This is a genomic window from Mariniflexile sp. (genome assembly GCF_052728615.1).
Genome location: NZ_JBFVFE010000002.1, coordinates 115343 through 173013 on the forward strand (window position 1 = coordinate 115343; position 57671 = coordinate 173013).

A 57671-nucleotide genomic window follows, 5' to 3' on the forward strand; every position below is an offset into this window, starting at 1 on the left:
GCAATAATTGCCTCATGCAGAAGAAATTTAAATTTATTTTTTATGTTATTAAGTAATCTATCAAATAACCCATAAACCCCGAAACCGATCCAAAGGGCAAAGACGTAAAAAGAACCCACTACCGAATAATCACGCTCGCGCGGTTCAAAAGGGCGCACATTGGTATAAAATTGAATGGCAACACCTGTAAAAAGGAAAAACACCAACAAGGTCCAGAACAGTTTTTTGTCTTTGTTAAACAAAAAGAAGAATCCTATCAACCCTAAAATAAACGGCAATAAATAATAGGTGTTTCTGCCTTTATTGTTTTTAACATCACTAGGCAAATTGTTTTGCGGATAGCCCAATAGTTTTTCATCCAAAGGTTTTATGCCCGTTATCCAATTCCCATGATTGTCATATCTTCCTTGAATGTCATCTTGCCTTCCCGAAAAATTCCACATAAAATAACGCCAGTACATATACCCCAATTGGTATTGGAACATATAGGTGATGTTATCCCATAAAGAGGGTTTTTCAACATCAATATAACTTTTGTATCGTTTTAAAAAGTTGTTATAATCTTCATAATCCACATGGCCTTTGGCAACATCACTTTTAAAATTGGCAACTGCATTTTGCAATTCTTTTTCCAGTTGGTACTCAGGTTTCAGTTTAAAATTCAAATACCCTGAAAAGGTCATGTAATTTTCGGCATGTTCTGCACTCCACATACGCGGTAAAATAGCGGCGTGCTCGTGGTTATAGTTTTGCTTCGCCTTTTTATAGTCGTTCACTATAACGTATTTGCCTTTAGCCTCGTCTTTTTCATATTTAGGTTTATCGTCCACATACGGATTTTTTTCATCCAAATAGGCATATTGGTCGGTAAACAAAGGGCCGTAAAACAAGTGTGTTTCCGGGTATTGCTCTAAATTATAATAGGCTAATAATTCCCTGGCACTGGAGGGGTTGTTTTCATTAATAACCACATTGGCATTGGCGCGAATGGGAAGCATCAACCAGGTAGAAAACCCAATGATGATAAAGGTTATGCACAAAATACCCGTATTAACATGCACCCAGCCTTTTTTGCGGGTGTAATGTATGCCATAGTAAATTACGGATACTAAAAGGATGCCCGCTATAATAGACCCCGAATTGAAAGGAAGCCCAATGGAATTGACAAAAAATATCTCAAAAACACTAAAAATATTAAGTATGTTGGGTGCCAACAATTTAAAAATGAACAATAAAATAGCCACCGAAACCACATTGGCAATGATGAAATTTTTAACGGTAACGGTTTTATAATTTTTAAAGTAATAAATAAGACCGATGGCAGGAATGGTCAATAAACCCATAAAATGCACACCAAAAGAAAGCCCAATAATAAACGAAATTAAAATTAGCCAACGGTTGCCCCTCGGTTTGTGCATGTCTTGTTCCCAGCGTAAACTTAACCAAAACATAGCAGCCATAATCAATGTGGCCATGGCATACACTTCGGTTTCAACGGCATTGAACCAAAAAGAATCGGTAAACGAGAACGCTAAGCTACCAACCACGCCACTACCTAAAATGGCCATCCCGTTTTCTTTAGTGATGTCTTTTTTAGTCGCAACCAGTTTTTTTAATAGTAAGGTAATGGTCCAAAACATAAACAGAATGGTAAAGGCACTCGAAACGGCGCTCATCATATTCATCATAAAACCAACTTGCGAAGGTTTTAGAGCAAACATAGCAAAAAACGCTCCAAGCATTTGAAATAAAGGCGCTCCAGGAGGGTGTCCTACCTGTAATTTTGCCGAAGTTAAAATATATTCGCCAGCATCCCAAAAACTAACGGTAGGCTCTACCGTTAGGCTATAAGTAATAAGTGCTATTAAAAAAGTAAACCATCCTAAAATGGTGTTCCATTTTTTAAAATTGAAATCGGTCATATTATATAATTGTAGTTATCTATGTAGTTTAAAATTCCAATCCCGATAGCTAACGGGACCAAGTTCCAAAACCCTGAACCCTGAACCTTTTAATCAGATGCGAATTTAACAATAAATATGGTATTCAGAATGTTTTTAAGTAAACGTTAAGTATTCGTAATTATTTTTCAAGAAAATGCTTGTGAAAATAAAACTTTGTGCTAAATTTGCACCCTCATTTACACATTGGCTTATGGTGTTCCCGATAGCTATCGGGACGGCAACACAAGCAAATGGAAATTAATTGAACAAAAGTTTAGAATTTTACTTTAATAAATTCGCCAGCATTGGCTTATGGTGTAACTGGCAACACGTCTGGTTTTGGTCCAGAAGAGTCTAGGTTCGAGCCCTAGTAAGCCAACATAATTGTAAAATCCTGATTCTATTTTGAGTCAGGATTTTTGTTTTTAGGGATAAAGCCCAAAGGGCGAGAAGTTTATCCCGATGGAATATCGGGGAGCCCTAGTAAGCCAACACAAATTGTAAATCCTGATTCTGAACTGAGTTAAGATTTTTTTATTGGTATCAAATAGAGTTAAAACTATGTACTTATTAGATTGGTTGTTGTTTTTCCAGTGGTAATATCATATAAATCAAAAAATCCTAAAGCAAAAACTTTAGGATTTTTTTGGTGGGCAATGAGGGATTCGAACCCCCGACCCTCTCGGTGTAAACGAGATGCTCTGAACCAACTGAGCTAATTGCCCGATATTTTTAAATAAAAGGATTTCGGAAAACCCTCACTATTCCTATGTAATTGGGATGCAAATATAAGTTAGATTTTCATTCTGCAAAAACTTTTTCAATAAAAAATTAAATTATTTCTGCTACCACAAAAGTGCTTCCGCCGATAAAAACAAAATCATTGGCATTGGCGTTATATAACGCATTATTATATGCTTCATTCACAGAACCATAAGCATCACCTTTCAATCCAAAATTACTTAAAAATCCTTTTAATTCTTTAGCATCCAACCCACGTGGAATATCTGGTTTACAGAAATAATAAGTCGCATTTTTAGGTAATAAATCTACTATCGAACCCAAATCCTTGTCATTTACCACACCAAAAACGATGTGCAACTTTTCAAATACTTCATTGGAGAGTTGTTTCATCACATAGGTTAAACCGTCTTTATTATGGCCCGTATCACACACTACTTTTGGGTTTAACTGCAAGGTTTGCCAACGCCCCATCAAGCCTGTGTTTTTAACGGCATGTAATAAACCGTTTTTAATGTTTTCCTTTGATATATTGAATCCTTTTTCCTGTAACTCCTTAACAGCTTGAAGTACGGTAATGATATTCTTTTTTTGATAAGCACCAGTTAAATCTGATGTATGGTTTTCTGTAAATTGTTGTTGGTCGGCAAACACAATCCTAGATTTGTTTTTTTCTGCTAAATCTTTAAAAATTGCCGTTGTTTCCTTTTGGGTTTCACCAATAACTACAGGGATATTCGGTTTTATGATCCCTCCTTTTTCAAAAGCAATCGCTTCCAGCGTATCACCAAGAAACTGTGTATGGTCTAACCCAATATTTGTAATAACCGATACTTCTGGTGTAATAATATTTGTAGAATCCAACCTGCCTCCCATGCCGACTTCAATAACCGCAATATCTACTTTCTTCTTTTTAAAATATTCGAAAGCCATTCCCACGGTCATTTCAAAAAAAGACAAGGAGTTTTGCTCAAAAAACAATTTGTTACGCTTTATAAAACCGTTGACAAACTGTTTGCCGACTTCCTTTCCGTTTATTTTAATACGCTCTCTAAAATCCTTTAAATGTGGCGAGGTATATAACCCAACTTTATAACCAGCTTCTTGTAGTATGGACGCTAACATGTGGCTTGTTGAACCTTTTCCGTTGGTTCCTGCTACATGTATGGTTTTGAAATGTTTTTCTGGGAAATTTAAGTGTTCTGCTAGTTTTATGGTATTTAACAAGTCTTTCCGAAATGCCGATTGACCCTGCCGTTGATACATGGGCAGTTGCGAAAACATCCAATCGAGTGTGTCTTGATATGGCATGGATTATTGACCTAATTGGAAGTTTACTTTTACAAAACCTATTTGTTTTGTCGGCGCATTGGGGTCTGGTGCCCATTTATGCGATAATGCTATTTTTTTTGCGGGCTCTAGCAAGCAAGCCGCTGTGTTTGTAGTACCTCTTACCCCTGGTTCTGCTTCTATAACGTTCCCATTTTTGTTTACAACAATTCTAATGATTACCATGCCAGATTCGTTACAATCCTGTTTAAGAGTTTGGTAATTAGCTTTCCCCCTTCCGTTAAGTCCGTAACCTACCCCACCACTACCTGTTCCTGGACCACCAAAATAACTAGGCGCATACGGATCGCCATCTAACTGCCCTTTATCCCCTGCTTTAGTATCGTTTCCTTCACCGCCTGTTGCTGTTCCCTCAGATTTGCTAACGCCACCAATTAAAGCATCCAGTTTTTTCTTTTTCTCATCAAGTTCACGCTTTTCCTTGGCAACTCTTTCGGTTTCAGCCTTAGCTTTGGCATCGGCAATGGCTTTGGCTTTATTTTCAGCTTCTTTTTGCTTTTTTATGGCTATTTCTTCAGCATTATCGGCTGTTAAAACTTCTTCTTTGTTTTCTGAAGCTTTGGTAGGTTCTGCTTTGGTTGGTTGTACTTCTGCTGGTTTGTTGATGTTTACAGGTTCTGATTTTATGGGCTTTAAAGGTTGAACAGTTCCTGAACCAAAATCGGTTGTCCCAAAATTTACCGCAACCCCGTATTCCTCTGGAGGATCCATGTAAGGAGCACCAACCACAAACAACAACAGCAATAATATAACAGTAATTAAAGCTGTTAATTTTGCTGAATTTCTTTCATGTGTGGTTTCGAAATACTTCATTTGGATTAATGATTTCGGTTCAAAATTGTTTATTGTGAGTTATTTTTTGGTTTTGTACCTTCTTTGCGGTTCTTAATGCAATAGCTATACCACAAAGGTTCACAAAAAATAAACAAAGTTACTGTTTCTGATACTAAAATTATTCAGGCTTTACAGCTAATATTACTTTAAATTTATTTCTATTGGCTATGTCCATCACCTTTACAACATTTTCAACGGGCACCGATTTTTCAGCCCTTAAAACAATGGTCGGTTTTTCTTCTGAAGAAAGCACTGCCAACAATTCATTTTCCAGAACACTTTCGCCCACACGTTTTTGGTCTATATAATAAGTTAAATCTGCTTTGATACTTACCGCTACAGATTTCTTGTTCTCGGTCTTTCCACTGGCTTTGGGCAATAAAATATCAATAGCGTTTGTAGAAACCAAGGTGGAAGCAATCATAAAAAATATAAGTAGTAAAAAGACAATATCTGTCATAGAAGACATATTGAATTCTGGCGAAACTTTATTTCTTCCTCTAATATTCATACTATGATGGTTCGTTTAAATGGTCCAGAAACTCCAATGAATTGGCTTCCATTTGATACACTACCTTATCGGTTTTTACTACCAAATGGTTGAATGCCATAAAAGCGACAATTCCAACAATTAATCCTGCTACGGTAGTGGTCATAGCGGTGTAAAGTCCGCTGGCCAAAACATCCATTTGTATGGTGCCTCCTGCGTTCGCCAATTCAAATATGGCCAATATCATGCCTATTACCGTACCAAGAAACCCTATCATGGGGCCTGCACCAGAAATAGTGGCCAACATACTTACGTTTTTTTCCAGTCCATAAATTTCCAACCTTCCTGCATTTTCTAGAGCTGTATTTATATCAGCAAGTGGTTTTCCAATTCTGGTTATGCCTTTCCCTATCAATCGGGATACAGGTGAATTTACTTGAGCACAAAGTATTTGGGCAGAATCAATTTTCCCATGGCTTACATGGTCTTTAATTTGATTCATAAAATTAACATCTACCTTCGATGCCGCTTTAATGGCGAATAACCTTTCAAAATAAATATAAATGGCTAAGACAAGCATTAAAAACAAGACACCAATTATAAGTTGTCCTGCCAGCCCACCGCTACTGATCAATTCAATTATTGAAAGTGTTTTTTCTACGGGCTCCACATTAGTAAGTGCCTCAGCGGTTTCTTGGGTAGTTTGCAATATTGTATTTAACATATAAATTATATTTCTTGAACTGTATAACGAGTGTTTTTGTGTTTAAGTATAGAAAATTTTTTTTTTGCTTAGATTCCCGTTTTATTCATTGTTTTTTATTTCAAAATAATAAATTGATGAATCTTCCCATTTTACGGGAATGGCAATTTGAATGGAAACCTCGAAGCAGCGCATCGAGGAGCTCTTTTTAATTAAAATAATGTTCTTGTTACCATAAATGCTGCCGACCCTACAAGAAAACCAATAGCGGCAAGCCATGAAATCTTTTTTAGGTACCAGAAAAAATCTATTTTTTCCATTCCCATGGCTACAACACCAGCCGCTGAACCAATAATTAACATACTACCGCCGGTACCTGCGGAAAATGCCACAAAATGCCAAAGCTCATTATCTATGGGTTCAGAAAACATCCCTAAACTGGCCGCCACTAATGGTACATTATCTATAACCGCAGAACCAACTCCTAACAGTAACATAACCAAATCGGACACACCTGCATGGTGTAATTCTGTACCAAGCATGGGCAGGGTTTCTTTTAAAGATTCAGCAAACCCGAATAATATTCCTAAGGACTCCAATGCCGCTACGGCCATTAAAATACCTAAAAAGAACAAAATACTGGGCAATTCTATTTTCGATAGCGAACTATGAACGGGACTGTGATGTGCATGTGCATCACTTTCTTCAAAATCCGTATCGGTCATACTAAATTTTGAGGAGCTATAAATTTCAGCAAAAACCGCTACCACACCTAACGACAACATCATGCCCATATATGGTGGCAAATGGGTTACCATTTTAAATATGGGAACAAACACGATGGCACCAAGCCCTAAATAAAGCATGGTGCCACTAAATTTTGATTTCTTCTTCTCCTTTACCTCTTCTTCAATTTCCAGATTGCCTTTAAAAACCGGTAAAAAGGAAGCTATGAATGCTGGAACTGCCATACTTAAAAATGACGGCACAAATAGGTATCCAATTAAATACCCTGTTGATACTTTTTTACCAATCCAAAGCATGGTGGTGGTAACATCGCCAATAGGCGACCAAGCACCACCTGCATTTGCAGCAATTATTATTAAACCGGCGTACCAAATACGCACATCTCTGTCTTTTACAATTTTTTGAAGAATTGAAATAAGGACAATGGTTGCGGTAAGATTATCTATAATAGCAGATAAGAAGAAAGCTAAAATGGAGAAAATCCATAATATTTTGGTTTTCTTTTTGGTTTTTACAAAATCTTTTATAGTTGAAAACCCGTCAAAATAATCTATAATTTCAACAATGGTCATCGCCCCCAAAAGGAACACCAATATTTCTGACGTTTTACCAAGGTGATGCAACAAGGATTCTTCCATAAGAACCATTTTTCCTTCAGAAGAGAGTCCTACAAAACCTTCAACCAAACTATAGGCCTCAGAATCAAACCATTGTGAAAAACTCTCTAAACCCAAAGCTATCAATGCCCAACTAATGGCCATCATAACCAATGCTGGTATAAGTTTATCAATTTTAAGGTTATGCTCCAAAGTAATGGCCAAATAACCTATTACAAATACTAAAATAATTGCTGCTTCCATAAATTAATTAAATAAGTTGGCTTAATGCAATTTCAAATGCGGTTGCACTGATACCGGTTTTAGATTGGTTTTTGTTATATACATTTTGTATGGCTTCTTTAATTTTGTTCGATGTATCGTTAAAAATGGCTTCATCGGTCATTTGCACACGGCGTTCCATAAAATAAGCAAAAACCCTTGCCATTCCACAGTTTGAAATAAAATCGGGGATTAAACTCACTTTATAATCGGCGTGTTCCATGATAGGGCCAAAGAAAATTTCCTTATCTGCGAATGGCACATTCGCACCACAGGAAATAACCTCTAAACCGCTATCTATCATTTCATCAATTTGGTGAATGGTAATTAAACGCGACGCTGCACAAGGAGCAAAAATCTCCGTTTTAATAGCCCAAATTTTTTCATTTATTTCTTCAAAAGGAATCAAATTTTCATTCATTAATGTGTTTCCGGATTTGGCCAAAAACAGATTGGTAATATCCTCAAAAGTAAAACCTTTTTCATTGATTAAACCACCCGCAATATCGATAATTCCAACCACTTTTGCACCCATTTGCGACAAATAAAATGCAGCCGCGGCCCCAACATTTCCAAAGCCCTGAACCACAGCGCGTTTCCCTATTACCGATCCTCCATAAATACCATAATAATGCTTTACCGCTTCGGCTACACCAAAACCGGTTATCATATCGGCAATGCTGTACTTTTTTGAAACATCAGGAGAATAGCCAGGGTTTTCAATAACTTTGATAACCCCATGCCTTAATTGCCCAATGCGGTTGATTTTATCGGCTTCCGTAGGTTTAAAATGCCCATTGAAAACACCCTCTTGCGGATGCCACACCCCACTTTCTTCGGTTATTGGAATGACTTCATGGGTTTCATCCACATTTAAATCGCCCCCCGTTCCATAATAACTTTTAAGCAACGGCGAAACCACTTTGTACCAACGTTCTAACACGCCTTTTTTTCGTGGGTCTTTAGGGTCGAAATCAATGCCCGATTTGGCGCCTCCAATAGCAGGCCCCGAAACCGTAAATTTTATTTCCATGGTTTTTGCCAACGATAAAACCTCATTCATATCAAGTCCTTTGCGCATACGCGTTCCGCCTCCAGCGGCACCACCCCGTAACGAATTTATAACCACCCAACCCTCAGCTTCTGTCTCGGAATCCTTCCAATTAAAAACTATTTCAGGTGCTTTGTCTTCGTACTTTTTTAATAATTCTTTCATTTCAACAATAAAATTGGTGCCATTTTAGCTACTACTATTATTGACCCCTCCGCCTATCGGTACCTCCCCTTGAAAAAAAGGGAGGAATTATTAAGGTGTTTACTTGTAATGACTTGAACTTCCTAAATTTAATTTTTCAGGTATTTCATATTATTTCAACAAATATAAAAAACTAAAATCCGTGAAAGTTAAATTTTGATTATTTTTTAGGATGATACATTTTACCAGAACTATGGTTTTGTTTAGCACCGGTAACGCTTTGCAAACAATTTACTTCGTTTCGCAATTTTAAAACGCCTAAAAAGCCAAATATGAGGGCTTCCTTAAATTCTATAATGGATTTTGAAGGTATGGTGATATGGTTGTTTGAATGGTGCATGAGCCTATTAGTTACATAGTCATTATAAACGCCGCCGCCAGTTACCAAAACCGAAACGTTGTTTTTTTTATTGATTTCTGAAGAAATTTGAATGGCGACATGTTCAACAAATGTTTTTAAAATATCCTTTACTTCCAATTGAAAGGAATCCACTAAAGGAAAAATGTTTTTATCTACCCATTCCAATCCAAGCGATTTAGGATATGCCGCTTTGTAAAAATCTAAATCGTTCAATTTATCAAGTAAACCTTCATGAACGGTTCCTGTTGAAGCTATGTGCCCTTTATCATCATAATCAAACCCCAATCGCTTCACATATTTATTCAAAACGATGTTTACTGGGCAAATATCATAAGCAATGCGGGCGCCATCAAAATCGCTGGAAATATTGGCGAATCCACCTAAATTCAAACAAAAGTCGTATTCTGAAAACAACAATTTATCGCCAATGGGCACTAACGGTGCGCCTTGTCCGCCCAACTCAACATCCTGTACCCTAAAATCGCAAACCACGGTTTCGTTCAATAAATCCGCTATTTGTGGCAGATTGCCTATTTGGTACGTGAGCCCTTTATCGGGCTGGTGCCATGCGGTATGGCCGTGCGAACAAACCGCATCAATACGCTTAATACCATTCTTATAAATAAAATTATTGATAACCTCAGATAAATAGATCGTGTATTTGGTATCTACCTGAAGCAATTCTTCAGAATCAAAAGAAATTAAATCTTTAAGAACATGCTTCCACGCATTGTTATATGCCATAGTTTCAGCACAAAAAATTTCAAAATGCCATGTTTTACTAAAATAAAAAGTCGCATAAATTAAATCAATCCCATCCAACGATGTTCCGGACATGATCCCAATGACATTATATTTAGATTTTACCATACTAGACAAAAATAAGAATCCTCATTGAAAAATTGACACTAAAAAGCTATATTTGCACACATTTTTTAATAAATCAATAAATTAATTGAGAATTATGGATTTTAGTTTGTCTGAAGAACATATTATGATACGCGATGCCGCTCGCGATTTTGCGCAAAACGAATTGCTGCCAGGCGTTATAGAACGCGATGAAAATCAGCATTTCCCTAAAGAGCTTGTTAAAAAAATGGGCGAATTGGGCTTTCTGGGCATTATGGTAAATCCTAAATATGGTGGCAGTGGCATGGATAGCATATCGTATGTTCTAATTATGGAAGAACTTTCAAAAGTTGATGCATCGGCCTCGGTTATTGTTTCGGTTAATAACTCCTTGGTTTGCTACGGTTTGGAGGCGTTTGGTTCTGAGGAACAAAAACAAAAATACTTGACCAAATTGGCTACTGGCGAGTTTGTGGGCGCCTTTTGCTTGAGCGAACCTGAAGCGGGCAGTGATGCGACTTCCCAAAAAACATCGGCCATTGATAAAGGTGATCATTACCTAATTAATGGCACAAAAAACTGGATTACAAATGGCGGACGTGCCGATGTGTATTTGGTTATTGCACAAACCGACAGGCACAAAGGCTCCCATGGAATCAATGCTTTTATTGTGGAAAAAGGCACGGCAGGATTTCATGTGGGCCCAAAAGAAAACAAATTGGGCATCCGCGGAAGCGACACCCATACTTTACAATTCAATGATGTAAAAGTGCCCATGGAAAACCGCATTGGCGAGGACGGTTCTGGTTTTAGGTTTGCCATGAGAACCCTTTCTGGCGGACGTATTGGCATTGCGTCGCAAGCTTTAGGGATTGCTTCTGGCGCTTATGAATTGGCATTGAAATACTCCAAAGAACGAAAAGCTTTTGGAACAGAAATATGCAACCATCAAGCCGTTGCTTTTAAATTGGCAGATATGTACACCGAAATTGAAGCAGCACGCTATTTAGTTATGAAAGCCGCTTGGGATAAAGACCAAGGCAACAACTACGATGTATCGAGTGCCGTGGCAAAATTATATGCATCAAAAGTGGCGATGGAACATTCCGTGGAAGCAGTGCAGATTCATGGCGGCAATGGCTTTGTAAAAGACTATCATGTGGAACGGTTGATGCGTGATGCAAAAATTACCCAGATTTATGAAGGGACTTCAGAAATCCAGAAGATTGTGATTTCGAGGAGTTTGATTAAGGCTTAATTTTTATGAATATATAAGACTCAACTCATGTTGGGTCTTTTTTTTTCAATATTTAATCCGAATTTCGGTCTAAAAACTGATGTGAATTTTTATCAAAAAAGAAAACGTCAATTTGATTATTCTTCTTTTCAAGAATAAGGTAAAGTTATGGTTTTCTAAATCATTTTTTCCGGTAAAATAAATATTCGTAAATTAATGGTTTAAAAGTTTCTGTGGAATATTATAAATCCAATTGTCTTTTACAATGTTTAAAACTTATACTCCGTCCAAAATTCTTCAGCCATATGTCGCATTTTTATATACTATAAAATGCGACCGATCAGATTATGAAAATACCATCAGCGAATTTTGTGTACCAAGTGGATACGGGCATATGGGATTTCACCTAAAAGGATTTTTTCACATAATTCAACGAAATAAAAAACAGGATCTACCTAAATACTATACGGTAGGACAACAAACAGAACGCTATTATATTAATTCGAACTCAGACTCGGCAGAATTATACGGCGTTACATTTGAACCCTGTGGCATATGGCATCTATTTGAACCGAATATGTCTTTAATGACCAACCAAGCTATAACAACAAATTCCCTTCTTGAATGGGACATTAAAAAATTCACTGAAAACTTTGAAGCCGAACAGTCAACCGAATCAAGATTACAGCTTATTGAAGATCTTTTAATTGATAAATTTTTATCCATTAAACCCCAGACGAATATTATTGAGTCGGCAATACAACTTATCAAAGCAAATTATGGCTGTTGCTCCATAGCCTCCCTTATTGGAAAACTTGGAATAAGCGAGCGCTATCTAGAAAAAAAATTCAGTCAAATGGTGGGTATCACACCCACCACTTACAAGCGCATTGTTAGGTTCAATTATATGTTAGCAGAAATCAAGGCGGATACTCCCACGGACTATAAAATGTTGAGTGCTTTGTTCAACTATTATGATTTTCCACATTTTTCCAAGGATTTCAAAAAATATTGCGGGGTAAGTCCAACGAAATTCGATGTGGACAAGTTCAACTTTCTTCAAGAACTTATTGCATCCAAAGCTTTCCTTACAGAAAATACCCAAAATAATTAATTAAGTACATACCTTATAACTCTCGCCATCAATTTTCTAAAGGGCGGTTTTTTACAACGGTGTTCCACCCATTCCTCTTAACTTGTTACAACCTTAATATCAGATTTGTAAGAATTATTTGAGTCCCCATCAAAAATGCAATTCTATAAATTAACTTGATTGTCATACATATGAGAGTCATTTACGGAAAAACTTGCACACTGATCCACTTCGTTTTTTGTTAAAATGAATTGTGCAAATTAAGAATCATTCTATTAAAGCTTAAATAAAAATTGAAATATCAAAAAATCATTAAAGCTTTAGAAAAAATTTCACCATAAATAATGTAAACCAATAAATAAAACAATATGAAAACACTACTATCTTCAATCCTCGCCTTTTTTATGACCCTCTCCATGAGCGCCCAAGTAGGCGTTAATAATCCCAATCCAGAACAGGCACTGGACGTTAACGGTAAGGTAAAATTGACCAACGATGCTATTGCGCCTTCAGCTGGCACCATGCGCTATGATGCGACCTCAAGTGACTTTGAGGGTTATAATGGAACACGATGGAATTCTTTTACTCAAAGTCGGTCTTCTGGGTTGCCATCTAATCCTGTTCCGGTATATGGATATTCTTCAACTCCTAGTGAATTTGACGCTGTACGATCTGTGAGTTTTGGTCGCTGGGAAGGTTCTAGTTTTAGTCAAGTTCCAACGGGAAAATATTTAATTGTGACCTCTATCTTTTTCCAACAATCCGGCCCCAGTCCAGATAGAGAATATAATGTTACTATTGGGCCTGCAACTGGAGTTTCTATTAGTTCAATTTTTAATGGCGCTTTAGTATTGGCCGGCAAGGGTCTTATTAATATGGTTAATAGTGATAGTGCCCAATCTCCTATATTTGTATTGAAACCAGGTCAATATCTTACTTTCAGCAATAGCACGTCAGGAGGTGTAAGAATAAACATCCGAGGTTTCCTTGTAGATGATTTAAACTATTAAAACCAAAGATTATGAAATATTTATTGATACCTATATTATTTGCAGGCTTACAAAGCTTGCAAGCACAAAAAGGACTTTTTATTTCGTCCGATGGTTTTCTCCACAACGAGAACAGCGTTATAACAATTGTTGATGGAGAATTCGTGAGTGAAAGCAGCACCGTGTTAAATGGTGGCTCACTTCACATGAAAGGTTTGGACGGCAACGCACATCAGATGGTGCTAAACTATCCAAATACACTTAATTATTTGGAATTGTATGGCAGTTCAACTTTAGAACTTGAGGGAGCTTTAACTCTTAACGGGGAACTTCTTCTTGAGGACACGGCTGCTTTCAAAATGAATACAGGGAGCCAATTAACTTTAGGACCAACCGCCGAAATTGTGGGTGAATCCAACACCAATACTATTAATGGAGCCGACGGCACGTATATCAAAACCACAAGAAACCATGCAGCCGGCGTTACAAATGATTTTGGTCAAATAGGTGTTGAAACCCGTAATGGAAGCACCATGGGAAGCACCGAAATATTTAGACGCTATGGCACTTTTGATATTGCTGGAAACCCAACTGTTAGAAGGTATTATGAAGTCAATCCCACCGTTAATACGGGCTTAAATATGGAGGCACGTTTCTCTCTTACAGACAATGACCTTAACGGATTAAATAGAAACAATCTGGCGGCTTTTAGAAGTACGGACAATGGCACCACGTTTACCAATGAAGGTGGCACTCCCACAACGTTTTACCATTCGGTTTCCAATATTGATGCCTTTTCCCTTTGGTTTTTTGCAGATGCTTCCTCACTAAGTGTAGAAAATCTTACTGATTTTGGGGAAAGCATTTCCATAGCACCCAACCCTGCAAGCCATCACGTAAACATCCTGTCTAATAACGGTACGGATATCACTTCCGTGGAATTATTTAATGTTTCAGGGCAACAGATTCAGGCACATGTAACGAACAATAACATGTTGGATGTCCGCAACCTATCCGATGGGATGTACTTTTTAAAAATCAATTCCCAAAAGGGTTCTGCGACCAAAAAGTTAATTGTTAAAAGATAACAAAAAGAATAGCATACATAAAAAAAACGTATTACAAATTAAATTCAAAAAATTATGAAAACACTAAAATTAGTACTCGTATTGTCAGTCTCAATCTTATGCAATGTTGCATTTTCACAAGGTGGCATATAAAATTTGCAAAAAGCAAGTGCTACCACAGAAACGGAAAATGCACAAAGCGCTCGAGAAATTAGGCAGAATGCCAATAGTGATATTATGAATCTTAAAGAGCCTGAAAGCATATTTGGAAATGAGGAAGCCGACGCTTTTTACGCAAAGATTATCTCCAAAGACAATGGTCAAATTCAAAAATGGGCACATTCGGTCGCAAAACAAAATATCTATAATGTGCCAAAAGAATCAGATATAAAAAAATCACCATCCGGACTGGAATTCACATCCTTAAAAGATTCAGACCGCAAATTGTTGCATTTTCTTGTCATGGCCGAACGATGCAAAGTATTAAAAGAAAAAATCAAAAAAAATCAAAAATACAACTCTCTTAATAAAAAGGAATCACAAAAATTGAGAGAGATGTTGAGAATTTTAGAAAAAGAAGTCGAAAAGATGGGTTCAGTTCTAAAAAAAGAGGACGATACAAAAAAGGCGGTTATAGGAAAAGTCTAAATAATTACAGGAAATAGGCTTTTATGTTTAATAAATCCATTAATTTAAAACTTAAAATTATGAAAACAATAAAAACCATTATAGCCCTTTTGTGCTTTTTGCCTGCCTTTTCGCAAGTAGGCGTTAACACCAGCACGCCCCAACAGGCACTCGATGTGAATGGGAAAGTACAGATTGGCGACGATAGTACGCCCGAAACCAATGGCACCATGCGGTACAATACAACAAAAAGCGATTTTGAAGGCTATAACGGTGCCGGTTGGCAGTCTTTTACACAATCTAAAAATGGGCTTCCCAGTAATGCGAAAATGGTGTTTGGTCGTCTCAATAGTTTGGAACACAATTCATTTCCAGAGTATGTCTCTTTCTATGACGAGAAGGGCACAGAAGTAATCAAGGACTTTTTGTTTAAAGGTAAATATCTTTTAATAACGCACATTTCAATTTCTCCAAGTTCTTTGAATGATATTTTAGAAGAAGCAACTTTTTATTCTATATCAATAAGTTACGGACCAAATATAGAGAAGCTTTCCGGCAAATATACTGGTGGCACTTTATATCAGAGCGATGCTGGATATGCCCCTCTCGGAATTATAGAAGATGGTGACGCTCTCTCCATAACAAATTCTGTAATATCACTACCTTCAGGATATAAACAATTTGAGTCTGGAATAGATATTTACGTGGTGGGCATCTTGGTGGACGACCTTGACTTTAATTAACAGGATTTTAAATCTCTTAAAATAGACCAATAAAAACAGTTACTTCCAAGAGGTTCATTAAAAATACCAAAGAAGCTATTAATCAGTTTTTTGTAAAAAGGAAACCACTTTTAAAAGAGTTGATTTCCTTTTTTTGGTTTTAATTTCTTTTGAAATCGCTACTATTGCAGAATCAAAAAAACAGCACATGATTTCAAGAAAAAACGCTTCCATTTCAAAATGCATCATCCATAAAGTCGGCAATAAATTCAACGATACCAAAAATGCCTTTTCAGAAAAACTGGTCGATTTTGACGAAGCCCGTTAGCTTGTATTTTGAAACCATATACCAATTTACGATTTTATTTTGTTCGAAAAACCTTGAATTTATCATCGGCTCTTTTAAATTCATTAATAGAATAAAATTATATTAAAAACGCAGCATATCTTAAGCAACTGATTCACTTAGAATTACATAAACCCGAGGTGATATTTTTTAAAATATCACCTCGGGTTGTTAAGTACTACCAATCTTTCCGACTTTATTCAAATAGATTTATATTTACTGAAAAATAAATTTTATGGAAAAGACCTATTACGACCCCGCCGATTTAAAAAAGTTTGGAAAAATCTCTGAATGGAACAAAGAATTAGGCACTAAATTTTTTGAATACTACGGAAAAGTTTTTGAAGAAGGTGCTTTAACCGAAAGAGAAAAATCGTTAATAGCCTTAGCGGTGGCGCATACCATTCAATGCCCATATTGCATTGATGCTTATACGGGCGATGGTTTACAACGCGGCATTACCAAAGAAGAAATGATGGAGGCACTCCATGTTGCCGCTGCCATTCGAGGTGGCGCATCATTAGTTCATGGCGTACAAATGATGAATAAAGTGAATAAGTTAGAAATGTAAATTGATTGCCGATTTTAGAATTACGATTTACGATTGAGTTAGAAATCGTAAATCGTGACTCATAAATCGTAAATCCAAAAAATATGATTAAATCCCTACATAAACGCGAAAGCGAATTAGCAAATAGCAAACGGCAATTGGAAATTTTATCGAACGGTATTTTCCAAAAAGGCGCCTTACCAACTTTTAAAGAAAAGATTTCTGAAACAAACCAATTCCCCTTAAAAGCCAAAAAGTTGGAGATTTTACAGATCAATGTTGGTTATATGTGCAATCAGGTTTGCGAACATTGCCATGTGGATGCAGGCCCGGACCGAACGGAAATCATGGCCCGCGAAACCATGCTACAATGCTTGGAGGTTATAAAAAATACCGGAGCCCATACCTTGGATTTAACAGGAGGCGCACCTGAAATGAATCCACATTTCCGTTGGTTTGTTGATGAAGCTTACAAAGCAGGTATCAAAGATTTTATTGTACGCTCCAATCTCACGATTTTGCAGGCCAATAAAAAGTACCACGATTTACCGGAATTTTTCAAAAAACACCATATACACATAGTAAGTTCGATGCCACATTGGACCCGTGGGAAAACCGACAAACAACGTGGCGATGGCGTTTTTTACACTTCCATAAAAGCCTTGCAAGAACTAAACGCAGTGGGCTATGGGATGCCAAACAGTGATTTGCGATTGGATTTGGTTTACAATCCTTCGGGCGCCTTTTTACCGGGAAACCAAACATCCATGGAAAAAGACTTTAAAAAGGTATTGTTAGATGAATTCAACATACGTTTTCACAATTTATTTGCCATCACAAATCTACCAATCAGTCGGTTTTTGGATTATTTGATCGCTTCAGAAAACTACGAAGATTATATGTATGCCTTAGTGGAAGCTTACAATCCTTCAGCAGTAAAAAACGTCATGTGCACCAATACACTTTCTGTAAGTTGGGATGGGTTTTTGTACGATTGCGACTTTAACCAAATGCTACAACTTCCTGTAAACAGCAAAATAAAACATATTTCAGATTATAATGAAGATTTATTGGAAGGCAGAACCATTGTTACCTCACAACATTGTTATGGCTGTACCGCAGGTGCCGGCAGTAGTTGCCAAGGCAGTGTTGCTTAATTCCTGCGCAAGCAGGAATCCCATTATTATGAAAAACTTTATATTATACATAGTCCTTTTATTTTCAACTCTTTGTTTTCCCCAAAAAACACTTTCAAAATTATTAAAACAGCTAAACACAGAAAGCATTCCTTATATTACCGTTGAAACCCTAGCGAATAAAAAAGACAGTCTTAATTATTTTAGATTCCCGTGAACAAAAGGAATATAACGTGAGCCATTTAAAAAATGCCATGTATGTTGGTTACGACCATTTCAATTTGCTCAAAACAACGAACCAACTTAAAAACAAACAGCAAACCATTGTTGTGTATTGTTCATTGGGCATTCGATCTGAAGATATTGCCGAAAAACTAAAAAAAGCGGGCTACAGTAATGTTTTTAATCTTTATGGAGGTATTTTTGAATGGAAAAACCAAGGTTTCCCTGTATTTGATATGCATAATACAGAAACCGAAAAAGTACATGCCTATTCTAAAGTGTGGAGCAAGTGGTTGATGAAAGGAGAAAAGGTTTTCGATTAACAACCATTAGAATCAAGACTGCTTCGCTAGTCCCGATAGCTATCGGGAAAAGAATAAAGACTTGGTCTTTACTAATTGATAAACATCTAATTATTTTTTTAAATTTTTGAAGCCCTAAATTTTTATTGAGATTTAAAATTAGACCAAAACGTTAATAATAGGGCGAAAGGCCCTAAAACTAGAACCATTGACAATATGTAAATATTTTTATCGGACAACAATGATTAACAATATATAATTTAAATATTTATGGGACTTTTTAGCACTAAAGAAACCAATGACGGCCATGAGGCTGTTTTCGACTTTCATTTTCCAACTTCAAAAAAAGCCATCATCATTTTTACCAGAACCCCAGAATTGGGCACCTGCAAAACACGATTGGCAAAAACCGTTGGCGATGAAGCGGCTTTAGATATTTATAAATTTCTGCTGAAGCATACCGCCATGGCCACAGAGCCTATCAATGCTGACAAATATGTGTTTTATTCTGAAAAAATAAAAAAAGAGGATGCATGGGATGAGTCCGTTTTTATAAAAAAACTTCAGAATGGTGACGATTTGGGAACGCGGATGGAAAATGCCTTTATGGACCTTTTTGGATTAGGATATCAAAAAGTGATCATTATCGGCAGTGATTTATTAGATCTTAACCCCACCCATTTAAACGATGCTTTCGAGAAATTAAACGAACATGAGGTCGTTATTGGGCCAGCAAAAGATGGTGGCTATTATCTTTTAGGTCTTTCAAAATTCAATGCGTGCATTTTCCAAAATAAACCTTGGAGCGAACCCCATTTATTAGAAACAACATTAGAAGAATTAGCTCAAAAGAGCGTATCTTTAGCGTTGCTGGAAACCTTGAATGATATTGATGCTTTTGAAGATTTAAAAGACTATCCGCAACTTAAAAAATTCTACGCACAACATGATTAGAGAAATAGAAGAAACGGTAAGCTATCTACAAAATAAAGGATTTGAAAACCCCGAAATCGGCATTATACTAGGCACTGGCCTGGGGCAATTATTAAACGAAGTTGAGATTTTAAAAGAAGTAAGCTACAATCACATTCCTAATTTCCCAACAGCAACGGTAGAGTTTCACAAAGGCAAACTCATTTACGGCATACTAGAAGGCAAAAAAGTAGTGGTTATGCAAGGGCGCTTTCATATTTACGAAGGCTACAGTTTGCAAGATGTGACGTATCCGGTTAGAATCATGGAAAAATTGGGCATTACAAGCTTATTGGTTTCCAATGCAGCGGGCACCATTAATTTAAACTTCAAAAAGGGCGAACTCATGCTCATTGAAGACCATATCAATCTTCAAGGCAGTTCGCCGCTAGCGTTTAAAGGTGTGGAATTAATGGGCGAGCGTTTTACCGATATGAGCGCCCCTTACGATGCCAAAATCAATAAAAAATTCAAATCCATAGCAAGAAATAACAACATCATATTGCACAAAGGTGTTTATGCCAGTGTGGTGGGACCACAATTGGAAACGCGCGCAGAGTACCGCATGCTAAAAATTATGGGGGCCGATGCGGTGGGCATGAGTACAGTGCCAGAGATTATTGTAGCAAACCACTTAAAATTAAAGGTGGCAGCAGTGTCAGTTCTCACCGATGAATGCGACCCAAACAATTTAAAACCAGTCAATATTTCTGAAATTATTGCCATGGCAGAAAAAGCAGAACCTAACATGATAACATTATTTAAAGAATTGATTAAAATTTTATAATTAATACCAATTGTATGTATAAAATAGTTTAAAGAAACGAAGAATTTTTTTGTCAAGACGATGAAAAAAACCTTTGCAAGCATAGCTACGGAACTGTTTTTTGAAGATGTATTGGCGAAAAAGAACAAGTTTATTGGGCTGTTTTATACATGCAATTGGTATAAATTGGGCGTTACCCGAAAAGGGTCGGGCTTTCGGCTATATCTTTTGGTTTTTTGTCATTCCTGCAAAGGCAGGAATCCACAATTAAAGTTAAAGCTTTCTTTTTAAGGTTATTTCCTTATCAAAAGAAAACCAAAAGGATGCCGCTACAAATGCGGAGCATTCACGATTTCCTATTTATCAAAATAGAAATAAATGAGTAATCCCTAACGCAAAACAAGACCTCACGGGTTTTAAAAACCCGTGAGGTCTAAAAAAACAACAAAAAATGAGTTATTTAGAAACCACACACAACGTTTACAAAGAAGCGGCCTTAACACCGGATGTCGGTTTATGCTGTACCACCAACCCAATTTGGGAATTACCAGGATTAAAAATCCCGAAAATAATGCAAGAAATGAACTATGGTTGTGGCAGTACCGTGCATGTGCGCGATCTAACCAACAACCCAAAAATGCTCTACGTGGGCGTTGGTGGCGGTATGGAATTGTTGCAATTCGCTTATTTCAACCGTCAAAAAGGCGGTGTTGTGGGTATTGATGTGGTTGATGAAATGCTGCAAGCATCCCGTAAAAACTTTACCGAAGCCGAAGCATTAAACCCCTGGTTTAAAAGCGATTTTGTGGATCTTAAAAAAGGAGATGCCATGAATCTGCCTGTTGAAGATGATAGCATGGATGTGGCAGCTCAAAACTGCTTATTCAATATTTTTATGGCAGACGATTTAAAACAAGCCATTGCCGAAATGTACCGTGTTTTAAAACCTCATGGAAAATTGGTAATGAGCGACCCAACCTGCGAACAACCCATGAACGATGCACTTAGAAACGACGACCGTTTACGTGCTTTATGTTTAAGCGGTAGTTTGCCAATTGCAGAATACGTTAAAGCGTTAACCGATGCCGGTTTTGGCACCATTGAAATTAGAGCTAGAAAACCATATAGAATTCTTGACCCAAAACATTACCCTACCGACGATCTTATCTACATAGAATCTATTGAAGTAGCTGCCATTAAAGACCCAATGCCAAACGATGGCCCTTGTATATTTACAGGTAAAGCCGCAATTTATTATGGAGAAACCGAATATTTTGATGACAAAAAGGGGCATGTTTTACTTAAAAACCAACCATTAGCCATTTGCGATAAAACTGCAGGTGCTTTAGCGTCATTAAAAAGAGACGACATTTTTATTAGTGAATCCACATATCATTATGATGGTGGTGGATGTTGTTGAGAATATATAAATAATTCACAAGACCACACAGGTTTTAATCCCGATGGCTATCGGGGCTGTGAGGTCTTTTCTTAAATATGGAAAAATACATAGACATCATAAAAAAATCCTATTCGGGTTATTGGAATTACTTAAAGCACGAGTTCATTTCAATCAACCATTGGGATAACTTTTTTTATGGTTTAATTGCTATTTCCTTAACGGTTTGGCTGTTGGAAATTATGTTTCCTTGGCGAAAAAACCAATCTATTTTCCGGAAAGATTTTTGGCTCGATACGTTTTATATGTTTTTCAACTTCTTTCTATTGAATTTAATTGTGCTAATCGCATTATCGAATACCGTTTCAGAATTGTTTAAAGATCTTTTAAAAACAATCGGCCTTCCTATTTCAAGCCTTCAACTATTTGATGTGGATAATTTGCCTCAATGGTTGGGATTGTTCATATTCTTTATGGTTTCAGACTTTGTGCAATGGAACACCCACCGATTATTGCACCGCATCCCTTTTCTGTGGAATTTCCATAAAGTACATCATTCTGTCAAAGAAATGGGGTTTGCGGCCCACTTGCGATACCATTGGATGGAACCCGTGGTGTACAAATCGCTGTTATACATCCCCATTGCCATTATAGGTGGTTTTGATGCGCAAGACGTTGCCATCGTTCATTTTTTCGCTTTAGCGGTTGGCCATTTAAACCATGCCAATTTAGGTTGGGATTATGGCATTTTAAAATACGTATTCAACAACCCAAAAATGCACATTTGGCACCATGCTAAAAAACTTCCAAAACATGTTAGGTTTGGCGTTAATTACGGACTGACCTTAAGCCTTTGGGATTACCTTTTTAAAACAAATTATGTTCCGTACAACGGCAAGGATATTGAACTTGGTTTTAAAGGTGACGAGCAATTTCCTAAAGGTTTTATAAATCAGGAATTATATCCCTTGAACAAAAAAGAACATTAAAGTTTAATATGAAAAGCCTACAACTCCTTTTTATTATGCTTCTATTGTCCGCTTGTTCAGGAACTGGACATATTCATGGGAAAACTGCAAATAAACCAGTTTACACCCAACCAAATCCTAAAGATTCAATTATTGAAAACAACAAAACAGGAATACAAATAAAGATAGAACAAGAAAAAAAAGCAGCTAATATCGAGCCAATTGAAACAATAAATAAAGAAATTGGCACATTAAGCACAATAAGCGACGCTAATGAATTTAACCAAATATTAAGGAAACGTTTTAAATCTACCCATGAATTATGGGATGAATTACTGCATAAACATGTATCTGATAAAGGGGTTGTAAATTACAAAGCGTTTAAATTAGAGCACAAAAAGTTACATGATTACATACATGTTTTAAGCCTTGCACAATCAAGCAATAACTTTCAACAACTTTCAAAACAAGACAAACTCGCCTATTGGATAAACGCTTACAATGCATTGGCCATCGATTTGATTTTACGAAACTACCCTGTTAAAAGTATCAAAGACATTAAAGACCCTTGGGGCCAACGCCTTTGGAAATTGGGTGAAAAATGGTATAATTTGAATGGCATTGAACATCAGATTCTGCGTAAAATGGACGAACCGCGCATTCATTTCGCTATTGTTTGCGCATCGGTTTCTTGTCCGAAATTATCAAACGAAGCATATACCGCTGAAAATTTAGAAGCACAGCTCACAAAAGCCACCAAAGATTTTTTAAATGATTCTGAACGGAATTTAATTACTGAAAATCGTTTAGAACTCTCCCAAATATTTCAGTGGTTTGCCAAAGATTTCAATCAAAACGGTGATTTAATTGATTTCTTAAATCAATATTCAACGGTTAAAATTTCTGATAAAGCGAAAAAAAGTTATAAAGATTATAATTGGGATTTGAATGAATAAAAATACCAGACCTGACAGGTTTTTAAAAACCTGTCAGGTCTCAACACAAAAAAATAGATGAAAACTTTTAATTTAAAATTAAACACGTTTTAATTCCCCTCTTGGGAGGGGTTAGGGGTGCCATACATGGAAAAAAAATTATGATAATAATGAAAACCCACCCCTGGCCCCTCCAAGGAGGGGAACTGTTTATCAAAAATTTTCAACTTCAGAACACTTATGTTTTTAACACAGTATCTGTCAGGTCTCACACGAAAAAATGACTCACAAAATTGGCATTATTATCCCCATACTCAATGAAGCATTCACTATAGGGCATCTGCTAAACCATGTTTTAAAGAATACTTCCAAAGAAAACATTTCAGAAATTATTGTGGTTGATGGTGGCAGTACCGATGGGTCTTTAGAAATTATTGAATCTTTGGCGTTTGGTAGCGAGCAGTTGAAGTTTGGGACTTTTAATGACATTACCGCAAACAAGATAGGTCTCGACTGTGCTAGACCTGATATTCTCTTATTGAATTCTGAAAAAGGACGTGCTAAACAAATGAATTTTGGCGCAAAACATGCCACAGGAAATATTCTCTATTTTTTACATGCCGATTCCTTTCCTCCTAAAAATTTTGACAAACTCATAACCGAGGAAGTTAAAAAAGGCCATAAAGCAGGATGTTTTATCATGAAATTCGATAGCAACCATTGGTGGCTGAAATTAGCGGGTTGGTTAACCCAACTTCATTGGAAAGCATGTAGGGGTGGCGACCAAAGTTTGTTTATTACCAAACCAACATTCAATAAAATAGGTGGTTATAACGAAAATCACACCATTTATGAAGACAACGATTTAATTGCTAAACTTTACAAACTCCAGCAATTTACTGTGATCCAAAAATGGCTTACTACCTCAGCAAGGCGCTACCATGCCAATGGCGTTTGGAAGCTGCAATTTCATTTTACGGTTATTTATATAAAAAGGAGGTTCGGTGCTTCGGCGGACGATTTGTTTGCTTATTACAAGAAACATATTTGTTAAATACGCTTAAGCTTTATTGTAAAGGACCAATCTAAACTGTGTTTCTGCCCTTTTCATTTGGTATAGGGCAGGCAGGCGTCCAAATCCCATTTTAAAAAAATTCTAAAAAAATTCCTTAATTCCTTATAAAATTAATTTTTTTATAGTTCATTTGTAATGTAATTGCAGAACAAATTGAAACGTGTTTATATGTTCGGGGTTTTGAAATTTAGGAAGTTATTTTCAAAAGCAGCTTTTAGAAAAAGCAACCGGATCCTCAAGCTAGCTTCTTCTTATACTATTGCTGGTAGTCAGCATATATATGGCTTTGTTCCAACCACACAATATCAGATCCAAATTTGATTAATGGGCAATATAATTTGATTAGAAACTTATGTTTCTTAAATTTAAAAATTATTATTAAACCGTTACATCAAAAAATAAAGAATGAATACCAAATACATTGATTTAATTAATCAATCTTTTTATTTTCCCCAGGAAGAATTTAATCTGAACGACAGGCATTTAGAGTTTCATGGCATCGACTTGATGGGGTTGGTTGAACAGTACGGGGCGCCTTTAAAGTTTACCTATCTGCCACAAATTTCCAACAACATAAACAGGGCCAAAACTTGGTTTGATGCGGCCATCAAGAAACATAAGTACAAAGGCAAGTACAGTTATTGTTATTGTACAAAAAGTTCCCATTTTAAGCATGTATTGGACGAAGCCTTAAAGAACGATATCCATATTGAAACGTCATCGGCTTTTGATATTGATATTGTTGAAAGACTAAAAGCCGAAGGGAAGATAACCGATAAAACCTTCGTGATCAGTAACGGTTTTAAAAGAGAGCAATACATTGAAAATATTGCAAAATTGATTAATAACGGACACAAAAACTGTATTCCGATCATTGATAATTATGAGGAAATAGATTTATTGTCGAAGGAAATCAAGGGAAAATTCAATATAGGCATTAGAATTGCCTCTGAAGAAGAACCTAAATTTGAGTTTTATACCTCTCGTTTGGGTATTGGGTACAAAAACATCCTGCCTTTTTACAGAAGCCAAATTAAAGAGAACAAAAAAGTGAAACTAAAAATGCTTCATTTTTTTATCAATACGGGCATCCGCGACAATGCTTACTATTGGAACGAGTTGGCAAAATGTTTAAAGGTATATACCAGTTTAAAACGTATTTGCCCAAGTTTGGATAGTTTGAACATTGGTGGCGGTTTCCCCATAAAAAATTCGTTGGCGTTCGATTTTGATTACGAATATATGGTTGATGAGATCCTGAACCAAATAAAATTGGTTTGTGAGGAAGAAGAGGTGGAAGTACCTCATATTTTTACCGAATTTGGAAGTTTTACAGTCGGTGAAAGTGGTGGTGCCATTTATGAAGTGTTGTACCAAAAACAACAGAACGACCGTGAAAAGTGGAATATGATCAATTCTTCTTTTATTACTACCTTGCCAGATACTTGGGCCATAAACAAACGTTTTGTGATGTTGCCCATTAACAGGTGGCACGAAAGTTACGAACGTGTATTATTGGGCGGTTTAACTTGCGATAGCGACGATTATTACAATAGCGAACAGCACATGAACGCTATTTATTTGCCAAAATACAATAAAGATAAACCGTTATATATCGGGTTTTTTAATACAGGCGCTTACCAAGAAACCATTGGTGGTTTTGGAGGTTTGCAGCACTGTTTGATTCCGTCGCCAAAACATATTTTAATAGATAGGGATGCCGATGGGAACATCACAACAAAATTATTTAGTGAACAACAAAAAAGTGAAGACTTACTTAAAATTTTAGGTTATGACAAATAACACGTATGCTGGTATTCCAGAAGAATTTGCAAAATTGGAACAGGCGAAAATAGTTTTAATCCCTGTGCCTTTTGATGGCACAAGCACTGTGCAAAAAGGCGCGGAAAAAGGGCCGGAAGCTTTTTTGAACGCTTCAAACCACATGGAGCTTTATGATATTGAAACCGATACCGAAGTGTACCAACAAGGTGTTTATTTAGCAGATGCCGTTGAAGACAATGCAACACCAAAGGACCTGGTGGAAGCCGTGCATCAAACCACAAAAAAATACATCAAGAAAAACAAATTCGTGACCGTTTTTGGGGGCGAACATGTGGTTTCCATGGGCACCATTCGCGCTTTTAACGAAATGTTCCCCAGCTTAACGGTTTTAAATATTGGGGCACATGCCCACTTGCGTAAAACTAAAAATGGCTCCTCCATAAACAATGCATGTGCACTTCATGAAGCCAACCAAACGGCCAATTTAATACAAGTGGGCATTCGTTCCATGAGTGGTAAGGAAAAAACCATGGCGGATATTGATAAAACGTATTTTGCCCATGAAATGGCGGTGGATGATACGTGGATGGATTCGGCAATAGACCAAATGACCGATAATGTGTTCATCAATTTTAATTTGAGCGCTTTGGATATTTCCATCATGCCAAGCACCACAGCCCCATTACCAGGAGGCTTGTTTTGGTATGAAACATTGGATTTTTTAAAACAGGTTTTCACTGAAAAAAACGTAGTTGGTTTTGATATTGTTGAGCTTTGCCCCAACGGAAAACAAAAAGCTTCCGATTTTTTAGCTGCAAAATTGTATTATAAAATGTTAAGTTATAAATTTATGGACGAAGAAGTGGCTCATGATTACGATAACACTTACGATAATTCCAAACAAAAAAATAACGCTTCAAAATTTAATGACGATGATGAGTACTAAAGGTCCCATATCACAATTTATTGAAAAGAACTATTTGCATTTTAACGCTGCTGCGTTGGTAGATGCTGCAAAAGGGTACGAAACGCATTTGTTGGAAAACGGAAAAATGATGGTAACCTTAGCGGGCGCGATGAGTACGGCGGAGTTGGGGAAATCGTTGGCAGAAATGATTCGTCAGGACAAAATCCATATTATTTCGTGTACAGGGGCAAACCTTGAAGAGGATATTATGAATTTAGTGGCGCACAACTCCTACAAAAGAGTGCCTAATTACAGGGATTTGTCACCACAGGAAGAACGGGATTTATTGGACAATCATTTTAACCGCGTTACCGATACTTGTATTCCAGAAGAAGAAGCGTTTAGACGCTTGCAATCACATTTATTCGATATTTGGGATAAAGCGGATAAATCAGGAGAACGCTATTTTCCGCACGAGTTTATGTATCAAATGCTGAATTCTGGCGTATTGAAGCAATATTACGAGATAGACCCAAAAGATTCTTGGATGGTAGCCGCAGCCGAAAAAAACTTGCCAATAGTAGTTCCTGGATGGGAAGATAGCACGATGGGCAATATTTTTGCTTCGTACTGCATTAAAGGCGAATTAAAGGCCTCTACCACCAAAAGCGGTATTGAATATATGATGTGGCTGGCCAATTGGTACCCGAAAAATTCAAATGGAAAAGGTTTAGGTTTCTTCCAGATTGGTGGCGGTATTGCAGGCGATTTCCCAATATGTGTGGTACCCATGCTGTACCAAGATATGGAAATGCACAATATTCCTTTTTGGAGCTATTTTTGTCAGATTAGCGACTCTACAACCAGTTATGGGTCATACTCAGGTGCGGTACCAAACGAGAAGATTACTTGGGGTAAATTAGATATAGACACCCCAAAATACATCATAGAAAGTGATGCCACTATTGTTGCACCATTAATTTTTGCATATTTGTTAGACCAATAACCACAACCCAAAAAAAATGTTACGCAAAATTGTAGATTACAAAAAATTAAATGAAGATATTCTAAATCTTCTTGTTGAAAAGTTTCCCGATGGATACGATGAGACCGATGTTATTTCGTTCAGAAATGCCCAAAATGAAATCATTGAAGCTGTGGAGGTAAGAACGGACGATACTATTTATTTGGTAAAAGTTGGTAAGCGTCTTGTACAGGCCATGGAAGACTTTAGTGATGATGATGCTGATGTAGCGGATGATGACGATGCTTCAGAAGTTGATTTTGAAGATGTAAAAGTAGAGGATGATGATGAAGATGTAGAAGTTAAGAAAGATACATCGGATGATGAGGATGCTGGTGATGACGATATAGAAGATCAAGCAGATCCTGATTACGATGAAGATGAAGAAGACGATGACAATGAATAGTTTTTAGATATGAGGACAGCTGTTTTTAAGTCTTACAAAAACGGTTATTTTACGTTTTGGTTTGAAAATGGAGAGGAATTGGTTTTTGAGGAAGTGCACCCACGTGTACTGAGACAATTCGATTTAAAGAACGACAAAAGTTATATTGGCAAAAGTTTCAGAGTAACTTTTGTTGAAGATTTTGAAGATGATGACGAAGATTTTGTAATTTACAGGGTTGAAAGTTTAAAACCTCTTTAATCTTTATTATATATGGGTGCATCATTTCACATATCGTTGCCATGTTTAAGTGTAAAAGCCACTAAAAGTTTTTATGTAGATACTATTGGCGCTTCCTCAGGAAGAAAAACACAAAATTGGGTGGACATAAATTTATTTGGAAACCAAATAACATTTATAAAAGCCGAAAAATTCAACTTCACCAGTCCTAATTATGTGTTTGAAGGTAAAATTTTGCCATCGTTCCATTTTGGGGTTATTGTCGATTTAAAAGATTGGGAACAAATCTACTCAAGTCTAATGGAGTAGAAACTGGATGTGGTAACACAAGCCACTTTTTTGCAAGATAAAGCGGGTGAACATCGGTCGTTTTTCATTAAAGACCCAAACGATTATATGTTGGAATTCAAGAGTTTTAAAAACCCAGGTTCGATTTTTGAGAAATAAAGCGAATCAAGTGTTGAAAGGATTAAAATCCATTAAGATTTAGAAGACGCTATGAGGGGCGTTAGCCCTAAAATCGTCTTAGATACAAACGTTAATAAAATAAAAAGGGGCGTAGCCCTGTTATCTTCGTAAAATAATACGACAACAAATAAAAAAGACATAACCCTGAAATCTAATAAACATGGCAAACACGTACACAATTATTTTGTCAAAGATTTCAGGGCTACGCCCCTAATTCATCATCATGTCACATTTTGCTACAAAGACTACAGGGCTAACGCCCCTAAGTCAAGCGTGTACTCCAATTTCAGTCGGCTGAATAGTTGCAATATTTTAACCCTTGATTTGCGTAAATAATTAAAAAGCTATGGATTTATTTTCATAGCTTTTTTGTTTAGAAGAACTTCCCAAATAAAAACGCTGTAAACAATTAGGTACTCCAAACCAATCATCCATAAGTTTTCGGTATTGTTGGTGTTCATGTAAGCTAAATAACTTAAGATAATAGCGAAACTCCAAACCAACGGAAATTTATAGTTGGTAAAAACCGAAAGTATTAAAAGCGTTGCGATGTACCAAGGGTGTACGGTTGTGGCTGTAAAGTAATAAAAAGAAAGCACCAATAACATATTTGTAATTAACTGAACAGTGGATTTGTTTTTTCTGAAAAAAGAGATAATCAGTACAAACAAAACGACAAGGATTGGGATTGTTTTGCCAATTACTGCAATTTCGTTATAACCTCTAAACAAATACCCAATATATCTAGCGATGTAATACAAACTGGCATTGAACTCAAATTTTTGAAACCATAGCGCAACGGTTTTTGAATAATTACTTATAAATGCTTCGGAATAAAAAGGAGCAAATAACAAGAGCGTTGTTAATATTGTAATTATATAAAATACAAATAGGTTTGTCATTCCTGCGAAAGCAGGAATCCAGTTTTTACCAATATTTTGAGCAGATAACGACAGTTCTTTGCCAATTTTTTTATGGAAAGCAATCTCGTCATCATTTGTCTGGTTGAGCGCAGTCGAAACCTCATTTTTCCTCATAAACCACTTAAAAAACAAAGGCAAAAACAATAATGGAATAAGTTTGGTAGAAATTGATAACCCTAAAACCACCGCAGCAAACTTCCATTTTCCACTATGCAACAAGTACAAGCTCCACACCAAAAAGAAAACCATCACCCCTTCAAAATGAAGATTCCCCGTCAATTCAATAATAATAAAAGGGTTTAAAACATACCAAAATATGTTGTAAACGGGAATGTTTAATTTTTCCAATAGTTTTTTTCCGAAGTATAAAGTCCCAAAATCGGCAGCAATAATAAGTAAGCGCATCACTATAACCGAACCTAGAATGCTTTTTCCAGCAAATACCCCAGCTATTACAAAACATAATTGATTGATAGGAGGGTAATTGGTAAAATGGCTCGCATTAAGTTTACCCATGCCTTCATATAATTCTTGTGCTTGGGCTACTGGAAAAATACCTTTACCAGTAAATGATTCTACAGTAAAAAGATACGGGTTAAACCCTTCCAAAATCATGCGTCCGTCCCAAATAAATCGGTAAAAATCTTGGGAAAGATTCGGTATGGCCAAAACAAAAATAGCTCTAAAAATAAATGCCAACCAAGTTAAAAACACCAGACGTGTTTTTAAAATTCCAACCAGTTTATAGAACAAAAAAAACAATGCCGAATAAAGCATTAAAAGCTTTACGTAATCGGTTCTAACCAAATCGTAAGCAAAAGAAATATAGAATAAAACGCTAAAAAACGCCCATAATAGAGGTATTCTGTTAAGTTTTAAAAAAGCAGAGTTTAATAGCATCATTCAAAGATAATACTATTTGATTTTACCAGCTACCGCTTAAACTGCTCTTAGTGGTAATAAAGTAACTAAAACCCCGCTGTTGCTTAGTGTGTTACCCAAAACGACTTGTAAAGTCTGCATAAAACAATAAATATGTTACATCCATTTAGTTAAGATTAAAATTTGTAAATTAGTAAATGAAACTTTCATAAGCAGTTCTACATATCCAAGGAAATGATTGTATGGAAGAACATGTGTTCAATAAAAAACAATAAAAACGCATGAAATTAAATTTATCTTTGTTATCATTAAAAGAACATAGTTATGGATATACAAGCAGAAATAGACTGGATACAGAAAGAGCTACAAGAAGTTAAAGATCCAGTATTTATAGAAGTTATTAAAAATATGCTGAAATATAGAAGAAAAGTTTCATCAGAGCGTATTAGTATTGAACAATTCAACAAAGAAATTAATGAGTCTATAGCAGATATTGAAGCAGGAAATTACCATACTCATGAAGAAGTAAAAATGATGATCAATCAATGGGGAAAAAGATAATTTGGACAAACCATGCTATTGCACAATTAAGCGAAGCATTTTTAGAGTTGTTAGAACAATCAGAATCCATAAAAACTGCCATAAGAGTTATTGATGAAATCCATGAATCCGCTTCCATACTAGCAACAGATCCAGAGATTTATAAATTAGACCCATACAGAAAAAATAATAAATATCCGCTGCTCCAAGCCTCCTGCCTTTATATCCCTCCTCTATATTCTCGTGCATTTTACCATGTAGCTGAATATCTTTAAAGCTGAATTTTTTTGTCCAGTTAACTATCGGCATGAACACCTCTTGGATTCTGTTCAGAGTAGTTTGTTGCGTTTGTCTTTATATTTAACCAGAGACACATCTTCACAAAATTTAATACTTTTTACACTGCCTATTACTATATCGTTATAGTTCATATTAATTACAAATAATCGGGAATACATGACTTCTGTCATAATTTTAAATTCATTCTTCCTGTAATTTTGATACATATTAAAAGATAAAATAAACATTTTAATTATGAATATTTCACATATAGAGCATATAGGAATAGCTGTTGAAAATCTTGAAGAATCCATTAAACATTATGAAGAGGTCTTGGGAATGAAATGCTATTCTATAGAAGAGGTTGTCGATCAAAAGGTGAAGACAGCTTTTTTTTTGGTAGGTAATACAAAAATTGAACTACTGGAAAGCACATCGCCCGATGGGCCAATAGGAAAATTTATTGAGAAAAAAGGACCAGGCATCCACCACATCGCCTTTGCGGTTAAAAACGCTACGGAAGCTTTAAAACAAGCGGAAGAACGCGGTGTAACACTCATAGACAAAGTGTCTAGAAAAGGAGCGGAGGGGCTGAACATAGGTTTTCTGCATCCCAAATCAACATTAGGGGTTCTAACCGAGCTTTGTTCAAAAGAATAAAACAACATTAAAAAGAGATAAGCAAATCCATAAAATAATGGCAAATCAAGATAAAATTAACGAACTCATTGAAAAAAGAGTTAAAGCACGATTAGGCGGCGGCGAAAAACGTATCGATTCCCAACATGCCAAAGGAAAGCTAACCGCCCGCGAACGCATCGATATTCTTTTGGACGATAACAGCTTTGAAGAGTTTGATATGTTTGTAACCCACAGAACAAAATCGTTCGGATTGGATAAGGAAATCTATTTATCCGATGGGGTTGTTACGGGGCACGGCACCATAGACGGTAAAATTGTGTATGTGTTCGCACAAGATTTTACGGTTTTTGGAGGGTCGCTTTCTGAAACCTATGCCCTAAAAATTTGTAAAATTATGGATATGGCCATGAAAATTGGTGTGCCTGTAATAGGACTTAACGATAGTGGAGGCGCACGTATTCAAGAAGGCGTTAGATCGCTTGCTGGTTACGCCGAAATTTTCCAAAGAAACATTATGGCGTCAGGGGTTATTCCTCAAATTTCTGCCATTTTAGGGCCTTGTGCAGGTGGTGCGGTATATTCTCCTGCATTGACTGATTTCACTATTATGACCGACAAAACAAGTTATATGTTTGTTACGGGCCCAAAGGTTGTAAAATCTGTAACAGGAGAAGTAGTGACAGCTGAAGAATTAGGTGGCGCCCATATCCATTCAACCAAATCAGGAGTATCCCATTTTTTAGCTGAAAATGATGAAGAAAATCTGATGCTTATTAGAAAATTATTAAGCTATCTACCATCTAATAATCTTGAAGAGCCACCAACAATTGCAACTTCAGATCCGATTGACAGACTAGACGATATCTTGAATACCATTATTCCAGAAAATGCAAACCAAGCGTATGATATTGTTGATGTCATTTCAATAATTACCGATAATAGCGAATTTTTAGAAGTCCACAGAAACTATGCGAAAAACATTGTGGTGGGGTTTGCCCGTTTTAATGGGCGTTCGGTTGGTATTGTTGCCAACCAACCTAAATATTATGCGGGTGTTTTAGATTGTGAATCATCAAGAAAAGCAGCCAGATTTGTTCGTTTTTGTGACGCTTTCAATATTCCAATTGTAACCTTAGTAGATGTTCCAGGGTTTTTACCTGGTACAGGGCAAGAATACGGAGGTATTATTCTTCATGGTGCAAAATTGTTATTTGCTTATGGTGAAGCTACCGTGCCAAAAGTAACCATCACACTTCGTAAATCGTATGGTGGTGCGCACGATGTGATGAGCTGCAAACAATTGCGTGGCGACTTAAATTATGCATGGCCAACCGCGGAAATTGCGGTAATGGGCGCTAAAGGAGCCGTTGAAGTGTTGGAAGGTTCAAACATTAGCAAAATTGAAGATGCTGATGAAAAACAGCACTACATTGAAGAGAAAGAACATGAGTACAATACCAAATTTGCTAACCCTTACGTGGCTGCTAAATATGGATTTATTGACGATGTTATAGAACCTCGAAATACACGGTTCAGGATTGTTAGGGCACTCGAGCTGCTCGCAAATAAAAAGGATGTAAATCCACCTAAGAAACACTCAAATATACCATTGTAATGACGCATATATTTTTAATGACCGATACCATAAGTGAAGGATACATTATTTTAATTACAGGGCTATTTATAGTTTTTAGTGGCTTGCTCATATTGACCTTATTTTTTAAATATGGGATGCCCGTGATGCTGTATGTCTATAAAATTATTACCAAAGGCCCCGATAAAAAAGTAAGTGAGATATCGTCTAAGGTCAACAATCAATTTACCGGTGAAATAGCAGCGGCTATTTCGGTGGCACTACACATGTACTTAAGTGCACAACATGATAACGAAAACGCGGTTTTAACCATAAAGCAAGCCAGAAAAATGTATTCTCCTTGGAGTTCCAAAATTTATGGTGCCTATAGAAATAGACTATAATTTAGGCATATTTTAAATCTGATAAAGACATATAAAAACATGAAACGAGCATGTTAAAAGCATTATTACCCAACGAAATGATTAATAGCGAACAGTCCCGATAGCTATCGGGATGACAATTAAAAAAAACAATAATATAAACTCATGAAAAATTTCACATTCAAAATAAACGAAAACAGTTACGGAGTTAAAATTGTTTCGCACGAAGATAACATCGTAGAATTAGAGGTAAATGGCACTTCTTATTCTGTTAAAATGAAAGAAGAGGTTAAAACAGTAAAAACCCCCACACTTGTTCGTAAACCCACAAGTGGCGCCATAGAGCCATTAAAAATCAACCCAAGTTCTTCAACCACTAAAATTATTGCGCCCATTCCAGGAGTGATATTGTCCATTAACGTGAAAGTGGGCGATATGATCAAGGTAGGCGATACATTATTGGTTTTGGAAGCCATGAAAATGGAAAACAGCATCACTTCTGAAAAATCAGGCAAAGTATCTGCCATCAATGTGAAAGTTGGGCAACAAGTACTGCAAAGTGAATTGATGATAGAATTGGAATAAAAAATAAAACGTCATTGCGGAGAGGTAACGACGAAGCAATCTTTTCTACTGAAAAAAATGTTGCGTCATTTAATATCCCACAATCACCAAAAACAAAAAAATGAAGAAAGTAATATTAATATTTGGAATTCTATCACTACTGGTTTTTATACGCCCTGTTTTAGGGTTGAATGCAAGCACAACAAATACAACAGTAACAACCACAACACTTAATCGAGCGGAAGATACCGAAGAAAAAAGTTTTGTTGCCGAGGCGGTTGATGGCATCAAGCAATTTTACCATTTTACAGGGTTTGCAAATGCCAAATCCGGTAATATACTTATGATTATAATAGGTATCGTATTTATATACCTAGGCATTAAATTTGATTATGAACCACTGCTTTTAATTCCAATTGGTGTAGGTGTCATGCTCGGAAACATTCCATTTGTGGCAGGCTATCAAACGGGTATCTACGAGACAGGCTCGGTATTAAACTACCTGTATTTTGGGGTCGTAAAAGGCGTTTATCCACCACTTATATTTCTAGGAATTGGGGCTATGACGGACTTTTCATCCCTTATTGCAAATCCTAAATTAATGCTTTTAGGGGCTGCTGCTCAAATAGGGGTGTTCGGAACATTTTTGGGAGCCTTGTATTTAGGTTTCAACTTGCCAGAAGCGGGAGCGATAGGAATTATTGGGGGCGCCGATGGACCCACAGCTATTTTCCTCTCGTCAAAACTGGCCAATGGGGTTAATATTCTGCCCGATGGAACAACCGTTAAAAACTTAATTGGCCCTATTGCCATTGCGGCCTATTCGTATATGGCATTGGTACCGGTCATACAACCGCCAATCATGAAGTTATTAACCACTAAAAAAGAACGATTGATACGCATGAAACCACCTAGAGCGGTTACTCAAAAAGAGAAAATGATTTTTCCAGTGGTGGCGTTGTTGCTCACAACCTTTATATCTCCTAGTGCATTGCCATTGTTAGGGATGTTGTTCTTTGGAAATTTATTGAAAGAATCCGGCAGAACAGAACGACTTGCAGATACCGCGCGTACTAAATTAATTGATATCGTTACTATTCTATTGGGTGTTACCGTTGGGGCATCTACCCAAGCAGATATTTTTATTACCAACGATTCCTTGAAGATTTTTGGATTGGGAGCCATCTCGTTTGTAATTGCAACCATGGGCGGTCTGCTTTTTGCAAAATTCATGAACCTTTTCCTTAGAGGAGACAACAAATTAAATCCACTTATTGGAGCAGCTGGGGTTTCGGCGGTTCCAGATAGCGCCAGGGTTGTACATGCCGTAGGCATTAAAGCCGACCCCCATAATTATTTATTAATGCACGCTATGGCACCAAATGTTGCCGGCGTGATTGGGTCTGCCATTGCTGCAGGTATCATATTGAGTTTTTTAGGATAATTTAAAAAAGTTAGAAAAAAAAGAGACGAATTTAAAATACAAGATGATGGACATACCAAATAAAATGACAGCCGAAGATGCTGTAAAGTTGATAAAATCAGGAGATAGAGTATTGATTCAAGGAGGCTCTGCAACACCACAAACGCTTATTAGGGCCATGGTGGCAAGAGGACCGGAATTAAGAGGCGTAAACATAGTCCATTTACATACCGAGGGCGAATGCGGTTACGTAGCACCGGAATTACGGGAAAGTTTTCATACCAGTGCTTTTTTTATAGGCGGGAACATTAGAAAAATGGTAGGCGATACCGTTGATTATATCCCCGTTTTTTTAAGCGATATCCCTAGTTTGTTCCGTCAAGGCTATATGGATTTAGATGTGGTTATGGTCAATGTGTCACCCCCAGATAAACATGGTTTTTGTTCTTTGGGAGTTTCGGTAGATATTGTTATTTCTGGTATAGAACAAGGAAAAAAAGTGATAGCGCAAATAAACCCAAAAATGCCGCGTACCTTTGGTGATGCCATTGTACATCTAAAAAACTTTGATGCTTGTGTTGAAGTTGATGAAGAAATTCATGAAATGAAATTTGTAGCGCCTTCAGAGGAAGAGCAAGCCATTGGAAAAAATATCGCTGAAATAATTGAGGATGGCGCTACCCTGCAAATGGGTATTGGTGGTATTCCCAATGCGGTTTTAACCTATTTAACCAATCATAAAAACTTGGGCGTACATACTGAAATGTTTTCGGAAGGTATTGTTGATTTAGTTGAAAGAGGCGTGGTAAATGGATCTAAGAAAAAAGTAAATCCTTATAAAATTGTTTCAGGTTTTGCTATGGGCACAAAAAGATTATACGATTTTATGGATGACAATGCCGAAATAGAAATGATGGACATTGCTTATGTAAACGATACCTCTGTCATTCGCCAAAACCCAAAAGTAACCGCCATAAATTCTGCCATAGAAATTGATATTACCGGGGAGGTTTGTGCCGATTCCATTGGTACCAGAATGTTTTCGGGTGTTGGTGGTCAAATGGACTTTATGCGAGGTGCCGCTTTATCAAAAGGAGGAAAGCCCATAATAGCCGTAAATTCCACTACATTGAAAGGGATTTCTAAAATTGTGCCTATGTTAAAACAAGGAGCAGGTGTGGTAACCACTCGTGCCCATGCCAGATTTGTTGTGACCGAGTTTGGAATAGCCGAATTATTCGGTAGAACCTTAAAACAACGGGCACAAGCTCTTCGGGATATTGCACACCCAGACCATAGGGAAGCACTGGATAAAGCTATTTTTGAGAGATTTGGAAGTAGTGTAACGGTTTAATATAATACGAAATAGTATGGAAACTAATAAAAAACTTTTTCCAGAATTTGCTCCTGTAACCAAACAGCAGTGGATTGAGAAAGTAAATGCCGATTTAAAAGGGGAAGATTTTAACAGAAAATTAGTTTGGAAAAACTTAAACGATATTGATTTTCAGCCTTTTTACAATGTAGAAGATTCATTAAATTATCTTACCAATACAGGTGAAAACACTCCAGCATTGATTAATTATAGAAGCATTAAGGTAACTTCTGAGGAAAGCGGTAATCAACAGGCTTTAAAAGCTGTTAGCGAAGGCGTTACGGGACTTCTTTTTGAATTGGAAGAAAATGTTCCTGCATCAACCCTTTTAAATGGCATTAATTTGAACCACACGGCAGTTTCGTTCATTTTATCCAAAAAAGCGGTCGGTTTTACAAAAGATTTCTATGGCTTTGTTGAAGATAATATCCATAACCATAAAAATTTAAGAGGTTATTTCGATTTAGGAATTATTTCCAATTACATCACAACGGGCACCATCGATGTTCAACAGTTTGAAACCTTGGTGAACCTTGTGAAATTATGGAAAGAGTATCCTAATTTTAAAACCATAACCATTTCTGGCACCGCTTATTTAGATGCAGGCTCCAACCAGGTTCAAGAAGTGGCATACACCTTAAACTCATTGATTTATATAATTGAGCAATGTTTGGATCGGGATATAAACGTGCAAGCTGTTTTTAACAGTCTGCATGTGCAATTGGCCATTGGGTCCGAATATTTTGTTGAAATTGGCAAGTTTAGAGCTTTTAATAGCTTACTTCATGAGATTGCCAAAAAGTATGGCGTCGCCGATTTTAAACATACTTTAACTGCCAAAACATCGGTTTGGAGTAAATCGGTAACGGATGCGCACACCAATTTATTGCGGGCCACCACCGAAGCCATGTCGGCAATTTTAGGAAATGCGGACGGCGTTTTAATTGATGCCTATGATAAGGAATTTAACAAGGCTTCCGACTTTTCCAATAGAATCGCTGCCAATATTGCCACTATTTTAAAAGAGGAATCGTATTTTGGAAAAGTAGCAAATCCGGTGGATGGCTCGTATTATATAGAGGAAGTCAGTACGAAAATAGCCAAAAAAGCTTTGGAACTGTTTAAAACGATTGAAGCTGAAGGTGGATTTTATAAAGCGTTTGAAAATGAATGGATCCAAACACAAATTGCTAAAATCCGTCAGGAAAAAATAAAATTGATAAGCCAAAGACGCTTGCCGATGGTTGGGGTGAATAAATATCCAAACCTTATGGAAAAAGTGGCATCGAAGGTGCTTTCAGAAGGAGCAAAAAGCAATTCAAAAGTATTGACTCCCAGAAGGGCTTCCTTGGAAATTGAAGCTTTACGGAAGGTGACCGAGCAAATAGTGGAGGAAACAAAAAAGCGTCCTATTGTAGAATTGACAAGTTTCGGAAACTTGACCATGCGTAAAGCAAGAGCTGCTTTTTCGTATGATTTTATTGGGGTTTCAGGTTTTGAAGTATGGCAGGAAAAAAGCTATGACAGTGCAAAACAAGCGGCTGAAGCTAGTGCAAAATCAGAATCTGATGTGGTGGTTATTTGTAGCTCAGACCCAGATTACGATGAAAGTGCACTACTTTTTGTTGAAACATTTAGAGCCATTAATTCTGAAAAAGTACTTTTGTTGGCAGGAAATCCTGTTGAAATGATGGATGCCTTGACCAAAGCAGGTTTAGATGGTTGTATCCATTTAAAATCGGATGTGATACAGACCATTGCTGGTGTTCAGAAAAAAATTCAGAAGAATAATAAAATATTAAACGGATGAAATCGCAAAAAAATCTTCTTATCAAATAACGAAGAAGATTTAGCGATTGCATTTGACCATTGAAAAATAATAACTAGGACAAATGAAACTTCCATAGTGAGTTCTCGATAATTAAGTGAATGATTATATGGAAGAACCATGTGACAGTTAAAAAACAAATAATATAGACTCATGAAATGAGCATGTTTTATAGTATATTATTCAAAAAACAGTTGTTTAATAGCGAATAACATATGACCGTTGAAAAATAATAACAAGAACATATGAAACCAAATTTTTCAGATCTCACATTAGATACCGTTAAAAAACAAGCAACGGTACTATCAAATAATCAACAAATTTGGAATACACCTGAGGGCATTCCTGTAAAAACGCATTTTTCCAAACACGATATCGAACATGCAGAACATCTGGATTTTGCTGCAGGATTGCCGCCGTTTATGCGCGGACCTTACAGTACGATGTATGTTACCAGACCGTGGACCATTCGCCAATACGCAGGATTTTCAACTGCCGAAGAATCCAATGCATTTTATAGAAGAAACTTGGCTGCGGGCCAAAAAGGACTTTCAGTAGCCTTCGATTTAGCCACACACAGAGGGTATGATTCCGATCATCCACGGGTTACTGGCGATGTTGGAAAAGCTGGGGTTGCCATCGATTCTATATTGGATATGGAGATTTTATTCGACCAGATTCCGTTAGATAAAATGTCCGTTTCCATGACCATGAACGGGGCTGTTTTACCAATTATGGCTTTTTACATTGCAGCTGCTAAAAAACAAGGCGTGTCTTTAGACCATTTGAGCGGTACTATTCAAAACGATATTTTAAAGGAATTTATGGTGCGTAACACCTATATTTATCCGCCATTACCATCCATGAAAATTATTGGCGATATTTTTGAATACACCACTAAAAACATGCCTAAGTTCAACTCTATTTCTATAAGTGGTTACCACATGCAAGAAGCGGGTGCAACGGCAGATATTGAATTGGCATACACCTTGGCAGACGGGATGGAATATATTAGAACAGGGTTGGCATCTGGTTTAAAAATAGATGAATTCGCCCCCAGATTGTCATTTTTCTGGGCGGTTGGCATGAACCACTTTATGGAAATCGCTAAAATGCGTGCGGCTCGTATGCTTTGGGCAAAAATCATCAAATCGTTCAATCCAAAAAACCCAAAATCCATGGCGTTGCGTACCCATAGCCAGACGTCTGGGTGGAGTTTGAGTGAGCAAGATCCGTTCAACAATGTCGCTAGAACCTGTATTGAAGCGATGGCAGCAGGGTTGGGTGGAACGCAATCTTTACACACCAATGCGTTGGATGAAGCCATTGCATTACCAACCGATTTTTCGGCGAGAATTGCGCGTAACACCCAAATTTATATTCAGGAGGAAACCCAGATTACCAAATCTGTTGACCCTTGGGCAGGTTCATATTATGTGGAATATTTGACCCAGGAAATTGCAAAAAAAGCTTGGAAACTTATTGAAGAAGTAGAGGAATTGGGTGGAATGGCGAAAGCGATTGAAACGGGCGTTCCTAAAATGCGTATTGAAGAAGCTTCGGCACGTAAACAAGCACGTTTGGATTCCGGACAGGATATTTTGGTTGGGGTGAATAAATTTAGAACCGACGAAAAATCGAATATCGAGATTTTGGACATTGATAATTCTACCGTAAGATTATCCCAAATAGAGCGTTTGAAAAAATTAAGAGCCAACAGAAACCAAGATGTGGTGGATGCTAATTTAAAAGCACTATCGGCTTGTGCGGAAACAGGAAAAGGGAATTTATTGGAATTAGCTGTTGAAGCTGCCGAAAATTTTGCGACCTTAGGTGAAATATCCGATGCTTTGGAAGTTCATTTTGGGCGTCATAAAGCGGATACTAAATTAATAAGCGGCGTGTACAGTAAAGAAGTAAATAACGATGCCACATTTGTGAAAGCACAAGAGGTTGCCGATAAATTTGAAGAAGTTGAAGGCCGACGCCCCCGTGTGATGATTGCCAAAATGGGACAAGATGGGCATGATAGGGGCGCTAAAGTAGTGGCTTCCAGTTTTGCCGATCTAGGTTTTGATGTGGATATGGGACCCTTGTTCCAAACCCCTGAAGAAGTGGCTAAACAAGCCATTGAAAATGATGTGCATTTTGTGGGTGCATCCAGTTTGGCGGCAGGCCATAAAACCTTAATTCCCCAGTTAATTGGTGAGTTGGAAAAATTGGGAAGACCCGATATTATGGTGTTTGCTGGTGGTGTGATACCAGAGCAAGACTATCAATATTTATTAGACCGTAAAGTGGCTGCCATTTTTGGTCCGGGAACGGTCATCTCTAAAGCTGCTATTTCCATTATGGAAAAATATTTGGAACAGGAATGATGTTTGAATGAATTATAAAAGTAAGAGGTTGAATTTTAAGCTATTATATCATTGAGAGTAGTTGAAACATATTGAAGCATGGTGAAACATTAGGTTTTCGACTGACGTTTATACCGAAATATTGGATTACTTTTCAGATAACCTTTTTTATTTGTTATCAAAAGTATCTAATCTCAAAACTGGGAGCATTTATAAATATTTCATAATACAATTAAATCAAATGTTAACACATAAAATAAAGAAATTATGAAAACAAAACTAATCCTCTTTACATTAATTTTTACTATTACTTTAACAACATTCGGACAAATTTGCGGTACACCATCTTATAGTAATGAAAACCAACAACAGAAATCGAGTACTATTAAATCAAGTAATAGCCAATACCTAAACAATTCAACAAGCATCTGTGTAAGCGTAAAGTATCATATCGTAAGACAAACAAATGGTACAGGAGGGTTTAACTCTTCTAATTTAATTAATGTTACCAATACGTTAAATGAAGCATATAACGAACATAAAATTTACTTTAACAATCTTGGTTACGATTTTATTAACAATTCAACTTATTACGATATTGATGATACAAATAACGCAACAGAATTTGATACATTAGTACAAATCAATAATGATACTAACGCAATTAATATTTATATAGTTAATAGTGCTGCAAGCTATAATGGCAAAGCTAATGGGATTTTAAGCCGAGAACTTGTTATTGATATAAATTATGCTGCAACTAATGTTTTAGCTCACGAAATTGGACATTGCCTTAATTTATGGCACACTTTTCATGGTTCGTTCGCAGAACCGGCCTCTGCGCAAGATCCAAATGCATGTTCTGAGAACTTTAATGGTTTAAATTGTGAAACATGTGGAGATTACGTTTGTGACACTCCAGCAGATGCCAATATTGGAAATTCAGGAGGTTATAATCCCGCACTTGATAATATCATGTCATATTATTTTCCTTTCGACAAACTTACTTCGGGTCAAAACACAAAAATGCGACAAGCATTTGATTCTTCTTCAATATTACAAAACGTAATTAGCAATAGTTGCTCCATTCCTGAACTAGATGGCAGTTCAATTGTTTGTAATTCAAATACTACTTTTACATTGCAAAACGGAGGAACATCCGTTACTTGGCAAGTTTCTTCCAATCTTCAAATTGTTTCTTCAAATAATTCAAGTATCACAGTAAAATCTCAAAGTGCTAATAGTAGTGGTCAAGGTTTTATTGAGGCGATACTTCCTTACGAAACTCTAATTCAAAATGTATGGGTAGGCAAACCACAAAGTGTGTTAAGTCTTACCCATGTACCAACTTTTGGTTGTACTAGGGGAGAAATAGAGGTTGATTCAGGTGGCGCTGGAGCAGACCAATTTGAGTGGCTTATTGTAGGAGGCACCATTGTAATTCCAAATGTCAACTCAAACATCTACACGGGAGGGGGAACCATTTTTGTTGACCCAATTGATGGCCCCTATGGTTTTACTGTAAAAGTAAGAGCAAAAAATAGTTGTGGAGATTCCGAGTGGTATACAAAATATATCCCTACCGATTGTTCTGGTGGTACTCCCCTTAGAAGCACTATGTTTCCAGATAATGACTTAATATTATATCCTAATCCTGCTAGTCAAACAATTTTCGTTAACTTAAATTCATTAAATAATGAAAATAATTTGAATAACAACGAAAAAGAATACACTTACGAACTTTATAACTTACAAAGCGTTTTAGTTAAAAAAGGTAAATTGTCATATACTAAATTTGATATAGATGTATCAAACCTTAAAAAAGGAAGGTATGTTTTAAAAATTAATGGTACAAAAAACGAAATTCAACACATAATTGTCAAATAAAAACTATAATCATGAAAAACTTAATCTTATTATTCAGCATTATTTTATCTTTTAGCTCATGTAGCCAAAATGATGAAGGAAAAATAGACAACATCTCTATTGTTGGAACTTGGAAGTTAATAGAAGTTTATTCTAGTGATGGCGGGAGTCAGCCTCGGTGGTTTTCGGTTGATAATGGATATACGTATACATTTGAAAGTAATGGAACATTTAATTCTACAAGATTTTCTGAATGCCAGACTGGTAAATTTTCTTTCACTTCACGGCAGTTAATATTGAATTATGACTGTAAGGATTTCACATCTGGTATTGAGTCTCCAGCCGGAACTTTTGTAGAAAACTTTACAAAAAATAATAACGAGATTATTCTTAAACCAACTTATATAACTTGTATAGAAGGCTGTGGTTATAAATTTATTAAGATTGCACAATAAAGCTTATTCTATATGTTTTTTGCTTCGATTATATATTGAACTCATTTAAAGTTTTTGGATTGGCTAAAAAATTATCCTTTTTCACCCATTTTTCACCTTTTTTTAGTTACGTAGCGATGCTATGCAACTAAAAAAAGCCTTCAACTAATCACAAAATGATTAATTTTCGCCTCAATCCAAAAACTTTAAATGAGTTCATTATTTAAAAACTATAAGTCATGAAAAACTTAATCTTATTATTCAGCATTATTTTATCTTTTAGCTCATGTAGCCAAAATGATGAAGGGAAAAGGGACAACAACTCTATTATTGGTGCTTGGAAGTTAGTGGAAATTTATTCGAGTGATGGTGGTAGCAACCCTCAATGGAATCAAATAAATAATGGATTTACCTACACCTTCTACAATAATGGGGATGTTAAATCTAGCAAATTTAATTGTGATGGTAAATATAAAATAAATACTAGCAATAGTTTGCATATAGAATTTGATTGCGACGATAGTAAAATGAAAGGTAATTTTGATTTTACGTTTTTGGAAAACAATTTAATTTTCACACTTAATCCCAATACTTGTATTGAAGGATGTACCGAAAAGTTCATGAAAATTGAAGAATAAAATAAATGTGTAAAATAGAAAAAATAGCAGCTTAGGGCTAAGCTTGATGGTTTACTCTTTTCCTGTTTTCCGCTATGAAACACCCGGAAAAAAAATTGAAAAGGAACAAAATTTGAAAAATGTCTTAGAAAATACAAAAATTTAACTTTTAACGCTCTGAGAATGTAATATTTGAAATTCCAATTAATATTTTAATAAATACTGGGATTTGGTGCAACACCCATTTCAAAAAAAAATTCAGTATTTACAGGGGCTTCTGAGGGTCTTTCTAAAAAGTGCGGAAAACAGGGGGGGCGGGTTTTTATTGTTTTTAATTTTTTCGCCATAATGTTTTGGCGGTAGCGCAAACTTTATCGCTTCCTTCAATTTTTATGGTATGCACAAACGAACCATTTTCAATATCTATATTGGTTAGAGACAAAACAGTGTCGCCAAATTGAGCTTCAGAAATAAACCGACCATCAATTTCATGTAAATAATAGTTATCTACAATGTCTTCTGGAATGGATTCAATCACCCATTGTAAATATCTAATATTGTTCACATGTTTATTCATATCGGTGTCAAACCTATTCACTCTAAATTGTTTTATATGGGTTGCAAAATCTATAGCTTCTATTTTTTTCTTGATGTTTTTATTAATGGATTCTTCACTATTAATCGGCCATTTTTCTTTAATATCATTAAAAATAGGCATCGGTTTTCTTTTTTCAATATCGAAGAAAACCCATAAACCCTTGGCTCGACCTATTATGTTTTGTTGTTCATCAAAAATAATATTTTCTCTATATCCTTTAATTGAAGAATAGCTTGATAACCAAGTTCTAATGGTTATTTTCTCTTTATAATTAGGATAACGATTTATTTGCATAGCACCTGAAACCAAAACCCATCCTATGTTTTTTTTAACGAGGTCAAATAAACTATGGTTTATTGAATAACAATGGTCTGCTGCGGTTTCCTCAAGTAAAGCTAACATTATGGTAGGCGTTGCCAGTCCCAATTTATTCATTTCAAAATATCTGAGCTCAAAGTGTTTGTCAAAATAGTTTTCAAACGTCATTTTGGTCATTTCAAAAAGTCTTGATTTTATGTTTTATTAAAATCTTTAAATTTTTCAATAATGTTTTCGGCGGCTTTCACGGGTGAAATTTCAGAAGCGATAATGTCTTTTTCCAAAACCGAAAGTTTGCTGGCAATATCTTTGTTACCATAAAACATGCGCTTTAGTTCTTCATTGATATTGTTGTACATCCATCGTATTTTTTGATGGTTTCTGTTTTTGATGAAATAGCCATTTTCTGTAACCAATTGCTTATATTTTGTAATGGCGTCCCAAACGGTACTTATGCCTGTATTTTTTGTTGAAGAGGCTTTGGTAACTACGGGTTCCCAACCAGAGTCCGATTGCGGAAAAATATGCAGCGCGTTTTGGTATTGCAAGCGTGCCATTTCGCTGTTACGAACATTATCGCCATCGGCTTTATTGATAACCACCATATCGGCCATTTCCATGATGCCTTTTTTAATGCCTTGAAGCTCATCGCCGGCACCCGCCAACATTAAAAGCAGAAAGAAATCGGTCATGCCATGGACAGCCGTTTCAGATTGCCCAACCCCAACGGTTTCAACTAAAACAACATCGTAACCCGCCGCTTCGCAAAGCAACATGCTTTCGGCAGTTTTGTTGGCAACCCCACCAAGTGTGGTGCCAGAAGCTGACGGACGAATGTAAGCGTTCTCCAAATTGCTCAATGCTTCCATACGGGTTTTATCACCCAAAATACTGCCCCTAGAACGTTGGCTACTCGGGTCTATACTCAAAATAGCCACTTTATGACCTTGCGTGATGAGGTGTTTGCCAAAAACTTCAATAAAGGTGCTTTTGCCCACACCAGGCACGCCGGTAATGCCAATTCGGATGGAATTTCCGGAAGCAGGTAAAATGGCTTGAATGATAGCTTTGGCAAGAAGTTTGTCGCTTTCTAAATTACTCTCAATAATAGTAATGGCTCTTGACAGAATAACGCGGTCGCCACTTAAAACGCCATCAATATAGGCTTGTGCGGTCAGTCTGCTTTTAGGTTTGTAGTTCGTCATTTATTGGCTGAAAATTACAGTTATAAAGATACTGATAATGTGAAAAATTTGTGGTGTTTTATAGTATGTATTTTATTAAAAAGTAGCTTTTAATATAAAAATGTTTTATATATTTGGACAATATTTGTCTAAAATAATTTTGACCAATGAAATCACTAGGCGACACTTTAAAATCTGCTAGAGAAGAAAAAGATTTGATACTACGAAAAGTTGCGGCTAAAGTAGATATAGATCAATCTCTGATTAGCAAGTTCGAGAAAAACGAAAGAAAACCTACATTGGAACAAATCGTGAGACTTGCTAAGTTTTATGAACTTTCCGAAAGTGAATTAGTGATAAATTGGTACTCAGAAAAAATTGCAGAAGAACTGAAATACACCGAATCTACTTCCGAAATATTGAAAGTAGCAGAAGAAAAAATTAACTATTATAAAGCTCAAGAAAATGGAAAATAAGAAAATGAAAGTTGCAGAATTATTTGCAGGAGTTGGAGGTTTTCGTCTTGGACTGGAAAAAAGTAACTACGAAGTTGTTTGGAGTAATCAATGGGAACCTTCAACCAAAATACAACATGCTTCAATGGTTTACGAAGCTCGTTTCGGAAAAGAAAATCATTCTAACGAAGATATTAATGAAGTTGTAACAAGAAATGTTGAGGAAATTCCGGATCACGATTTATTAGTTGGTGGATTTCCTTGTCAAGATTATTCTGTCGCAACTACTTTACACAATTCTAAAGGTTTAAAAGGGGAAAAAGGGGTTCTTTGGTGGTCAATTCATAAAATCTTAGAGAACAAAAAGAACAAACCAAAATATTTGTTTTTAGAAAATGTTGATAGACTTTTGAAATCACCAGCAAAACAAAGAGGACGTGATTTTGCTGTAATGCTACAAAGTCTAAATGACTTAGGCTATGCAGTAGAATGGCGTGTTATCAATGCAGCAGAATACGGAATGCCACAAAGAAGAAGAAGAGTTTTCTTTATTGGTTATCATAAATCAACAGAGATTTACAAAATGCTTCAAAAATCAAATAAAAATGATTGGTTAACCGAAGAAGGAACTATTGCAAATGCTTTTCCTGTTGCAAAAACAAATTCAATTCAAGAAGTCGAATTAAAAGGAGATTTAGTTGAAATAACAAAAAATTTCAATAAGAACGGAAAATTGTCACCTTTTCAAAATACAGGTTTGCTTATAAGAGGTAAAATTTATACGATTAAAACAGAACCAAATTATGATGGTAAAAAAACTGTTTTAGCAGATGTTTTACAAAATGGAGAAGTTACCCCTGAATTTTTTATTGACGATAAAGATAAAGACAAATGGGAATATTTAAAAGGAGCAAAAACCATAGAACGTAAATCACCAGATGGTTTTGTCTATAAATATTCAGAAGGTGGAATGATTTACCCAGACGCATTAGATAATGCTTCAAGAACCATAATTACAGGAGAAGGAGGAAAATCACCTTCAAGATTTAAACACGTAATTGTTTCTGAAAGAGGTTTAAGAAGATTAACACCAATCGAATTAGAAAGACTGAATATGTTTCCAGATAATCACACCAAATTAGATGGAATTACCGATACAAAACGAGCTTTTTTTATGGGAAATGCTTTAGTTGTTGGTGTTATCGAAAAAATTGGGTCAGCACTTTTCAAACAGATAAACGAATTTGAATATGCTTGATATTACTTCGGCAGGTTCAATTATTGATTTTGCAAAACTATTAAAAAATCAAACTTTAAGACAAGCCTGTGGTTCTGAAATTGAAAAACACGGTTATAAAGGAAAAGGAAATTTTGGTCAAATATTAGAAAAATTCTATTTCGGCTATGAACCAAATTCTGATGCAGAACCTGATTTTAAAGAAGCAGGAATCGAACTAAAATCAAGTCCATTAAAGACTTTGAAAAATGGAGATTTTCGATCAAAAGAAAGACTTGTTCTAAATATCATAAACTATTTAGAAGTTCATAAAGAAGAATTTGAAACAAGTTCGTTTTGGAAGAAAAACGCACATTTACTTTTGGTGTTTTATCTTCACGACAAAGATTTAGATTTACTTGATTACTTAATAAAGCTAATTGACGGTTGGCAATATCCAAACGAAGATTTAAAAATTATCAAAAAAGATTGGGAATTTATCAATCAAAAAATTAAGAAAGGAAAAGCTCACGAATTATCTGAAGGAGATACGTTTTATCTTGGTGCTTGTACAAAAGGTTCAACTGCTTTAAAATCGTTCAGAAATCAACCTTTCAATGAAGAACAAGCAAAACAAAGAGCCTATTCTTTAAAACAAGGTTATGTAAATCATATAATCGCAAATATAGCTCAAGAAGAAACTGCTATTTATGGAAAAATAATTGAACAGCCAGAAATTCTTGATTTAGTTCAGTCAATTGAAGATGTTGTTGTTTCTAAATTCATACCTTTCTATGGAAAATCAGCAGAACAGATTGAAAAAGTATTAGGTTTGGACTTAAACCAAAAAGCCAAAAGTTATTTTGCAAATCTCACAAACGCAATTCTTGGTCTTAAACTCGGTCAGAAAATAGAAGAATTTGAAAAAGCAGATATTCAAGTCAAAACCATTCGGCTCAAAGAAAACAACTTGCCAAAAGAAGATATTTCATTTCCAACTTTTGAGTATAAAGAATTGATTGAAACTGATTGGGAAGATTGTGATTTCAAGAATATTTTAGAAAGTAAGTTTTTCTTTGTGTTTTATCAATTTGAGAATGAGAATTTGATTTTAAGAAAAGTAAAGTTTTGGAATATGCCTCATAATGATATTCTTGAAGCAAAAAATGTTTGGAGAGAAATGGTGGAGACCGTTTCAAATGGAGAAATCGTAAAAGAAGTAACCGACAAAGGCGTAAGAAAAACGTATTTTCCAAAGAAAACTGAAAATAGGATTAGTCACGTAAGACCACACGCAAGAAATGCAGCAGACACTTATGAATTACCTATTGCAGATAAATTGACAGGACTGACAGAATATACAAAACATTGTTTTTGGCTAAACGCAAGTTATGTTAAAGAAGAAATATATCTGAAATAAGTCAAAACTTCAAATGATTCCTGATTCCGCGTTAGCGATTGAAGCGTTATCCTTTTTAAAACGGGATGAAGTACATGGTTACGGGATGAAGTACATGGTTAAATGATAGTTAGATTGCTTGGGTAGTTTCTGCCTGCAATGACGGTAAACGATTGTTTTAAAAAGATCTAAGCAAAATATTTATATTCCATGAGTTCATTAATTTAAAATGTAATCTCACGAATAAAAGCGCGACCCGTAGGGTAACGCACAAATAAAAACATTTCAACTGGACTTTATATTACGTAATAGATTCCTGCCTACGCAGGAATGTTAAACTTTTGAAGCCAACGATTTAAAAAACACATAACCAAAGCCTAAGAACAGCATCAGGTGAAACGGGAACAGTCCGAAATCGCCCCCTTGGTCTCCTACTATAAAGGCGCTGTACATACCAAAAGCGAAATAGGCCATAAGCAACCCTTCGAAAATAACGTGTATTGATACTGTTTTTTTGATGTATTTATTCTTTTTCCAGCCTTCTTTTAAGGAACTGATATTGAATTTCGGTGTGCGTACAAATTCGCTTTTCTTGCCCCAATGCCCTTCTAATACCGCAATGGAATTATGTAGTGAAAAGCCCATGGCTATTGAGAAAAACACAAAAAACATGCCTATATAACGGATGAAGTTTTTAAAGCCACTGCCATACATATTTTTATACATAAACCAATAGCAAATGAAGAATATGATAGAGCTTACCACAAAGAAACTCATCACATAAAAATAAGGTTTTAAGTGGGTGTACTCATTTTTAATGTATAGCATAGGGATGCTAAGGACTGCCACTATAAGCACATTTAAAAACATGGTGCTATTTAATAAATGCAACAAACCATGTAACTTGGTTTTTGATGAAATGTTTTCGCTTTTTAAAACGCGCCATAACATTTTCCTGAAATTCTCCGCGCCTCCTTTGTTCCATCTAAATTGTTGCGAACGTGCTGCGCTGATGACTATTGGCAATTCGGCAGGGGTTTCAACATTTTCTAGGTATTTGAATTTCCAGTTTTTTAATTGGGCACGGTAGCTTAAATCCAAATCTTCGGTAAGCGTATCGCCTTCCCAATTGCCGGCATCGATAATGCAGGTTTTTCTCCAAAGCCCCGCAGTCCCGTTAAAGTTGATAAAGTGTCCTTTACTGTTTCTGCCAACTTGTTCCAAAGTAAAATGCGCATCAAGGGCAAAGGCCTGTATTTTTGTAAGTATGGAATAGTTGCGGTTTAAATGCCCCCAACGGGTCTGTACCACGCCAATATTTTCATCCTTAAAATAAGGAACGGTCCGTTTTAACCAATCGGGTTCCGGTAAAAAATCGGAGTCAAAAATAGCAATGAATTCACCTTTGGCTATTTTCAAACCTTCTTTAAGCGCGCCCGCCTTAAAACCGGTTCTATCGGTTCTGGTGATGTGTTTAATATCCAGTCCTGTAGCTTTTAAAGCTTCCACATGTGCACGTGTGGTCTCAACCGTTTCATCTGTGGAATCGTCCAATACTTGAATTTCCAGTTTGTTGTTTGGATAGTCCATTTTTGCAATGTTATCCAGCAAACGTTCCATCACGTACATTTCGTTATATACAGGAAGTTGTATGGTTACATAAGGAATTTCCTCTGGTTTTGAAAAATCGAAAGTTGGGGAATTATCCTTAACTTTTTTAGAAGCTAGGTAATTCATCAATAAATTTAATTGCGCCAATGCATACATGAAAATAAGCAAAAGGGAAATAGTGTAAATGATGATAATGGTGGTTTCTAGAATCATTTTTTAATACTGTATTTAAAAATCCAACTTAAGATTTTTACGCCTGCAAATATACTACCTTTTATGGTTCCTGAAACTTTTGAGATGCCTATTCTGTTTCGGTAGTTTACAGGTATTTCTGTATATGTTAACTTTTGTTTTAAAGCTTTTAGCTGCATTTCCACAGTCCAACCGTAGGTTTTATCAACCATATTAAGCATCAATAACTTATTATATTTTATGGCTCTAAACGGACCAAGATCGGTAAATGTAGCACCAAAAAAGAGTTTCATTAAATTGGTTGCTAGCCAATTACCAAAAATTTGAGGGGTTGTCATAGATCCCGGTTCCCGTAAATTTTTTATGCGGGCCCCAATAACAAAATCAATATCATTTTCGATAATGGGGGCAGTTAGTTTAGTTAGTTCTTCCGGAAAATCGCTATAATCGCCGTCTAAAAACACAATAATATTTGGTTTATTTTTTTGGTTGGCAATGTAATCCAAACCTTTTAGGCAAGCATTACCATAGCCTCTATTTTTTTCCGTTAATACGGTGGCACCTGCTTTTTTAGCATGTTCCTCGGTACCATCGGTTGAATTATTGTTTACCACGATTATTTCATTTACAATCTTGGGAATGTCATTTATAACTTTTACAATAGATTCAGCTTCGTTATACGCAGGAATAATGACTTTTATATTAGGCATTAAGTATCAACTTTAAGTCGCAAAAATACAATAGTTTTAGTTAATTATTTAACAAAACATTAAGATTTTGTTAAATTATTTGTTGTTCAGCAAGTCCATTAAGTCCACATCATTTCCCAATAGAATTTCGTTGGAATTGATGCGATCTTTCATGCCATCATTTTCCAATTTTAAAACACCACGGGGGCAAACCGCAGCACAGATACCGCAACCCACACAGCTGGAGCGTACTATATTTTCGCCTTTTTGGGCGTAGGCGCGCACATCGATGCCCATTTCGCAATACGTAGAGCAGTTGCCACACGAAATACATTGGCCGCCATTGGTGGTAATCCTAAACTTAGAGAACATACGTTGTTGTAACCCTAATATGGCGGCAAAAGGACATCCAAACCGGCACCAAACCCGGTTGCCAAAAATGGGATAGAAGCCCGTGCCAATAACACCCGAGAAAATGGAACCGATATACAAGCCATAAGCCGCACGTAAACTGCTGGATTTTATTAAAAATATTTTGTCGCTGGTACCTGTATAATGCATGGCGAATAACGCAGCAATCACTACAAAATAGCCTATGGCACCATACCGTGCGTCTTTGGCAAGTTCCTGTCTTTTAAAAATCATCACTGTTGCAAAAACAAGGGTCAGCAATATACCAACGCCCCATAAGAATGTGCTTCGGGTTAGCCAAAATTTATTAGGGTCGCTTCCTAAATACGAGTAAATTACAGCGGTTGTCATGATGACTGAAAACACCAAAACCGAATGGATCAACCACCGTTCCAGTTTCCAGGCCGATAGTTTTTTGTTGCTGAGATGCCTAAAGGAATCGCCCGCGGTTTCAGCCAAGGCACCACAACCACAAACCCATGAGCAATACCAACGTTTTCCATATTTGTAAGTAAGGATTGGAGAGATGACAAAAATTGAAAGTACGCCAAAAATAAGCATCATTAACCCAAGTGTGCCCGATGACAATAAACCGTTTACAGACCAGCTGTCAAACAAATAATAGTTTAATGGCCAGATGCTCTTTAGGTCGTAATACGGTAAATTGTAGTCGGGACTCGTGTTTAGCCGCGACATAAATTCCGGAATAAGAAAAGCAAGCCCCAGTTGAAAAAACATGACGGATGCGGTACGTAACTGTTCGTATCGATTATGCCCATATTTCAGCATGAATTTATAACCAAACACCAAAATAGCTAAAGTATATAGCGTACCATAAACAAACCATTGGGTTGCTGGGTTTCCGCTAAGTAAATAACTCAAGGGGTCGAATAAAGAAATTAAGCCCGTGTTGGGCTCTCCATTTCCTGTGAGCCCTAAATACTCTGGAAAGAAATAGAGCACAATGTAAAAACTAGTGAGCAAAACACCCGTTATCCAGCCTAAAATGCCTCTTGATGACAACGATTTAAACCAAACCCCATCATTTTTGATGCCTTCAAGTTTTTTTGAATAAGCATCGTTCGCAAACAATATAGTTCCTAAGGCAATCAATCCAATGGAAAGTGAAAGGAACAGGGTTTTGTTGGGGAAATTAGTGTTGAAAATTGCCAATGCAAAAATAAGAAGTCCCATAACGCCTAAAGCAACCGCTATCTTTTGTTTAATGGATAAGCTGTTGGCTTCTGGTTTTGCTAACGACATGCTTTTGTGATTCATTTAGTTTATGTTTTTTAAGACCTCACAGGTGGGGTGTCAAATTTGTGCGTATTCATAAAAAAATCGTTCGGTCTGTTTTTTAAACTTTTTCGGTGTTTAAAACCTAAAAAGTTAGTAAAATAAAGGCTTTAAGTCATTTTTAAATTCATTATTGAAGATAAAAAAGAGAACGAAATTTTAAATTTTAAATACTTCAAATTTTACACCCCACCTCACAGGTTTTAAAAACTGTGAGGTCTGGATTATCTTTTATTCTAATAATAAATTTTCTAAAATATGGGTTTGTTTACTGTTGTGTACAAACCTGAAATTCTCTTTGTCCTCAAATAATTTAATCACAAAATCTCTTTGTAATAACCTTTGGCTATCGGAAATAAATGCTTTGTAAGATGAATGTGCATAGGTTTTGAAATTGTCGGTAAAATTATGATGAACTGGGTTTGTATGGATGTAGATAATCAATGATTTTAAATAATCTTCATTGTCAACTTTAATTCTTGAAAATCGATCTTTGAATAAACTGCCACTTCTTCCATATTTTTTATTAATAGCTTTTGAATGGGCATTAAATAGATTTGAAAATGACTGAGAAATTATTTTGGTTTCAATATTTGGCTTGGTTCTTATCAGTAGATGAAAATGATTTTTTAATAGACAATATGATAGAATATCACAAGAATCCAAAAGATATTTTTTAGTCAATTTTAGAAAATAAGAATAGTTCTCATCATCAATAAATAAATTCTCTTTATTGTTGCCACAATTATAAAAGTGATAATAAGAATCTTCTGTTAATGGTTCGTATTTCATCTGTATATATTTAAGACCTCACAGGTTTTTAAAACCTGTGAGGTTTTTAAAACCTGTGAGGTCTGGATTATGCTAATTTTAATTTATTCGTGTAAGTTACCAAAATATTTTTTTCGTATCGCTTGTAAAACTCTGGGTCAAAATTGGCTTCAGGTAAATGTTCCAATACATAATCTACATCGCGTTTTTCAGTGAGCCACCTATCAAATGTTTCGTGTTTCATTCGGATGCCAAACGTGTTGATGCCTAAAAATTCATTGGTTGTTTTATTGAAACAAACGGTAATACATTTGGTATCATCATGGTGTTTCCAATGAAAATGTGCTTCGTGTTCTCTTGGTTTTGCAAATACCCAACCATAGGTTTGGTATTCAATATCCAAAAACTTGGCAGAGTTAAACCAATGCCCAGGTTTGTATGGCATTTTGTTTCCGCAAATGGTTTGCGCTACGGTTTCGCCCATCATTCTGCCCGTGTACCAAACGGCTTCAATGGATGGGCGTTGGTCTATCGCATTATGTTGTTCGGCACAATCGCCAATGGCATAAACATCCTTAATATTGGTTTCTAAAAACCGGTCCACTTTAACGCCTTTGCCGGTTTCAATAGTGGAATCTTTAATAAAATCGATGTTTGGAGTAACACCAGCGGTCAATCCAACTACATCACATGGTATTTCTTCGCCAGTTTCTTCAATAATAACAGACGTTACTTTGCCATGTCCATCCGATTTAATTTCCTTTAAATTGATAGATAGACGTAAATCGATGTGGTGGTTTTTAATATGGCGATTGATCATGTAGCTTTCGCCATCGGGCAACACCCCATTCCAAAAACTAGCTTCCCGAACTAAAAAGGTAACAGGAATATTTCTGGAGCTCAACATTTCGGCAAGTTCAATGCCAATTAAGCCTCCGCCAACAATTACGGCGCGTTTGCAGACTTTATTGTTAGGCGCATGGCGTTCCAGATTTTCCAGATCTTGTTTGTGGTACATGCCCATAACACCTTTTAAATCTTGCCCAGGCCATCCAAATTTATTGGGTTTGCTGCCAGTGGCTATGATGAGTTTGTCGTATTTTAAACAATCGCCATCTTCAAAATGAAGTGTTTTCGATTCGGTATCAATACGCTTTACAAAACCTTTTTTAAGTTCGATGTTGCTTTTCTCCCAAAACCAATTTTCATAAGGTTGGGTATGCTCAAACTTCAAATGTCCCATGTACACATACATCAAGGCGGTACGGGAGAAAAAATAATCGGTTTCCGCAGAAACCATGGTGATTTTTTTAGCTTGTGCTGAACTAGTTTCAGTATCTGAAAGTTTTCGAATATGTCTTGCCGCCGTAGCGCCCGAAATACCGTTGCCAATAATAACAATATGTTCCATAAATGTTGTTGTGGTTCTTAATTAGGTCGAAGGTTATGCTAAAACCTTAAAAGATTTGTTTAAATTGTTTAAATTTAAAGATTAAATATGAGCTATGAAGATTATTTTTAAAACGGCTTTGTTTTTTCTTTTGTGCTCTTGCGCCATGGCCACCCATAAAACAGAAAAGATACATGGTGTAAGTTTTGTGGCATCGAGAGATACCATAAACAGCTCGCATATTAAGCCCCTATTGAATATCCATGCTAATTACGCTGCCCTTATGCCCTTTGGGTTTATTAGGGAATTAAATCATCCGGAAATTATGTTTAACACAGACAGACAATGGTTTGGTGAAACAAAAGTGGGGGTAAAGCAGTATGTTGAAAGTTTGAAACAACACCATATAAAGATTATGATAAAACCTCAAATTTGGGTCAGCAGAGGTAATTTTACGGGCGGTATAAAAATGGCTTCGGAAGCGGATTGGAAGGTTTTGGAAAATTCGTATACAAATTTTATAGTATTGTATGCCCAATTGGCGCAAGAGCTACATGCCGATATTTTTTGTATTGGCACCGAGTTGGAAGGTTTTATTGATAACCGTCCTGAATATTGGAAGCAGCTCATTGTTGAAATCAAAAAGGTATATAAAGGCAAATTAACCTATGCCGCCAATTGGAATGAATACGATAGAACGCCTTTTTGGGAGCAGTTGGATTATATTGGTATTGATGCCTATTTTCCTGTGAGCGATGAAAAAACACCTACTGTTGAAGCGTGCAGAAACGGATGGTTACATTATAAACCCCATATTAAAGCGTTCTCTGAAACTTACAAAAAACCTATTTTGTTTACCGAGTATGGCTACAGAAGTGTTGATTTTGCAGGAAAAGAACCTTGGAAAAGCGACCGAAACATGAATGCGGTCAATTTGGAAGCGCAAACAAACGCCATGCAAGTACTTTTTGAAGAGTTTTGGAATGAAGATTGGTTTGCCGGTGGGTTTTTATGGAAATGGTTCCACAACCACAAAGAAGCCGGAGGAGCAAACGATAGCAGGTTTACACCGCAAAACAAACCTGTTGA

General features: G+C 36.3%; 54 protein-coding genes and 2 tRNA genes (2 of these 56 running past the window's edge). 39 read left to right on the plus strand and 17 right to left on the minus strand.

The genetic code is table 11. From position 1 onward, the window contains the following. Nucleotides 1-1922: the 5' portion of a protein O-mannosyl-transferase family gene (locus tag ACU1LP_RS01750; protein WP_445735390.1), read on the minus strand. Its footprint begins 1600 nt before the window's first position; only the first 1922 of its 3522 coding nucleotides appear in the window; it begins with the start codon at nucleotides 1920-1922; the stop codon falls past the left edge of the window. Nucleotides 1923-2249: 327 nt separating this feature from the next. On the opposite strand from ACU1LP_RS01750, the gene ACU1LP_RS01755 reads away from it, so the two are divergent. Continuing rightward, nucleotides 2250-2322: transfer RNA gene (locus ACU1LP_RS01755), tRNA-Gln, on the plus strand. 268 nt (nucleotides 2323-2590) lie between these two features. Here the strand turns inward: ACU1LP_RS01755 and ACU1LP_RS01760 are convergent. The 8 genes from ACU1LP_RS01760 to ACU1LP_RS01795 all read right to left on the minus strand — a co-directional run bounded on the left by ACU1LP_RS01760 (nucleotide 2591) and on the right by ACU1LP_RS01795 (nucleotide 10172). Then, a tRNA-Val gene (locus tag ACU1LP_RS01760) sits at nucleotides 2591-2668 on the minus strand. Between the two features lie 106 nt (nucleotides 2669-2774). Continuing rightward, nucleotides 2775-3995 carry a bifunctional folylpolyglutamate synthase/dihydrofolate synthase gene (locus ACU1LP_RS01765; protein ID WP_445735391.1) on the minus strand — a complete coding sequence of 407 codons (1221 nt, stop codon included), beginning with the start codon at nucleotides 3993-3995 and terminating at the stop codon, nucleotides 2775-2777. A gap of 3 nt (nucleotides 3996-3998) precedes the next feature. Continuing rightward, nucleotides 3999-4847, minus strand: coding sequence for an energy transducer TonB (locus tag ACU1LP_RS01770; protein ID WP_445735392.1), 849 nt, complete (start codon nucleotides 4845-4847; stop codon nucleotides 3999-4001). Between the two features lie 139 nt (nucleotides 4848-4986). Continuing rightward, nucleotides 4987-5379: an ExbD/TolR family protein gene (locus ACU1LP_RS01775; protein WP_445735393.1), complete on the minus strand. Its 393-nt coding sequence runs from the start codon at nucleotides 5377-5379 to the stop codon at nucleotides 4987-4989. A 1-nt stretch (nucleotide 5380) separates the two neighbouring features. Then, the gene (locus ACU1LP_RS01780; protein WP_445735394.1) at nucleotides 5381-6082 is read right to left on the minus strand and encodes a MotA/TolQ/ExbB proton channel family protein; all 702 of its coding nucleotides are present in this window, start codon (nucleotides 6080-6082) and stop codon (nucleotides 5381-5383) included. Nucleotides 6083-6273: 191 nt separating this feature from the next. Beyond that, nucleotides 6274-7668 carry a sodium:proton antiporter NhaD gene (gene nhaD / locus ACU1LP_RS01785; RefSeq protein WP_445735395.1) on the minus strand — a complete coding sequence of 465 codons (1395 nt, stop codon included), beginning with the start codon at nucleotides 7666-7668 and terminating at the stop codon, nucleotides 6274-6276. Nucleotides 7669-7675: 7 nt separating this feature from the next. Then, entirely contained in the window at nucleotides 7676-8902 is a 1227-nt protein-coding gene (locus tag ACU1LP_RS01790; protein ID WP_445735396.1) for a Glu/Leu/Phe/Val dehydrogenase dimerization domain-containing protein, read from the minus strand. 199 nt (nucleotides 8903-9101) lie between these two features. Next, nucleotides 9102-10172: an anhydro-N-acetylmuramic acid kinase gene (locus ACU1LP_RS01795; RefSeq protein WP_445735397.1), complete on the minus strand. Its 1071-nt coding sequence runs from the start codon at nucleotides 10170-10172 to the stop codon at nucleotides 9102-9104. 94 nt (nucleotides 10173-10266) lie between these two features. Here ACU1LP_RS01795 and ACU1LP_RS01800 point away from each other — a divergent pair, with 94 nt between their 5' ends. From ACU1LP_RS01800 to ACU1LP_RS01900, 21 genes are all read left to right on the plus strand, one after another. After that, complete coding sequence (locus tag ACU1LP_RS01800; protein WP_445732572.1) at nucleotides 10267-11409, plus strand: acyl-CoA dehydrogenase; 1143 nt, start codon at nucleotides 10267-10269, stop codon at nucleotides 11407-11409. 244 nt (nucleotides 11410-11653) lie between these two features. After that, on the plus strand, nucleotides 11654-12502 hold the full coding sequence (locus ACU1LP_RS01805; protein WP_445732573.1) for a helix-turn-helix domain-containing protein: 849 nt from the start codon (nucleotides 11654-11656) through the stop codon (nucleotides 12500-12502). 347 nt (nucleotides 12503-12849) lie between these two features. Continuing rightward, nucleotides 12850-13491: a hypothetical protein gene (locus tag ACU1LP_RS01810; RefSeq protein ID WP_445735398.1), complete on the plus strand. Its 642-nt coding sequence runs from the start codon at nucleotides 12850-12852 to the stop codon at nucleotides 13489-13491. A gap of 11 nt (nucleotides 13492-13502) precedes the next feature. Next, complete coding sequence (locus ACU1LP_RS01815) at nucleotides 13503-14558, plus strand: T9SS type A sorting domain-containing protein (protein ID WP_445735399.1); 1056 nt, start codon at nucleotides 13503-13505, stop codon at nucleotides 14556-14558. A 135-nt stretch (nucleotides 14559-14693) separates the two neighbouring features. Next, on the plus strand, nucleotides 14694-15185 hold the full coding sequence (locus ACU1LP_RS01820) for a hypothetical protein (RefSeq protein WP_445735400.1): 492 nt from the start codon (nucleotides 14694-14696) through the stop codon (nucleotides 15183-15185). A 59-nt stretch (nucleotides 15186-15244) separates the two neighbouring features. Further along, nucleotides 15245-15907 carry a hypothetical protein gene (locus tag ACU1LP_RS01825; RefSeq protein ID WP_445732577.1) on the plus strand — a complete coding sequence of 221 codons (663 nt, stop codon included), beginning with the start codon at nucleotides 15245-15247 and terminating at the stop codon, nucleotides 15905-15907. Between the two features lie 560 nt (nucleotides 15908-16467). Further along, a complete protein-coding gene (locus ACU1LP_RS01830; protein ID WP_445732578.1) occupies nucleotides 16468-16803 on the plus strand; it encodes an arsenosugar biosynthesis-associated peroxidase-like protein in 336 nt (111 codons plus the stop codon). 83 nt (nucleotides 16804-16886) lie between these two features. Further along, nucleotides 16887-17939, plus strand: a complete 1053-nt coding sequence (gene arsS, locus ACU1LP_RS01835) for an arsenosugar biosynthesis radical SAM (seleno)protein ArsS (RefSeq protein ID WP_445732579.1) — start codon at nucleotides 16887-16889, stop codon at nucleotides 17937-17939. A gap of 212 nt (nucleotides 17940-18151) precedes the next feature. Then, entirely contained in the window at nucleotides 18152-18463 is a 312-nt protein-coding gene (locus ACU1LP_RS01840; protein ID WP_445735401.1) for a rhodanese-like domain-containing protein, read from the plus strand. Nucleotides 18464-18712: 249 nt separating this feature from the next. Next, entirely contained in the window at nucleotides 18713-19396 is a 684-nt protein-coding gene (locus tag ACU1LP_RS01845; protein ID WP_445735402.1) for a TIGR04282 family arsenosugar biosynthesis glycosyltransferase, read from the plus strand. Beyond that, complete coding sequence (locus tag ACU1LP_RS01850; RefSeq protein WP_445735403.1) at nucleotides 19389-20201, plus strand: purine-nucleoside phosphorylase; 813 nt, start codon at nucleotides 19389-19391, stop codon at nucleotides 20199-20201. Before ACU1LP_RS01845 ends, ACU1LP_RS01850 begins: the two co-directional genes overlap by 8 nt. Before the next feature lie 430 nt (nucleotides 20202-20631). Beyond that, the gene (arsM, locus tag ACU1LP_RS01855) at nucleotides 20632-21600 is read left to right on the plus strand and encodes an arsenosugar biosynthesis arsenite methyltransferase ArsM (RefSeq protein WP_445735404.1); all 969 of its coding nucleotides are present in this window, start codon (nucleotides 20632-20634) and stop codon (nucleotides 21598-21600) included. A 77-nt stretch (nucleotides 21601-21677) separates the two neighbouring features. Beyond that, nucleotides 21678-22568 (plus strand): sterol desaturase family protein, encoded by an 891-nt coding sequence (locus tag ACU1LP_RS01860; protein WP_445735405.1) that lies wholly within the window; start codon nucleotides 21678-21680, stop codon nucleotides 22566-22568. Between the two features lie 8 nt (nucleotides 22569-22576). Beyond that, nucleotides 22577-23503, plus strand: coding sequence for a DUF547 domain-containing protein (locus ACU1LP_RS01865; protein ID WP_445735406.1), 927 nt, complete (start codon nucleotides 22577-22579; stop codon nucleotides 23501-23503). 259 nt (nucleotides 23504-23762) lie between these two features. After that, a complete protein-coding gene (locus tag ACU1LP_RS01870; protein ID WP_445735407.1) occupies nucleotides 23763-24536 on the plus strand; it encodes a TIGR04283 family arsenosugar biosynthesis glycosyltransferase in 774 nt (257 codons plus the stop codon). Nucleotides 24537-24962: 426 nt separating this feature from the next. Then, nucleotides 24963-26360 carry an arginine decarboxylase gene (locus tag ACU1LP_RS01875; RefSeq protein ID WP_445731181.1) on the plus strand — a complete coding sequence of 466 codons (1398 nt, stop codon included), beginning with the start codon at nucleotides 24963-24965 and terminating at the stop codon, nucleotides 26358-26360. Next, nucleotides 26350-27288 (plus strand): agmatinase, encoded by a 939-nt coding sequence (gene speB / locus ACU1LP_RS01880; protein WP_445731182.1) that lies wholly within the window; start codon nucleotides 26350-26352, stop codon nucleotides 27286-27288. Before ACU1LP_RS01875 ends, speB begins: the two co-directional genes overlap by 11 nt. Next, complete coding sequence (locus ACU1LP_RS01885; RefSeq protein WP_445731207.1) at nucleotides 27278-28255, plus strand: deoxyhypusine synthase family protein; 978 nt, start codon at nucleotides 27278-27280, stop codon at nucleotides 28253-28255. Before speB ends, ACU1LP_RS01885 begins: the two co-directional genes overlap by 11 nt. Before the next feature lie 16 nt (nucleotides 28256-28271). After that, a complete protein-coding gene (locus ACU1LP_RS01890; protein WP_445731183.1) occupies nucleotides 28272-28679 on the plus strand; it encodes a hypothetical protein in 408 nt (135 codons plus the stop codon). A gap of 9 nt (nucleotides 28680-28688) precedes the next feature. Further along, entirely contained in the window at nucleotides 28689-28919 is a 231-nt protein-coding gene (locus tag ACU1LP_RS01895) for a hypothetical protein (protein ID WP_445731184.1), read from the plus strand. Between the two features lie 12 nt (nucleotides 28920-28931). Beyond that, nucleotides 28932-29207, plus strand: coding sequence for a hypothetical protein (locus tag ACU1LP_RS01900; protein ID WP_445735408.1), 276 nt, complete (start codon nucleotides 28932-28934; stop codon nucleotides 29205-29207). Between the two features lie 503 nt (nucleotides 29208-29710). On the opposite strand, the gene ACU1LP_RS01905 is transcribed toward ACU1LP_RS01900, so the two are convergent. Continuing rightward, a complete protein-coding gene (locus tag ACU1LP_RS01905) occupies nucleotides 29711-31189 on the minus strand; it encodes a mannosyltransferase (RefSeq protein ID WP_445734505.1) in 1479 nt (492 codons plus the stop codon). A 306-nt stretch (nucleotides 31190-31495) separates the two neighbouring features. Here ACU1LP_RS01905 and ACU1LP_RS01910 point away from each other — a divergent pair, with 306 nt between their 5' ends. From ACU1LP_RS01910 to ACU1LP_RS01970, 13 genes are all read left to right on the plus strand, one after another. Further along, nucleotides 31496-31732 carry a hypothetical protein gene (locus tag ACU1LP_RS01910; RefSeq protein WP_445731186.1) on the plus strand — a complete coding sequence of 79 codons (237 nt, stop codon included), beginning with the start codon at nucleotides 31496-31498 and terminating at the stop codon, nucleotides 31730-31732. Then, nucleotides 31717-31986: a hypothetical protein gene (locus tag ACU1LP_RS01915; protein ID WP_445731187.1), complete on the plus strand. Its 270-nt coding sequence runs from the start codon at nucleotides 31717-31719 to the stop codon at nucleotides 31984-31986. The genes ACU1LP_RS01910 and ACU1LP_RS01915 overlap by 16 nt, the downstream gene beginning before the upstream one ends. A 259-nt stretch (nucleotides 31987-32245) precedes the next feature. Beyond that, nucleotides 32246-32650, plus strand: a complete 405-nt coding sequence (mce, locus tag ACU1LP_RS01920) for a methylmalonyl-CoA epimerase (RefSeq protein WP_445731188.1) — start codon at nucleotides 32246-32248, stop codon at nucleotides 32648-32650. A 37-nt stretch (nucleotides 32651-32687) separates the two neighbouring features. Then, nucleotides 32688-34247 (plus strand): acyl-CoA carboxylase subunit beta, encoded by a 1560-nt coding sequence (locus tag ACU1LP_RS01925; RefSeq protein ID WP_445731189.1) that lies wholly within the window; start codon nucleotides 32688-32690, stop codon nucleotides 34245-34247. Further along, nucleotides 34247-34609, plus strand: a complete 363-nt coding sequence (locus tag ACU1LP_RS01930) for an OadG family protein (RefSeq protein ID WP_445735409.1) — start codon at nucleotides 34247-34249, stop codon at nucleotides 34607-34609. Before ACU1LP_RS01925 ends, ACU1LP_RS01930 begins: the two co-directional genes overlap by 1 nt. A gap of 144 nt (nucleotides 34610-34753) precedes the next feature. Beyond that, nucleotides 34754-35173: a biotin/lipoyl-containing protein gene (locus ACU1LP_RS01935; RefSeq protein ID WP_445731191.1), complete on the plus strand. Its 420-nt coding sequence runs from the start codon at nucleotides 34754-34756 to the stop codon at nucleotides 35171-35173. 100 nt (nucleotides 35174-35273) lie between these two features. Beyond that, entirely contained in the window at nucleotides 35274-36596 is a 1323-nt protein-coding gene (locus tag ACU1LP_RS01940; RefSeq protein ID WP_445731192.1) for a sodium ion-translocating decarboxylase subunit beta, read from the plus strand. Nucleotides 36597-36642: 46 nt separating this feature from the next. Continuing rightward, on the plus strand, nucleotides 36643-37929 hold the full coding sequence (locus tag ACU1LP_RS01945; protein WP_445735433.1) for an acetyl-CoA hydrolase/transferase family protein: 1287 nt from the start codon (nucleotides 36643-36645) through the stop codon (nucleotides 37927-37929). A gap of 16 nt (nucleotides 37930-37945) precedes the next feature. Then, nucleotides 37946-39760 carry a methylmalonyl-CoA mutase family protein gene (locus ACU1LP_RS01950; protein ID WP_445735410.1) on the plus strand — a complete coding sequence of 605 codons (1815 nt, stop codon included), beginning with the start codon at nucleotides 37946-37948 and terminating at the stop codon, nucleotides 39758-39760. A 263-nt stretch (nucleotides 39761-40023) separates the two neighbouring features. Next, nucleotides 40024-42156 (plus strand): methylmalonyl-CoA mutase, encoded by a 2133-nt coding sequence (gene scpA / locus ACU1LP_RS01955; protein ID WP_445735411.1) that lies wholly within the window; start codon nucleotides 40024-40026, stop codon nucleotides 42154-42156. Nucleotides 42157-42402: 246 nt separating this feature from the next. After that, entirely contained in the window at nucleotides 42403-44022 is a 1620-nt protein-coding gene (locus ACU1LP_RS01960; RefSeq protein WP_445735412.1) for a T9SS type A sorting domain-containing protein, read from the plus strand. An 11-nt stretch (nucleotides 44023-44033) separates the two neighbouring features. Next, a complete protein-coding gene (locus ACU1LP_RS01965; protein ID WP_445735413.1) occupies nucleotides 44034-44456 on the plus strand; it encodes a hypothetical protein in 423 nt (140 codons plus the stop codon). Nucleotides 44457-44674: 218 nt separating this feature from the next. Continuing rightward, nucleotides 44675-45073, plus strand: a complete 399-nt coding sequence (locus ACU1LP_RS01970; protein WP_445731197.1) for a hypothetical protein — start codon at nucleotides 44675-44677, stop codon at nucleotides 45071-45073. 310 nt (nucleotides 45074-45383) lie between these two features. Here the strand turns inward: ACU1LP_RS01970 and ACU1LP_RS01975 are convergent, their stop codons facing one another. Both ACU1LP_RS01975 and meaB read right to left on the minus strand, forming a co-directional pair. After that, on the minus strand, nucleotides 45384-46145 hold the full coding sequence (locus ACU1LP_RS01975; RefSeq protein ID WP_445735414.1) for an acyl-[acyl-carrier-protein] thioesterase: 762 nt from the start codon (nucleotides 46143-46145) through the stop codon (nucleotides 45384-45386). A 17-nt stretch (nucleotides 46146-46162) separates the two neighbouring features. Further along, nucleotides 46163-47173 carry a methylmalonyl Co-A mutase-associated GTPase MeaB gene (gene meaB / locus ACU1LP_RS01980; protein WP_445735415.1) on the minus strand — a complete coding sequence of 337 codons (1011 nt, stop codon included), beginning with the start codon at nucleotides 47171-47173 and terminating at the stop codon, nucleotides 46163-46165. 146 nt (nucleotides 47174-47319) lie between these two features. Here meaB and ACU1LP_RS01985 point away from each other — a divergent pair, with 146 nt between their 5' ends. The 3 genes from ACU1LP_RS01985 to ACU1LP_RS01995 are packed head-to-tail and all read left to right on the plus strand — an operon-like array spanning nucleotide 47320 to nucleotide 50243. Continuing rightward, on the plus strand, nucleotides 47320-47628 hold the full coding sequence (locus tag ACU1LP_RS01985; protein ID WP_445731200.1) for a helix-turn-helix domain-containing protein: 309 nt from the start codon (nucleotides 47320-47322) through the stop codon (nucleotides 47626-47628). Further along, on the plus strand, nucleotides 47618-48865 hold the full coding sequence (locus ACU1LP_RS01990) for a DNA cytosine methyltransferase (RefSeq protein ID WP_445735416.1): 1248 nt from the start codon (nucleotides 47618-47620) through the stop codon (nucleotides 48863-48865). The genes ACU1LP_RS01985 and ACU1LP_RS01990 overlap by 11 nt, the downstream gene beginning before the upstream one ends. Further along, a complete protein-coding gene (locus tag ACU1LP_RS01995; protein WP_445735417.1) occupies nucleotides 48858-50243 on the plus strand; it encodes a Sau3AI family type II restriction endonuclease in 1386 nt (461 codons plus the stop codon). Before ACU1LP_RS01990 ends, ACU1LP_RS01995 begins: the two co-directional genes overlap by 8 nt. Nucleotides 50244-50555: 312 nt before the next feature. Here the strand turns inward: ACU1LP_RS01995 and ACU1LP_RS02000 are convergent, their stop codons facing one another. The 5 genes from ACU1LP_RS02000 to ACU1LP_RS02020 form a co-directional block, all read right to left on the minus strand. After that, nucleotides 50556-52046, minus strand: coding sequence for a cellulose synthase family protein (locus tag ACU1LP_RS02000; protein WP_445731204.1), 1491 nt, complete (start codon nucleotides 52044-52046; stop codon nucleotides 50556-50558). Continuing rightward, complete coding sequence (locus ACU1LP_RS02005) at nucleotides 52043-52735, minus strand: glycosyltransferase family 2 protein (RefSeq protein WP_445734883.1); 693 nt, start codon at nucleotides 52733-52735, stop codon at nucleotides 52043-52045. The genes ACU1LP_RS02000 and ACU1LP_RS02005 overlap by 4 nt, the downstream gene beginning before the upstream one ends. Before the next feature lie 75 nt (nucleotides 52736-52810). Beyond that, nucleotides 52811-54403 carry a 4Fe-4S binding protein gene (locus ACU1LP_RS02010; RefSeq protein ID WP_445735418.1) on the minus strand — a complete coding sequence of 531 codons (1593 nt, stop codon included), beginning with the start codon at nucleotides 54401-54403 and terminating at the stop codon, nucleotides 52811-52813. Between the two features lie 249 nt (nucleotides 54404-54652). Next, nucleotides 54653-55213, minus strand: a complete 561-nt coding sequence (locus ACU1LP_RS02015; RefSeq protein ID WP_445734544.1) for a transposase — start codon at nucleotides 55211-55213, stop codon at nucleotides 54653-54655. 67 nt (nucleotides 55214-55280) lie between these two features. Next, nucleotides 55281-56603, minus strand: coding sequence for an NAD(P)/FAD-dependent oxidoreductase (locus ACU1LP_RS02020; RefSeq protein WP_445735419.1), 1323 nt, complete (start codon nucleotides 56601-56603; stop codon nucleotides 55281-55283). A gap of 94 nt (nucleotides 56604-56697) precedes the next feature. Between ACU1LP_RS02020 and ACU1LP_RS02025 the strand changes: the two genes are divergently transcribed. Continuing rightward, nucleotides 56698-57671 carry the 5' portion of a glycoside hydrolase family 113 gene (locus ACU1LP_RS02025; RefSeq protein ID WP_445734543.1) on the plus strand. The gene runs 31 nt beyond the window's last position, so 974 of the gene's 1005 nt are visible here — the first part of the coding sequence; the start codon lies at nucleotides 56698-56700; its stop codon lies beyond the right edge, outside the window.

Coding starts and splice junctions, on each gene's coding strand:
- ACU1LP_RS01970 (WP_445731197.1), top strand. CDS start 44,675: ATGAAAAACTTAATCTTATTATTCAGCATTATTTTATCTTTTAGCTCA.
- ACU1LP_RS01825 (WP_445732577.1), top strand. CDS start 15,245: ATGAAAACAATAAAAACCATTATAGCCCTTTTGTGCTTTTTGCCTGCC.
- ACU1LP_RS01905 (WP_445734505.1), bottom strand. CDS start 31,189: ATGCTATTAAACTCTGCTTTTTTAAAACTTAACAGAATACCTCTATTA.
- ACU1LP_RS01995 (WP_445735417.1), top strand. CDS start 48,858: ATGCTTGATATTACTTCGGCAGGTTCAATTATTGATTTTGCAAAACTA.
- arsM (WP_445735404.1), top strand. CDS start 20,632: ATGAGTTATTTAGAAACCACACACAACGTTTACAAAGAAGCGGCCTTA.
- ACU1LP_RS01800 (WP_445732572.1), top strand. CDS start 10,267: ATGGATTTTAGTTTGTCTGAAGAACATATTATGATACGCGATGCCGCT.
- ACU1LP_RS01940 (WP_445731192.1), top strand. CDS start 35,274: ATGAAGAAAGTAATATTAATATTTGGAATTCTATCACTACTGGTTTTT.
- ACU1LP_RS01945 (WP_445735433.1), top strand. CDS start 36,643: ATGGACATACCAAATAAAATGACAGCCGAAGATGCTGTAAAGTTGATA.
- ACU1LP_RS02010 (WP_445735418.1), bottom strand. CDS start 54,403: ATGAATCACAAAAGCATGTCGTTAGCAAAACCAGAAGCCAACAGCTTA.
- ACU1LP_RS01975 (WP_445735414.1), bottom strand. CDS start 46,145: ATGACCAAAATGACGTTTGAAAACTATTTTGACAAACACTTTGAGCTC.
- nhaD (WP_445735395.1), bottom strand. CDS start 7,668: ATGGAAGCAGCAATTATTTTAGTATTTGTAATAGGTTATTTGGCCATT.
- ACU1LP_RS01805 (WP_445732573.1), top strand. CDS start 11,654: ATGTTTAAAACTTATACTCCGTCCAAAATTCTTCAGCCATATGTCGCA.
- ACU1LP_RS01830 (WP_445732578.1), top strand. CDS start 16,468: ATGGAAAAGACCTATTACGACCCCGCCGATTTAAAAAAGTTTGGAAAA.
- ACU1LP_RS01950 (WP_445735410.1), top strand. CDS start 37,946: ATGGAAACTAATAAAAAACTTTTTCCAGAATTTGCTCCTGTAACCAAA.
- ACU1LP_RS01910 (WP_445731186.1), top strand. CDS start 31,496: ATGGATATACAAGCAGAAATAGACTGGATACAGAAAGAGCTACAAGAA.
- ACU1LP_RS01810 (WP_445735398.1), top strand. CDS start 12,850: ATGAAAACACTACTATCTTCAATCCTCGCCTTTTTTATGACCCTCTCC.
- ACU1LP_RS01925 (WP_445731189.1), top strand. CDS start 32,688: ATGGCAAATCAAGATAAAATTAACGAACTCATTGAAAAAAGAGTTAAA.
- ACU1LP_RS01990 (WP_445735416.1), top strand. CDS start 47,618: ATGGAAAATAAGAAAATGAAAGTTGCAGAATTATTTGCAGGAGTTGGA.
- ACU1LP_RS01875 (WP_445731181.1), top strand. CDS start 24,963: ATGAATACCAAATACATTGATTTAATTAATCAATCTTTTTATTTTCCC.
- ACU1LP_RS01865 (WP_445735406.1), top strand. CDS start 22,577: ATGAAAAGCCTACAACTCCTTTTTATTATGCTTCTATTGTCCGCTTGT.
- ACU1LP_RS01930 (WP_445735409.1), top strand. CDS start 34,247: ATGACGCATATATTTTTAATGACCGATACCATAAGTGAAGGATACATT.
- ACU1LP_RS02000 (WP_445731204.1), bottom strand. CDS start 52,046: ATGATTCTAGAAACCACCATTATCATCATTTACACTATTTCCCTTTTG.
- ACU1LP_RS02020 (WP_445735419.1), bottom strand. CDS start 56,603: ATGGAACATATTGTTATTATTGGCAACGGTATTTCGGGCGCTACGGCG.
- ACU1LP_RS01770 (WP_445735392.1), bottom strand. CDS start 4,847: ATGAAGTATTTCGAAACCACACATGAAAGAAATTCAGCAAAATTAACA.
- scpA (WP_445735411.1), top strand. CDS start 40,024: ATGAAACCAAATTTTTCAGATCTCACATTAGATACCGTTAAAAAACAA.
- ACU1LP_RS01780 (WP_445735394.1), bottom strand. CDS start 6,082: ATGTTAAATACAATATTGCAAACTACCCAAGAAACCGCTGAGGCACTT.
- ACU1LP_RS02015 (WP_445734544.1), bottom strand. CDS start 55,213: ATGAAATACGAACCATTAACAGAAGATTCTTATTATCACTTTTATAAT.
- ACU1LP_RS01935 (WP_445731191.1), top strand. CDS start 34,754: ATGAAAAATTTCACATTCAAAATAAACGAAAACAGTTACGGAGTTAAA.
- ACU1LP_RS01860 (WP_445735405.1), top strand. CDS start 21,678: ATGGAAAAATACATAGACATCATAAAAAAATCCTATTCGGGTTATTGG.
- ACU1LP_RS01895 (WP_445731184.1), top strand. CDS start 28,689: ATGAGGACAGCTGTTTTTAAGTCTTACAAAAACGGTTATTTTACGTTT.
- ACU1LP_RS01885 (WP_445731207.1), top strand. CDS start 27,278: ATGAGTACTAAAGGTCCCATATCACAATTTATTGAAAAGAACTATTTG.
- ACU1LP_RS01915 (WP_445731187.1), top strand. CDS start 31,717: ATGGGGAAAAAGATAATTTGGACAAACCATGCTATTGCACAATTAAGC.
- arsS (WP_445732579.1), top strand. CDS start 16,887: ATGATTAAATCCCTACATAAACGCGAAAGCGAATTAGCAAATAGCAAA.
- ACU1LP_RS01815 (WP_445735399.1), top strand. CDS start 13,503: ATGAAATATTTATTGATACCTATATTATTTGCAGGCTTACAAAGCTTG.
- speB (WP_445731182.1), top strand. CDS start 26,350: ATGACAAATAACACGTATGCTGGTATTCCAGAAGAATTTGCAAAATTG.
- ACU1LP_RS01965 (WP_445735413.1), top strand. CDS start 44,034: ATGAAAAACTTAATCTTATTATTCAGCATTATTTTATCTTTTAGCTCA.
- ACU1LP_RS01870 (WP_445735407.1), top strand. CDS start 23,763: ATGACTCACAAAATTGGCATTATTATCCCCATACTCAATGAAGCATTC.
- ACU1LP_RS02005 (WP_445734883.1), bottom strand. CDS start 52,735: ATGCCTAATATAAAAGTCATTATTCCTGCGTATAACGAAGCTGAATCT.
- meaB (WP_445735415.1), bottom strand. CDS start 47,173: ATGACGAACTACAAACCTAAAAGCAGACTGACCGCACAAGCCTATATT.
- ACU1LP_RS01985 (WP_445731200.1), top strand. CDS start 47,320: ATGAAATCACTAGGCGACACTTTAAAATCTGCTAGAGAAGAAAAAGAT.
- ACU1LP_RS01790 (WP_445735396.1), bottom strand. CDS start 8,902: ATGAAAGAATTATTAAAAAAGTACGAAGACAAAGCACCTGAAATAGTT.
- ACU1LP_RS01795 (WP_445735397.1), bottom strand. CDS start 10,172: ATGGTAAAATCTAAATATAATGTCATTGGGATCATGTCCGGAACATCG.
- ACU1LP_RS01850 (WP_445735403.1), top strand. CDS start 19,389: ATGATTAGAGAAATAGAAGAAACGGTAAGCTATCTACAAAATAAAGGA.
- ACU1LP_RS01765 (WP_445735391.1), bottom strand. CDS start 3,995: ATGCCATATCAAGACACACTCGATTGGATGTTTTCGCAACTGCCCATG.
- ACU1LP_RS01960 (WP_445735412.1), top strand. CDS start 42,403: ATGAAAACAAAACTAATCCTCTTTACATTAATTTTTACTATTACTTTA.
- ACU1LP_RS01775 (WP_445735393.1), bottom strand. CDS start 5,379: ATGAATATTAGAGGAAGAAATAAAGTTTCGCCAGAATTCAATATGTCT.
- mce (WP_445731188.1), top strand. CDS start 32,246: ATGAATATTTCACATATAGAGCATATAGGAATAGCTGTTGAAAATCTT.
- ACU1LP_RS01845 (WP_445735402.1), top strand. CDS start 18,713: ATGGGACTTTTTAGCACTAAAGAAACCAATGACGGCCATGAGGCTGTT.
- ACU1LP_RS01900 (WP_445735408.1), top strand. CDS start 28,932: ATGGGTGCATCATTTCACATATCGTTGCCATGTTTAAGTGTAAAAGCC.
- ACU1LP_RS01890 (WP_445731183.1), top strand. CDS start 28,272: ATGTTACGCAAAATTGTAGATTACAAAAAATTAAATGAAGATATTCTA.